The 49,736-nt window shown below is 36.0% G+C and carries 40 protein-coding genes, 1 tRNA gene and 8 pseudogenes (1 of these 49 only partly in view); 27 read left to right on the top strand and 22 right to left on the bottom strand.

The genetic code is table 11. From position 1 onward, the window contains the following. The 3 genes from DBU79_RS04595 to hofC form a co-directional block, all read right to left on the bottom strand. Nucleotides 1–1,250, bottom strand: a 1,250-nt coding sequence (locus tag DBU79_RS04595; RefSeq protein ID WP_229764016.1) for a DUF3519 domain-containing protein, incomplete at its 3' end; no start/stop codon positions are given. Nucleotides 1,251–1,667: 417 nt separating this feature from the next. Continuing rightward, nucleotides 1,668–3,065, bottom strand: a complete 1,398-nt coding sequence (hofD, locus tag DBU79_RS04590) for an outer membrane beta-barrel protein HofD (RefSeq protein WP_060870979.1) — start codon at nucleotides 3,063–3,065, stop codon at nucleotides 1,668–1,670. Nucleotides 3,066–3,137: 72 nt separating this feature from the next. Further along, on the bottom strand, nucleotides 3,138–4,724 hold the full coding sequence (gene hofC / locus DBU79_RS04585; protein ID WP_154411675.1) for an outer membrane beta-barrel protein HofC: 1,587 nt from the start codon (nucleotides 4,722–4,724) through the stop codon (nucleotides 3,138–3,140). Between the two features lie 286 nt (nucleotides 4,725–5,010). On the opposite strand from hofC, the gene DBU79_RS04580 reads away from it, so the two are divergent. Beyond that, a complete protein-coding gene (locus tag DBU79_RS04580; protein ID WP_154411674.1) occupies nucleotides 5,011–5,955 on the top strand; it encodes a catalase family peroxidase in 945 nt (314 codons plus the stop codon). A gap of 237 nt (nucleotides 5,956–6,192) precedes the next feature. Here the strand turns inward: DBU79_RS04580 and DBU79_RS04575 are convergent, their stop codons facing one another. The 4 genes and pseudogenes from DBU79_RS04575 to DBU79_RS04560 form a co-directional block, all read right to left on the bottom strand. Continuing rightward, nucleotides 6,193–6,945 carry a restriction endonuclease gene (locus DBU79_RS04575; RefSeq protein WP_154411673.1) on the bottom strand — a complete coding sequence of 251 codons (753 nt, stop codon included), beginning with the start codon at nucleotides 6,943–6,945 and terminating at the stop codon, nucleotides 6,193–6,195. Then, a complete protein-coding gene (locus DBU79_RS04570; RefSeq protein ID WP_154411672.1) occupies nucleotides 6,938–7,993 on the bottom strand; it encodes a DNA cytosine methyltransferase in 1,056 nt (351 codons plus the stop codon). Before DBU79_RS04570 ends, DBU79_RS04575 begins: the two co-directional genes overlap by 8 nt. 86 nt (nucleotides 7,994–8,079) lie before the next feature. Continuing rightward, nucleotides 8,080–8,703 (bottom strand): annotated as a pseudogene (locus DBU79_RS04565) (GIY-YIG nuclease family protein). Nucleotides 8,704–8,705: 2 nt separating this feature from the next. After that, nucleotides 8,706–9,259 (bottom strand): annotated as a pseudogene (locus tag DBU79_RS04560) (DNA adenine methylase); the annotation flags it as partial. Between the two features lie 40 nt (nucleotides 9,260–9,299). On the opposite strand from DBU79_RS04560, the pseudogene DBU79_RS04555 reads away from it, so the two are divergent. The 7 genes and pseudogenes from DBU79_RS04555 to DBU79_RS04530 all read left to right on the top strand — a co-directional run bounded on the left by DBU79_RS04555 (nucleotide 9,300) and on the right by DBU79_RS04530 (nucleotide 14,806). After that, nucleotides 9,300–10,084: pseudogene (locus tag DBU79_RS04555) on the top strand (hypothetical protein). 19 nt (nucleotides 10,085–10,103) lie between these two features. Next, nucleotides 10,104–10,397, top strand: a complete 294-nt coding sequence (locus tag DBU79_RS04550; RefSeq protein ID WP_154411670.1) for a hypothetical protein — start codon at nucleotides 10,104–10,106, stop codon at nucleotides 10,395–10,397. A 6-nt stretch (nucleotides 10,398–10,403) separates the two neighbouring features. Continuing rightward, nucleotides 10,404–11,832 (top strand): annotated as a pseudogene (locus DBU79_RS08040) (hypothetical protein); the annotation flags it as partial. 2 nt (nucleotides 11,833–11,834) lie between these two features. Beyond that, nucleotides 11,835–12,236, top strand: a complete 402-nt coding sequence (locus tag DBU79_RS07930) for a mobilization protein (protein ID WP_326731208.1) — start codon at nucleotides 11,835–11,837, stop codon at nucleotides 12,234–12,236. After that, nucleotides 12,233–12,523, top strand: a complete 291-nt coding sequence (locus tag DBU79_RS04540; protein WP_000159826.1) for a hypothetical protein — start codon at nucleotides 12,233–12,235, stop codon at nucleotides 12,521–12,523. The genes DBU79_RS07930 and DBU79_RS04540 overlap by 4 nt, the downstream gene beginning before the upstream one ends. Continuing rightward, nucleotides 12,524–13,081 (top strand): hypothetical protein, encoded by a 558-nt coding sequence (locus tag DBU79_RS04535; RefSeq protein ID WP_154411669.1) that lies wholly within the window; start codon nucleotides 12,524–12,526, stop codon nucleotides 13,079–13,081. Further along, nucleotides 13,082–14,806, top strand: coding sequence for a type IV secretory system conjugative DNA transfer family protein (locus DBU79_RS04530; protein WP_195834229.1), 1,725 nt, complete (start codon nucleotides 13,082–13,084; stop codon nucleotides 14,804–14,806). A 257-nt stretch (nucleotides 14,807–15,063) separates the two neighbouring features. Here DBU79_RS04530 and DBU79_RS04525 read toward each other — a convergent pair whose 3' ends face one another. Continuing rightward, complete coding sequence (locus DBU79_RS04525; RefSeq protein WP_025452836.1) at nucleotides 15,064–15,345, bottom strand: type II toxin-antitoxin system RelE/ParE family toxin; 282 nt, start codon at nucleotides 15,343–15,345, stop codon at nucleotides 15,064–15,066. After that, nucleotides 15,338–15,652, bottom strand: a complete 315-nt coding sequence (locus tag DBU79_RS04520; protein ID WP_128044752.1) for a hypothetical protein — start codon at nucleotides 15,650–15,652, stop codon at nucleotides 15,338–15,340. The genes DBU79_RS04525 and DBU79_RS04520 overlap by 8 nt, the downstream gene beginning before the upstream one ends. 299 nt (nucleotides 15,653–15,951) lie before the next feature. On the opposite strand from DBU79_RS04520, the pseudogene DBU79_RS04515 reads away from it, so the two are divergent. After that, nucleotides 15,952–17,863: pseudogene (locus tag DBU79_RS04515) on the top strand (relaxase/mobilization nuclease domain-containing protein). Between the two features lie 24 nt (nucleotides 17,864–17,887). Here DBU79_RS04515 and DBU79_RS04510 read toward each other — a convergent pair. The 5 genes and pseudogenes from DBU79_RS04510 to DBU79_RS04495 all read right to left on the bottom strand — a co-directional run bounded on the left by DBU79_RS04510 (nucleotide 17,888) and on the right by DBU79_RS04495 (nucleotide 20,745). Continuing rightward, a complete protein-coding gene (locus DBU79_RS04510; RefSeq protein ID WP_154411668.1) occupies nucleotides 17,888–19,072 on the bottom strand; it encodes a hypothetical protein in 1,185 nt (394 codons plus the stop codon). Between the two features lie 31 nt (nucleotides 19,073–19,103). Continuing rightward, complete coding sequence (locus tag DBU79_RS04505) at nucleotides 19,104–19,388, bottom strand: hypothetical protein (RefSeq protein WP_154410086.1); 285 nt, start codon at nucleotides 19,386–19,388, stop codon at nucleotides 19,104–19,106. An 81-nt stretch (nucleotides 19,389–19,469) separates the two neighbouring features. Next, nucleotides 19,470–19,781: pseudogene (locus DBU79_RS04500) on the bottom strand (ParA family protein); the annotation flags it as partial. Continuing rightward, entirely contained in the window at nucleotides 19,772–19,921 is a 150-nt protein-coding gene (locus tag DBU79_RS07790) for a hypothetical protein (protein WP_167599593.1), read from the bottom strand. The gene DBU79_RS07790 and the pseudogene DBU79_RS04500, both read right to left, overlap by 10 nt. A gap of 14 nt (nucleotides 19,922–19,935) precedes the next feature. Continuing rightward, nucleotides 19,936–20,745, bottom strand: a complete 810-nt coding sequence (locus DBU79_RS04495) for a helicase (RefSeq protein WP_180634513.1) — start codon at nucleotides 20,743–20,745, stop codon at nucleotides 19,936–19,938. A 249-nt stretch (nucleotides 20,746–20,994) separates the two neighbouring features. On the opposite strand from DBU79_RS04495, the pseudogene DBU79_RS04490 reads away from it, so the two are divergent. Next, nucleotides 20,995–21,321, top strand: a pseudogene (locus DBU79_RS04490) (integrase); the annotation flags it as partial. A 76-nt stretch (nucleotides 21,322–21,397) separates the two neighbouring features. Here the strand turns inward: DBU79_RS04490 and DBU79_RS04485 are convergent. The 5 genes from DBU79_RS04485 to hopJ are packed head-to-tail and all read right to left on the bottom strand — an operon-like array spanning nucleotide 21,398 to nucleotide 27,220. Further along, nucleotides 21,398–21,805 (bottom strand): DNA adenine methylase, encoded by a 408-nt coding sequence (locus tag DBU79_RS04485; RefSeq protein WP_229764012.1) that lies wholly within the window; start codon nucleotides 21,803–21,805, stop codon nucleotides 21,398–21,400. 15 nt (nucleotides 21,806–21,820) lie between these two features. Then, the gene (typA, locus tag DBU79_RS04480; protein ID WP_000790224.1) at nucleotides 21,821–23,620 is read right to left on the bottom strand and encodes a translational GTPase TypA; all 1,800 of its coding nucleotides are present in this window, start codon (nucleotides 23,618–23,620) and stop codon (nucleotides 21,821–21,823) included. 45 nt (nucleotides 23,621–23,665) lie between these two features. Further along, the gene (locus DBU79_RS04475) at nucleotides 23,666–24,508 is read right to left on the bottom strand and encodes a glycosyltransferase family 9 protein (protein ID WP_154411667.1); all 843 of its coding nucleotides are present in this window, start codon (nucleotides 24,506–24,508) and stop codon (nucleotides 23,666–23,668) included. After that, nucleotides 24,474–26,111, bottom strand: coding sequence for a class I SAM-dependent methyltransferase (locus DBU79_RS04470; protein WP_154411666.1), 1,638 nt, complete (start codon nucleotides 26,109–26,111; stop codon nucleotides 24,474–24,476). Before DBU79_RS04470 ends, DBU79_RS04475 begins: the two co-directional genes overlap by 35 nt. An 8-nt stretch (nucleotides 26,112–26,119) precedes the next feature. Further along, nucleotides 26,120–27,220 carry a Hop family outer membrane protein HopJ/HopK gene (hopJ, locus tag DBU79_RS04465; protein ID WP_154411665.1) on the bottom strand — a complete coding sequence of 367 codons (1,101 nt, stop codon included), beginning with the start codon at nucleotides 27,218–27,220 and terminating at the stop codon, nucleotides 26,120–26,122. A 116-nt stretch (nucleotides 27,221–27,336) separates the two neighbouring features. Here hopJ and gltX point away from each other — a divergent pair, with 116 nt between their 5' ends. Then, entirely contained in the window at nucleotides 27,337–28,728 is a 1,392-nt protein-coding gene (gene gltX, locus DBU79_RS04460; protein WP_154411664.1) for a glutamate--tRNA ligase, read from the top strand. A 117-nt stretch (nucleotides 28,729–28,845) separates the two neighbouring features. Here the strand turns inward: gltX and DBU79_RS04455 are convergent, their stop codons facing one another. The 3 genes and pseudogenes from DBU79_RS04455 to modA all read right to left on the bottom strand — a co-directional run bounded on the left by DBU79_RS04455 (nucleotide 28,846) and on the right by modA (nucleotide 31,075). Then, nucleotides 28,846–29,643: an ATP-binding cassette domain-containing protein gene (locus DBU79_RS04455; protein ID WP_134890061.1), complete on the bottom strand. Its 798-nt coding sequence runs from the start codon at nucleotides 29,641–29,643 to the stop codon at nucleotides 28,846–28,848. After that, a pseudogene (gene modB / locus DBU79_RS04450) lies at nucleotides 29,640–30,313 on the bottom strand (molybdate ABC transporter permease subunit). The gene DBU79_RS04455 and the pseudogene modB overlap by 4 nt, the downstream one beginning before the upstream one ends. Nucleotides 30,314–30,334: 21 nt before the next feature. After that, nucleotides 30,335–31,075: a molybdate ABC transporter substrate-binding protein gene (gene modA, locus DBU79_RS04445; protein ID WP_134890060.1), complete on the bottom strand. Its 741-nt coding sequence runs from the start codon at nucleotides 31,073–31,075 to the stop codon at nucleotides 30,335–30,337. 225 nt (nucleotides 31,076–31,300) lie between these two features. On the opposite strand from modA, the gene DBU79_RS04440 reads away from it, so the two are divergent. From DBU79_RS04440 to DBU79_RS04375, 16 genes are all read left to right on the top strand, one after another. Continuing rightward, nucleotides 31,301–31,861, top strand: coding sequence for an outer membrane beta-barrel protein (locus DBU79_RS04440; RefSeq protein ID WP_000595790.1), 561 nt, complete (start codon nucleotides 31,301–31,303; stop codon nucleotides 31,859–31,861). After that, nucleotides 31,845–32,030 (top strand): hypothetical protein, encoded by a 186-nt coding sequence (locus tag DBU79_RS07925; protein ID WP_229764011.1) that lies wholly within the window; start codon nucleotides 31,845–31,847, stop codon nucleotides 32,028–32,030. Before DBU79_RS04440 ends, DBU79_RS07925 begins: the two co-directional genes overlap by 17 nt. 154 nt (nucleotides 32,031–32,184) lie before the next feature. Continuing rightward, complete coding sequence (locus DBU79_RS04435) at nucleotides 32,185–33,435, top strand: cation:proton antiporter (protein ID WP_154411663.1); 1,251 nt, start codon at nucleotides 32,185–32,187, stop codon at nucleotides 33,433–33,435. Nucleotides 33,436–33,533: 98 nt separating this feature from the next. Further along, on the top strand, nucleotides 33,534–35,270 hold the full coding sequence (locus DBU79_RS04430; protein ID WP_154411662.1) for a M3 family oligoendopeptidase: 1,737 nt from the start codon (nucleotides 33,534–33,536) through the stop codon (nucleotides 35,268–35,270). Continuing rightward, nucleotides 35,255–35,755 carry a hypothetical protein gene (locus DBU79_RS04425; protein WP_154411661.1) on the top strand — a complete coding sequence of 167 codons (501 nt, stop codon included), beginning with the start codon at nucleotides 35,255–35,257 and terminating at the stop codon, nucleotides 35,753–35,755. Before DBU79_RS04430 ends, DBU79_RS04425 begins: the two co-directional genes overlap by 16 nt. A gap of 11 nt (nucleotides 35,756–35,766) precedes the next feature. After that, complete coding sequence (locus DBU79_RS04420; protein ID WP_154411660.1) at nucleotides 35,767–37,254, top strand: DUF5644 domain-containing protein; 1,488 nt, start codon at nucleotides 35,767–35,769, stop codon at nucleotides 37,252–37,254. Between the two features lies 1 nt (nucleotide 37,255). Beyond that, complete coding sequence (locus DBU79_RS04415) at nucleotides 37,256–37,570, top strand: hypothetical protein (protein ID WP_001870736.1); 315 nt, start codon at nucleotides 37,256–37,258, stop codon at nucleotides 37,568–37,570. Nucleotides 37,571–37,579: 9 nt separating this feature from the next. Continuing rightward, complete coding sequence (locus DBU79_RS04410) at nucleotides 37,580–38,347, top strand: TerB family tellurite resistance protein (RefSeq protein ID WP_154411659.1); 768 nt, start codon at nucleotides 37,580–37,582, stop codon at nucleotides 38,345–38,347. 25 nt (nucleotides 38,348–38,372) lie between these two features. After that, complete coding sequence (locus DBU79_RS04405; RefSeq protein ID WP_154411658.1) at nucleotides 38,373–40,268, top strand: motility associated factor glycosyltransferase family protein; 1,896 nt, start codon at nucleotides 38,373–38,375, stop codon at nucleotides 40,266–40,268. A 47-nt stretch (nucleotides 40,269–40,315) separates the two neighbouring features. Next, the gene (locus DBU79_RS07920) at nucleotides 40,316–40,939 is read left to right on the top strand and encodes a type I restriction endonuclease (RefSeq protein WP_326731197.1); all 624 of its coding nucleotides are present in this window, start codon (nucleotides 40,316–40,318) and stop codon (nucleotides 40,937–40,939) included. Between the two features lie 226 nt (nucleotides 40,940–41,165). After that, nucleotides 41,166–43,463 (top strand): DEAD/DEAH box helicase family protein, encoded by a 2,298-nt coding sequence (locus tag DBU79_RS04400; RefSeq protein ID WP_229764010.1) that lies wholly within the window; start codon nucleotides 41,166–41,168, stop codon nucleotides 43,461–43,463. After that, a complete protein-coding gene (locus tag DBU79_RS04395) occupies nucleotides 43,456–45,096 on the top strand; it encodes an N-6 DNA methylase (protein WP_154411657.1) in 1,641 nt (546 codons plus the stop codon). The genes DBU79_RS04400 and DBU79_RS04395 overlap by 8 nt, the downstream gene beginning before the upstream one ends. Beyond that, nucleotides 45,089–46,339, top strand: coding sequence for a restriction endonuclease subunit S (locus tag DBU79_RS04390; protein ID WP_154411656.1), 1,251 nt, complete (start codon nucleotides 45,089–45,091; stop codon nucleotides 46,337–46,339). The genes DBU79_RS04395 and DBU79_RS04390 overlap by 8 nt, the downstream gene beginning before the upstream one ends. Before the next feature lie 496 nt (nucleotides 46,340–46,835). Beyond that, a tRNA-Pro gene (locus tag DBU79_RS04385) sits at nucleotides 46,836–46,913 on the top strand. A gap of 94 nt (nucleotides 46,914–47,007) precedes the next feature. Next, on the top strand, nucleotides 47,008–49,035 hold the full coding sequence (locus DBU79_RS04380) for an RNA degradosome polyphosphate kinase (protein ID WP_154411655.1): 2,028 nt from the start codon (nucleotides 47,008–47,010) through the stop codon (nucleotides 49,033–49,035). Nucleotides 49,036–49,071: 36 nt separating this feature from the next. Further along, nucleotides 49,072–49,736 carry the 5' portion of a quinone-dependent dihydroorotate dehydrogenase gene (locus tag DBU79_RS04375; RefSeq protein ID WP_154411654.1) on the top strand. The gene runs 391 nt beyond the window's last position, so 665 of the gene's 1,056 nt are visible here — the first part of the coding sequence; its start codon is at nucleotides 49,072–49,074; the stop codon falls past the right edge of the window.

Genomic DNA, 49,736 nt, shown 5'->3' with positions numbered 1-49,736 from the left:
AGAATGATCGGTAAATCCTCAAACCCTCCACTACCAAATATCTTCTTAGGGTCAAAATTTTCAGCGATGCTTTTAATCTGTTCTTCATTCATGTCCGTTCTTTTTTGCGTCCCGCCGGTGGTAAAGCTTGGTTTTAAATCTTTAGCTTTCACGATCGCATAATTGAGATCGTAAATCTCTCTTTCATTTAGCCGAACTCGGCTTTTAGGGATTTGCGCTTGATTTTGCGTGGGTATATCCTCTCCTACTTCTATTTTAGTGGCGCTTTCAATGTTGCCTGCATTGCCTCGCTCGTGTTCTAATTTCTTTTTTAACGCTTCTTTACGCGCTTGTTCTTGCTCTTTTAGGCGCGTGAATTCTTTTTCGCTTTCTAGCTTCTCGCTTTCTAATTTCGCAAGCTTTTCGGCGTTAGCTTGTTCTAATGGGCTTAAATTTTTAGCTTCTTGTGTGGTTTCGTTTAAATTTTCGCTTGTTTTGAGTAATTCCTCTTGACTGGTTAAGTCTTTTTGTGTAGGATTAGTTTTAATAAGGTTTGAGGTGCTACCGCCATCTCTGTAATCGTTAGAAAGTGGTGCAATGGTTTCTAACTCCCTTAAAACTTTATCATCCACTTCAAAACTTGTAATCATATAATGATTTTTTAGTTCTTTATCTCCCTTAAACTTACTTAAAATTACTTTTGAATTGTTTAGAATAATAGCCACATAACCTGGCCTGTCTTCTTCTTTTAAGCCTTTTTGTATGATATTAGGGATTTCTTTAATTAGTTCATTAGTCCTTTCTTTGGCTTGTTCTGGTGTTAGTCCTAACTTTTTATATTGTTTTTCTCGGCTTTCTATTATGTGTGCTAGCCCATAACCTACGCTCTCTTTAGTCTTTGGCGTTCCCCACACAAAATCAATCCCTCCTAAATCATCCCTATACGCTGCGCCTGCGACTTGTCCGTTTCTCTCTTGTAATAATTTCTCTAACGCTTCCTTAGGCTTTAGGGCAAACTCGGGGTAATTAGTGCCAAACTCTTTGAGTGGGGTTGTAGCGTGTTGTAAATCGCTCGCTTTCTTACTTAACTCTTCGCTCGCTTGCTTGACGCCGTTATTAAGCTCTTCAATGATTTTAAGCGTGTTGTTGCTAAAGTGTGATTTTTGCGCGCTTAATTCTAAATTCTTGCTAAAATCGCTTATAGAGTGGCTTCTCTCTAACGCTCTTTTTATGTGATACTTTAAAGCCGCGCCTGCGGTGGCTTCGTTCAAGGCTTTAGGTAATTTCACGCCTAAAATGCGATCGGGCGCGTTCCTGTAAAGCGTTCCTAAAGTAAATTTAGTCCATTGGTATTTTAACGCTCCGCTTAAAGTGGTCGCTAAACCTTGGCTTAAGTTTTTCGTAATAGCGGGTTTTAGGCTTTCTGCGATCTTAGCGTCGTTTTTAAAAAGCCTGTGAAAACCGCTCGCTATGTCAATGTATTCTTTAGCTTTAGGCGTGGTAAAAACATCCTCTTTAAACTCGTTTAGCTTGTTTAAAAACTGCGTAGGGTGTGGTGTTTTGTTTTAGTGTATTAAATATTGAATAATAAAGTTAAATAAGGCTTTTTGAGTATTAATATTTGATTGGATCAGAGCCTTTCCATATTTTAAAAAGACTAATCAAAAATATCCATTAAGGATAAAATGCTAGTAAATCCTAAAACCATAAGCAATGTTAAACATTATATGGCTCCTGTCAGAATACACATTGTGCGTTAAAGGCTGTGTCCCAGGCCCGTTAGGATCGACCGGAACATACATGCCACAATACCCAATACAATAGCCTTTTTTGGTGATATTGCCATAATATTCTAGTTTTAAATCCATTCTAATATTATACTTATTAGAAAAATAACTCAAAAAGAGCGCAAGACTCCTTTCATCAGCCCTTGGGCTATCCGTCCAACGGCCTAAAATTTTCCAACTAAACCCTCTATATTGTGAGCCTACATATAAAAACCCATTAATAACATCAGCGCCAACAATATTGTTAATTTCTGCGTCATAAATACTATTCGTCCAAATGTTATACCCCAAAGGATCCCCATAAATACCTATATCACCATTAGCGTTACCGATATTTTTATAGACACTGCCCCCAAATTGCCACTTATTATAGTAAAAACGGGTGCGGAAGAAATAAGTTTGCCCACTTTTTCCTAACGGCACTTGTTGGAAGAGAATAATATCATTCTGATTGGCTGGAGTGGCAAAAATGGGGAAAAACCCCACGAAAGTGCCTACAAAACGAAAGCCTTTATTGTTGAAATTAGGGTTGGTGTCATAAGTGATATTAATGCCTGGCGCATACATTCTTTGAAAGATCGCATAAAAATAAGGGTTGATTTTTAGGTTGTCTTTTTCATATTTCAAATCCGCAATCATTAGAGCCTTACCGCTTGTATAATAACGCCCAAAATACCAAAACCAGTCGCTTGACGCTGAAGCCCTGGCGTCTGAATACATCACCCTTAACCTGGTGTCTTTATATTTGACAAAGCCTTCAACCCCTTGAGTGTAAGAAGTGAACCAATCATACTCTTCAGCATCATAGCGCCCCCCTTTCACGCCAAAACTGAATTTGTCTTTTTTGTAGTTGTAGCTCAAAAAAGCGTTATGCACCATGGCTAAACGAGGTTTTTGCACATTTAAACCGCTATGTCCCGCATACCAACCAATGTATTGCCAAAAGATACCCGCTCCAAAAGGATCAGTCCTAGAGCCAGGCTGGCCATTAGGGATATTGTTGCCTTGATAAGCGGTAGAGTCATAGGGGAGCGCTGCCATCATCGCCCCCACTTCCGCTCTCAAACCCTTGTATAAACCCATGCTCAAATTCAATTCGCCGAGTAAAGAAGTGTAGCTACCTGTAGGATAAATGTCTTTAGAAGGCTGGTATCTTTGGTTGTTAAAGCCAAACTTGGTATAGCTGCTCACCTTTCCAACAATGCTCATGTTGAATTTATAAGCTTGAAGTTTGGATAAAAAAAAACTAGAAAAAAGCAAAAAAAATAGAGAGTAAGAAAAATATTTCTTAATTTCCAAAACCCTAACTCCCAAAGATATTAAAAATAAAAATACAAAAAAGACATATCTAAGAGATATAGGGAAACTCTCTTAGAAACTATAACTAATGTGTGTCATCAAATGGCTTCTGTCTTGAGTAATGCTTTTTGCGATACCGCCCATGTTTTGAGGGCCTTGCGCGAACGCAGAAGATTCAAACAAACCATTATTCAAGTTAAGCGGTTGCCCGTTTGGCCCAAGGAAACCGGTTCCAGGGTTGTAACCCGCACGAATTTGGAACTCTAACCACACGAGTTTGAGACCCGCTTTAACATGCTTGCTGAACTGATAGTCTAGATACATACCGATACCATATTCCAAAGCCCTTGGAGCGGTAGTGAAGCGCTGATAAACGCTCCAACTGAACTTACCATGCTTGCCTCCACCTTTAACATACTCGGTGAACGCGTCAGCGTCGGTAATGTTGTCAATCCCCGCAAACCCTAAGCTGTAGATACTGCCAACCCATTGTTCGATACCATCCACAGCGATGATGTTACCCCAAGTACCTAAGTTCATGTTAGGGTTACCAATGTTGAGATAAGCACCACCAACCACAAAGTAGTTGTTAATGTCTATATGGTGGCGTAAAAAGAGCGTCGCACCACCAGGACCTTGCAAGCCACGCCACTTACCATTATCCAAGAACGGATCCCAAGTGTTATAACGAGCGGGCGCGTAACGACCGTATTCAGCGTTATTCCAACGATAGTCATACAACGCATAGAAAGTCGTTCTATTCCTAATGCCCCTACCGCTAAACTCAGGATTGGTATCATACTCTACTTTAAAACCGGGCAATGTGCCTACTTCTGGGATAAGATACACATAAGGGTGGATCATCCAATTCTTTGTAGGGCGATAAATAATACCGGCTTTATGAATACCCCAAGGCTTTTCACGATAGATAGGGAACAACCATTGACCGTCAGCGATACCACGACCCCAAGAGCTAAAGAGCAAGAACTTCATCTTATTCGTGAGCTTGAAAGTCCCGTAAAAACCTTGGAACAATTGGTAAACCCAATCCATTTGCTCCTGCTCCGTAACATCAAAGCGCCCCATTACCATATGGACTCTGCTACTATCATAGGTAAGATTCGCTTTATAAACTTGATAGCGCCTTGAACCCCCAGGCAAGTAGGCGTTAGCCGGATAGTAGTTAGGGAACAAGCCGTTCCACTCACCCATATATTCCCAACCAATACCTCTAGGGTCAATAATACCGCCTGGCCCTTGTTGCTGCCACATTTTAGTGGCATTCATACAAAGACTCAAAGAATCAGTGCCGCAAGAAGTTTTATCCCAATAGCTTGGGGGGGTAAAATCCTTTGCCCACCTGTCATACTTAGTGCTATCATAAACTTGTCCGCCCAAAACACCGCCTAAATTCACGGTCCATCCTCTACCTAAATGCACAGACCCCTCTAGCTTACCCGTAAGGTTAACAAAAGTTTCTGTGGGATAGATACCTTTAACAGGGTTAATAGGCGAATGGTTAAAACCCACTTTGGAGAAGTTGATAAAATCCCCATGCACTTCATAAGTAACCGCCCCTAATGAACCCGTAGTGAACAATAGTGGTAAGGTAAAACGCTTTAGCAATGTAGTCGCAACTTTTCGTTTCTTTAATTTCATTCCTCTTCCTTACTTTACCTGAGAATAGATAAATTACTCTGTAAAGATAATTGTAGCATAAAAGAATGTAGAATTAGCTAAAAATCAAACTAATTTTTCTTAAAAATCACAAAATTTAAACGCAAGTTTATCCTTAAAGGCTTGCTCATAAGCATGCAATGGATAGGATAATCTTTTAATACCCTAATAAGATATTTAAAAAAAGGCTTTTTTAAGGCTCAATAGGGAATTTACTGATACAATAAGGCATTGTTTTATATAAAAATAATAATAATAAGGATCAAGAATGAAAAAAATTGGTTTGAGCTTGTGTTTGGTTTTTAGCTTGGGTTTTTTAAAAGCCCATGAAGTGAGCGCTGAAGAGATTGCAGATATTTTCTACAAACTCAACGCCAAAGAGCCTAAAATGAAAATCAACCACACTAAGGGGTTTTGCGCTAAAGGCGTGTTCCTCCCTAACCCGCAAGCAAGAAAGGATTTAGATGTGCCATTACTCAATAAAAAAGAAATCCCTGCGTCTGTAAGGTATTCTTTAGGAGGCGTGGCGATGGATGATAAAAGCAAAGTTAGGGGAATGGCGTTAAAATTAGAAAACCAAAACGCTAGCTGGACAATGGTGATGCTCAATACAGAAATCAATTTTGCCAAAAACCCTAACGAATTCGCCCAATTTTTTGAGATGAGAATCCCCAAAAATGGCAAGGTGGATGAAGCAAGAATCAAAAAGCTTTATGAAGAAGTCCCCTCTTATAAGAATTTTGCCGCTTACACAAAAACGATAGGGATTAGCTCAAGCGTGGCTAACACGCCTTATTATAGCGTGCATGCGTTCAAGTTTAAAGATAAGAAAGAAAAATTATTGCCTGCGAGATGGAAATTTGTGCCTAAAGACGGCATCAAGTATCTTAACCCCCAAGAATTAAAGCAAAGAGATTCAAATTATCTGCTTTCTTCATTCCAACAACACCTTAAAACTAAACCCGTAGAATACCAAATGTATCTGGTGTTTGCGAATAAAAATGATGCCACCAACGACACGACTGCACTTTGGAAAGGCAAACACAAGGAATTACTGGTAGGGACATTGAAAGTTGAAGAATACGAAGGAATGGGTTGCAATAAAGATGTGTATTTCCCAGCCGATCTCCCTAAAGGCGTGGAAGCCCCTACTGACCCCTTATTCCAAATAAGGAATGAAGTTTATGGGATCACTTTTAATAGGAGGCAATAAAAAGGCTAAGGCAAATCAAAATATAAGTTGATTGAAGAAATGCATTTTTATGAGTTTGGGGGAGTGGGATTTTTGTTTAAAGCTTTTAATCGTGCCCACTAAAATCACTCGCTCCCTCATTTGAGGCACACACTCACGCCGAATGTTGGGCAAAAAATAACGAACATTCAATCCACCTTGCCACATTTTAATGCTATTATCTTGTATTTTATTTAGGCCGTATTATGCTATTGGTTTTTATGAAAGTGGCTTACTAGGTATTTCTGTAATTTTGTAATCAAAAAAGTTTTGCGAAATGTTAAAAACGCTCTGCCCTTCCATTTGTTGGCGGGTTATCCAATTCAAATCATTGTCTTTGATTTTAGAAATTTCTACGCACGCTACTTGCCCGTTAAACAGATCAAAATGCACCACAATAGTAGGAATTTTATCCGTTATCAAACGCCTTTTAGCTTCTATAACTTTATGTTCTTTAATATCATTGATCCCTTGAAACCCGCTTTGAACTTCTAGCAATAAATGATTGTCTAACAAAAAATCGGCTTTAGGACTTCTTTTAAAGTTTTCTATGCTCTCAAAATTATCACCACCAAAAAATTTGATGGTTTCTTTTTGTGCGCCAAAAAGACAAGCGATAAAACCCTTAAAAAACTCCGCTACTAAAAACCCACGCATCCAAGAAAAACACACTTCTTCAGGTCTTCTGCCTTGATTATTCAGCTTATAAATAATATGAGTGTCCACTATCTTTGAAAACACTCGCTCTATGGAGTTTTTAAAAAAGCATTCCAATTCATACTCATTATATTTAAAACAATAAACACTATTGATAGCGCTAAAAATTTCAATAAGCCTTTTTTTGAGCGCGTTTAAATAATTGAAATCAACGCAAGGTTGTATGTCTTTAGCACCTAAAAATTCCTTAAACGCATTTTGAGAATTAAAACCCAATAAATTTCTATAACCTTTAAAATCGTTATTATCAAACATTTTTATCCCTTAAAAAATCAAAAACCGCCTGTGCGAGCGCTGCACTCAATAAAGGCGGCACGGCATTGCCAATTTGCAATCTTTTAGCACTAGAGCTCCCACAGAATTTATAATTATCAGGAAAGCTTTGCAATCTTGCTCCCTCTCTAATGCTTAACGCTCTAGAGTCTCTTGGATGGATACACCTAGAACTGCTTGGGGTAGAAAAATTTCTTGTAATAGTGGGGGCTGGTTTTTCCCACCACATTTTGGCATAGGTATTAGTATAACCACTTTTGGGGCGTAAATTTTTGGGCAAATCATCTTTACTCTGTCCGTCTTTTAGCGTTTGCATGATTTTTATAAGTTTTTCATTATTTTTAGGACTGCTATGCTCGCTTAATTCTTTAGAATTTCGCACAAATTCCAAAAAAACATTATCCGCATTTTTAAGATAACCTAAAGCATCACCATTTTCACCGCTTTGAATGGGTGGTAAATCCCCTAAAGCGTCTTTTAGAGAAAAATGCGTTTTTATGGGTTTGGGGAAGTGGAATTTTTGTTTAAAGCTTTTGAGCGCGCCCACTAAAAACACTCGCTCTCTTATTTGAGGCACACCATAATCTAGGGCGTTTAAAATGGCATGCTCTAAAATATAACCTCTCTCTTTAAAAGCGTTACAAATTTGTTTGAATAATTGCCCTTTTTGCATAGACATTAAACCCACCACATTTTCAAAAACAAACATTTTTGGTTTTACTAAATCTAAGAGCCGCAAATATTCTTTAAACAGATTCGCTTTTTCATCCATTTTTCTTTTGCCAAGGGTAGAATAGCTCTGGCATGGTGGTCCTCCTAGTAGAATATCAATTGAAACGCATGGTAAGTTGTGGCAATCAAGTTGCATAATATCGCATAAAATGGTTTGCGCCTCTTTATGATTGGCTTGATAGCTTAAAATAGCGTCTTTGTCTATATCGTTGGCCCATATCAATTCAAAATGGGGATGCACAGAAAAGCCATAGCTCAATCCTCCAGCACCACAAAAAATATCTGCTACTTTATACAAGTTTTATTTTTTCCTTTCATCTAAACCCATGCTTTTTAAATGGAGCAAAAACTTAAAGCCCTTTTTTTAGGTTAAGATTATTTTATTTAATCTTTTAAAGTTCCGCTAGGTTTGTCAATCGCCTTTCTATGGATGGCCTTTTCTCTGTTTTGAGCTTTTTGAGTGGTATTGGCATGCTCATCTTTAATATCATTTGACTAATCTTTGCCTTGCTCTTGCACATTCCATTCGGGTAATGCGTCATTGTTATTGTTTCTATAATCCGTCAAGCAAGCTTGCTCTAAAAGTTTATAGCTTATGCTTGCGTCTTTGATTGCATGAAAACCAAACAAGCCTTTCACTTGAGTTTCAAAATTAGGCTGATAAATCATGTAAAATTCTATTTTAGCCCCTGTGAGTATTGTGTGATAAAGAAAATACCACACGCCAAAACTTCTAATATTAGGCCTCCCTTTGACTCCCCCATCTTTATAAATATTGAGCGTGCTTTTAATCCCACCATCTGCTTGAGAGCCACCGATTTTTTTAATCTCACCATTCACAACAATTAAATACACTCTAGCCACATTTTGAGTTAAAATATCTTGAGATAAAGATTGATTATTTTCATCTTTTAAATCCTTAAGATAGTTGAAATTTAACTTTGTGCTGTCTTTCACATATTCTACATCAGCGATTTTAAAGGCAGTTTTGACTTCGCTAATATGCATTTTTACTCCTTGATAATCAATAACTCATGAGATTGTTTGACATGGTTACTATCGCCTCTTTCTAAGCGATTTTTACCCATTCTGATCTCGCCTTGTCCCATAGTGTATTGCCAAGATGGCTCTAAAATTTTAAAATCTTTATAGGCATTCCTTACAAATTCGCAGTCATTATAACTTAAAATAAATGGCCCTTTATGCCTTTTTAGCATGTGAGCTAAGACTTCATGTTTAAAACCATTATGGTGGATAGGAAAATTACGCATAGGATAAATCCCTTTAAACATTTTAGAATTTCTAACACATAAGGGGGGTCAAGATAGAAAAAATCATTAGGATAAGCGATCAACACTTCTTCAAAACTAGAGCATTCCACCTTTAAACTAGTGGAATTAAAATCTTTAATTTTTAAAAGGGCGTTTAGATAGCGTTGTTTGTCAGTGTAAATTTTACTCATCCACCCTAAAAATCCTGGCCTATAGCTTAAATTAAAGTTAAAGTAATAATCTCTGGCCAAAATTAAGGGGTCTAAAACGCATTCTTTAGAGAATGTAATTTTTTTCTAATCTCTAAGAAATCAATATCTAGGAATTAGGACTATGCGAGAAAGAGCTTTTAAAAGAAAAGTTTTAGATGCGAATATCTTAAAAGAAATGCATGTGAACAATGTCTGTTATTCCAGGCATTCAAAAGACAGGTTTATTCCTTTCAGATTTAATAAATTTGGTTATGTTGAATGTAAAATCTTTAAAAAGATATTGAACTTTCCTAGCAATACAACTTTCTTTGGTGGCACAGGCTGTAAGAAACTCATGGAACTTTTAAGTGAAATCGTTATAGATTCTAAAAGTTCTAAAATTGCGTTAAACCGCCATTATGCCTTAACTCGCTTGCAATGGTGCGATAGAACCTTAAGACATAATCTCCAAATTTTAGAGGAAATAGGATTTTTAACTGCTTTTAAGAACGAAAAGGGTTATGTTTTTTGTCTATGCATGACTTCACTAAAATAGAAGACTACGAATATTCAGGTTTGAATGGGGAGAGCAACTTACCTAATAACTTCTTTTTAGGAATTTGTGGGTATTTGAAAAAACTTTTCAAGAAATTAAAAGATAGAGCATTCAAGCTCGCAAACAAGCACGGTGTATTCTTTTTGAATATCCCTAAGCATTTTCAAATGCAAAACTTTAACAATATTTTTTTGGAGTTTGTGTCGGTTAATAATCCTTGTCTTTCTTATAGATTTAGATTGACTTATGATCAACTTGTTGGTAAAAAAATTCCAAATATCAAGTGCTCTTACCAACAAGCAATTGTAAAAAAGAATATCCATAGAACATTAGATGAACTATCTATGGATAAGGAAATTTTAGCATCATAAAGAAAACAAAGGACAAAAAATGCAATTCCCACTCAAAAAAGATTTAAAAATTTCACAAAAATATGTGATCCCTAAAGGCTTTGATCCTACAAACAAAGAATACATAAATCTTTTGGTGAAAGATCTGCCTAAATCAGTGCATAGGGAAATTGAAATCGCTATGAGATTATTATTTGAAATCAACGAAGTAGAGACCGCGATTGAAGTCATGAAATTTCTCACTCAAGCAATGGATCGTGTTTTGTATGATGCGAGAACCAAACATTATGAAATGAGACTAGCCAAAAAGATTAAAAAAAGTAGATTTGAGTAAAAGACTATGGCTTATATCGCTAATTTACAATTCTTACCATTAGATGAGATTTTACTCTCTAATGGTTATAAACACAAAGTAGAGAAATCAAGCAAAAATAACCCGGCTCTTTATAATGAATACGATACCATTAAAGGCACACTTATTGTTTCAAGAAAGCCTGATGGGAGTTATCATTATTTCAACACTCATAACGATGAAGATAAAGGCACGATTATCGCCTTTTGTAAAAATCGTGGGCTAGATTTTAATGATTTAATCAAAAACAGAGATGATTTAGAAATTAGCGATAAGCCAAACTACAAATATAACAATTCCAAGCTATATGCAATCATTACCAAAGAACAAGAAGCAGAGCGTCAAAAAGTGGTGAAACAATTTGAAAAGCTCCCTACCTACGATATAGAAAGCTCAGACTTGTTTCACACTTTATTGGATAGTCGCTCTTTGGATAAAACCTTACTAAAACCTTACAATCATTTATTAAAAGAAGATGAACATGCAAATTTATGCGTGCCTTGCTATTTAACCAATGATAATGGAAACTTAATACAGGGTGGGTATAACAAGCGATTATCCAAACCTTTCACTATGCAAGGTGCTACTAATCCCACTAAACACTTAATGCAAGCAGGTTCTATCAAGGGTTTTGAAGTTTTATGCCCACAAGATATTAAAAATATTCAAAATATCATTGTAGCTGAAAGCGTTTTTGATGGCTTAAGCGTGTTAGAAATGCAAGGGTTTGATCCTAATCAAACAGCTATTATTTCTACTATTGGTAATTTCACAGAAGAAAGAATGCAAAAATTTGTAGATAAATTTCTTAATACCATCAACACTTATAAGTGTAAGGAATACAATGAATACCACAAAGAAATTGATCGCTACAACAAGCAATTAGAGGACTATGAAAATTACATAAATTTTCAAAAAAGATATGAAAAATGGCGTGCTAAAGAGTTAGTTAAACACGATAATGACCCTAAAAAAGTCCCTAATGATCCCATTTTCTCTCCCATAAGAGATAAAAATAATCTTATCCCTAAACCCATTTTAAAGCCCGCTCTAGCCTTACGCCTAAAAGAACCAAAAATTCCTAATTTAAGTCTTAATGTTATTTTAGCAATGGATAATGATGAACAGGGGCAAAAATTCAACGCTATTTTGGAAAAAATTTTTTACGCTCACACTAAAGAAATTCCAAACATTTATACGCCTATCAGCAAAGATGCGAACGATGATTTGAAAATCGCTAAAGCATTAGGATTGAAGCAAATTAGCAATAGGATTTTACAAGATTTTTTATTTGATGCCAAAGAAAAAATGCAAAACCCTACTACCACACCATCACAAAAAAGCATCTTGGCTAACCAATTACAAAAACTACAAGATCTAATGCCAAAACCTAAACTACTACAAGGAGTGTTTAAAAGGATGGAATTTTTATTGGATGTTAGATGTGTCCAAATTTTAAATGATTTAAAAACTAGGCACAACAAGTCTTACACCAAAATTGTAGAAAATCTTATTTTAAATAGCCAAATTAGTTTCTACAAACAGCAAAAAATCACAAGCGCTTTAGGCAGTTTAGCGATGCTATATAGCTCATTGAATGCGACTTGTTCTAATTTTAACCAGATTGCTTACCATTTAAATAATGCGGCACTTTTAGGAGAAAATGTTATCCATTTGGGCTTATTGCAAGATATTGAAACGCAACTGAAAGCTTGGAGTGAAAAAACAAAAATTTTAAACCTAGCTATCAAAAAAAGCGCTTTCATCGTAGCGCATTGTTTAAAAGGGGATAAGAAAATTTTAAAAGGGATGAATTTATGACAAAAGAAACTGATATTGATTTAATTAGAAATTATTTAGAAAAAATGGCATCTATTATTAAAAGTTCTCAAAGCATTATCAATGCTCCCCATTTTCTAAAAGATGGAAATCAAGCAAAAATATTACAAGAAAATCTGAAAGAAAATTTCACTCTTTTAATGGAATATATTAGTGAAGTTTGGGTTAAAAGCGAAGAGGAGTTTGAAGAGTTTATGAAAGATGAGAGTTTTGAGAATGATTTTATGCATTTTATGAGTTTATTAGATAATAAAATAAAAGTAGAGTAAATGCAAATTTATAAGCCTTATTGCTATATCATTTCTATTTTAGCCATTCCTTTTATTTTTTTAGGCGTATCGCATTATTTCTTAGGTTTTCCTAGTTTTTTAGCGAGTTATAACTATCTAAAAAAGATTATTCTTAATCTACATAATTTTCCCCATTTTAAATTTGAGATTTACTTTTCATTCTTTTGTGCGTTATTGCCGCTATTTTTGACAGCCTACTTATTTTTTAATGGGCGCAATATGGATAGTCATGGCAAGGCAGTTTGGGCTGAAATGAAAGATATTATTAAATACGAATATAGGATTTTTAATATTCTTAAAGGCTTGTTCTTAATTTTGTTTTTGCCTCTAATGCTTGTTGTCTCTAGCTTTACGCTATTGCCTATTTTTATAGGGTGTATATTTTATGGAGTTTATCAATTTGCCAAGAAAAGACCTAAGGTTTTCTTTACGATCTTATCTTTTTTAGTAGTGATTTGTGTCTTAACCTTTATATTTAGGGGATTTTTAAGTGTAAAACTAACGCTATTTATGAAATATTTAAAAGGATTATTTTAAATGAGAGAAAAATTCAAAACATTAAGAGATAAATTTAAGGATAAAACCAGCAATTTATTCCATAAGCTTAATAGCATTCAAAAAGATTATTACACTAAAACTCTCCCTAAGGCTTGCAAAGATGTCTTTACGCTAGGTTCTTCTAAGAGTTATCCTATGACCTTAAATTTTAACAAAGGTTTTTGTGTGGGGCTATATAAAGGTTTAAATTCACTTAAGCCTACTTATTATGATGCTCCGCTTTCTACTTTAATTATCGCTCCTCCTGGAAGTGGTAAAACCGCAGCTGTGGCTGTGCCTAATCTTTTAAATGTGCCTAGCTCTTGTGTGGTGTTAGATATTAAAGGGGAGTTATTTGATTTAACGGCTGGTTACAGACAACAAGTTCTAAAAAATAAAATTTTTGTATTTGATGGAAATGACAACACGCTTAAATTCAATCCGTTTGATAAACGCATTGTAGAAAAATTAGATTTTAACCGAAAGCGAAGGCTTGTAGATGAAGTGGGTAATACTATTTTTGCTGAAGATGGGGCAAATAAAGACCCTCATTGGACACAGCAAGCTAAAAATTTATTTGTCTTTTACGCTCTTTATGATTTGTGCGTGCATAACACTAGCACCTTTTTTGAAATTGCAAGCGCTCCTATAAAAAATTACGTTCCCTTAATCAATCCACAAAGCCGATTTTATACTGAATTATATGAATGTCAAAGTAGCGATAATGGTTTTGTTAAAGAGAATGGGCGTTATATGGCTAAAGTAGAAAATGGCGTTAAAAAAATGAAACCTAATGTCAATGTGGAATTGCTATGGTATAAACAAGTAGCCGAACAAGTCTATACTGACCCAGAAAATCCTAAAAATTATGATGGATCTGTGAATAATTTAGAAAAAGATGATCAAGGCAATATTATAATGAAAGAGGGCATGTTAGATCCTGTTATTAGAAACGAAGCGAACAAATGGGCTAAGGCGAATGATAAAGAGTTTGCGAGCATTAAATCAGTTTATAGCCGTTTTATGCAAGTCTTTACAAGCTATCAAGTTAAAAGCGCTACAGACAGCATGAGTTTTGAATACGAGGATTTAAGGGCTGATAATATTTCACTCTATATTAAAATCGCTCAAACAGATATTGACACGCTCGCACCGCTTATCCGTATCCTTTTGGAAAGTATTGCTAAAAATCTTTTATTGAAAGAGAGTAAGAAATTTGAAGAAAGGGTTTATCTTTTTTTAGATGAATTTGTGCGTTTTGGTAAATTGCCTTTTTTATTAGAAATGCCCGCATTAAGTAGGAGCTATGGTGTGGTTTTAATTTTTATTACGCAATCCAACGCTCTTATTGAAAAATATTACGGCAAAGAAGATGCAAGAATTGTTAATAGCACCGTGGCTTACAAAGTGATTTTCAAAATGGATGATTTAGAATACGCTAAACAAGTGAGCGAAGAAATCGGTAAGATGACTAGAAAAACACGAAGCCACTCTACAGAAAAAGGACAGCTCATTACTGGAGGGACTTCTAGTATAGGAAAAGAAGCGTGGGACTTATTGAGCGCGCAAGATATTATGAATATTGATAAAGATGAAGTGATCATTTTAGTGAGCGGTCATAAGGCTAAACCGTTAAAATTAAAAGCGAATTATTATTTCAAAAACAAAGAATTACTCTCTCGTATTAACTGGGAAGTCAAGCCCAATGAAGAAGTGTTTGATTGATCAAAAAAGGTTGTATGAATATTTTTTAATTGCTTTTTAAAAATCGCTTTCTACAACTTTTTATCCTTGTTATTAAAAGGAATGCGTTGATTTATAGCGCAGACTTGCATGAGTAAGATTTAAAATAAAGATTAACATTTTTGTAGTGTGGCTTAGCGCAGCTTATTTTTAGAAATTAGCATGTTCTATTTTAAAGTTAGCGCAACTTGAATTAAAAATTAGCACGGATTGTTGTAGATAATTTTTTTAGCGTTTGATCACTTTTTAAATAGCTCGCTATGAGTGTCTAGACGCAATAAAACAAGTTCATTTTCTTGTTTTTTGATTTCATAAATCAATAACAAGTTTGGCTTGACATGGCATTCTCTCAACCCTTTAAGATTGCCGCTCAAAGCATGGTCGCAATATTTTTGTTGGAGTGGTTTTTGTTTTTTTAGGCAATCAACAACGCTTGTAACATCGCTTTCTGTAATACGCCCAGATAAGATATGCTTATTAAAGTCTTTAAGAAAATCTTTCTTAGTTCTGACTTTAAGCATTATGCCTTTCTCTTTCTTGTTTTGCTATTTGTAAAAAATCATTGAAGTCTCCAAACGAAACATCGTATTCTGGGTCATCTTTTGAGGCGATCGTATTTAACAAACTTTGTGTGGGTTCTTTTTCTTGAGAATGTTTTTGGGCTAAAACCTGTCTGATCATTTGTTCTTGTAATTCACACTCTTGGATTTTTTTTATCGCTTTATTTTTATCTCCTTCTGCTTTAAGCAATTGTTTTTCAATGGAGTTTAAGAAATTGTGCAGTTGCTTTTCATTGTATTGCGAGTAATCTGTAATAACATTTGACATATTGAACTCCTTTCCAACAGATGATAGTTAGCGTAACCTACATTATAGCCCAAATTTTTGTAAAAAATTGGTTTGAAAAGAATCAATTGAAAGTTTTAAAATAAGTTTTTTTTGGTTAAGTTTGATTTAAGAATAGCTTTTAATCGCGTGTTTTAGCCACCTGCAAGGTCAAATTGACTTCAATTTTTACGAAATTGAAGTGTTATCCTGCACTTTAAAAAAGGGGAATAATAATGTAGAATAAGAGCTAAAAATTAAAACAAGCGGCAAAGTTTTTATGAGGATAAAATTACAATAAAATGGCGTTAGAAAAAAGTTATATTAAAAACTTTGAAAGCGATGAGCTTTTTGATTATGATGTCATCAAGCCCAAAAAGACGCTTAAGATACAATACACTTATGCTAAACGCTATTATTAAAGAAGCAGAAAAATTTACTAAAAATTTAACCCAACTCACACAAGAAGAATTCATGCGTTTAAGAGAGCCACAAAAACAAGTGGTCATCAAAAACATAGGCAATATGACACGCCTGCATTCAAAAAGGGCGATGGATTATATCGCTAAACATGGTGAGCTAGTGAGAGATGAATTTTTTAATGAAGTTAATTATAATGATATAGCAGAGCAGTGGAATGAGCAATTTGAAAAATTATTAGAAAATAAGAGCCGTGTTAAAAATTGTGCTTTACATCTAGTGTTTAGCATTGATGAAAATTGTAATGAAAAAAATTTAAAAGCTTTGGAATTAAGCGTGTATCAAACACTCACTAACACGCTAGGTTATGATTACCCTTTTATAATGAAACTCCATACACACCAAAACAATCCGCATGCGCATGTGATTATCAACAAAACTAACAAAATTACCAATAAGCAACTACGCTTTCATTCTAAAGACAGCTGTAAAGAGTTTTACCACACACTAAGAGAAACATTTAAAGATTATTTATTTGCTAACTCAAAAGGCGAATTGCAATATTCTAACACGCCTAATATTTATAAGGCGATTAAAGACATAGAAACAGAGTTAGATACGCTAGAAAAACAGGCTAGAAACAATAAGAATTTTAGGCATGAAAACTATTTCTATAAAGTTTTGGGCAGTGCAACTTCTCAAATAGAAAGTTTGAAAAAAAGAGAAAATGCCCTATCTGATCATTTAGATAGTCTAAAAAGTTTATTAGAAAAAACGCATTGGGAAAAAGAAAAATTCACGCCCCCAATAAATGAAAAAGAACTTAACCAACAACTTAAAGAAATAAAATGGTTAAATAAAGAATCTTTAACCCCTAAAAACACTTATAAAAAAACTCAAAAATTGGTTGTCTGTAAAAGCCCTTTAATAAAAGATTATCTTTATACCACCAAAAAACTTTTTGCCACACAGAAAAAGATTATAGATTTAGAAAAAGATTATAAAGATTTAAAAGTCTTGAAGGAAGAATTTAGCAAAGATTTAGAAGTTGATTTATCCCATTCAAAAAAACGCTTTGAGCTTTACACTAGACTAAAAAGCATGAGCAAAGTTTTTACAAGTAAAAGCATTGTTAAAAATTTAGAAAAAATTGCTTTAGATTTTAAAAGCGATAGACATAGTATTTCGCAAAGAGCTTTTGAATTTTTTAGGTATATGAATTATCAAAATTTAAGCTTGACTGATAAAGGCAATATGTTTTTAGTGGCTAAGTTTTTTAAAGATAGCGCTTTACTTGTTAATATTGCTAGGTTTGAAATGAAAAAGATAGATGATAGTGTTAAAAATTCTAACCCACAAGGCAATTTATTAGACAAACAAGCTTGGCTTAATCTTTTAGAACATTTAAAAAGACTTGAAGAGGAAAACTATTGTTTTGCTAAGAAGCGAAAAGAATTCTTAGAAACTAGAGCTATGGAGCTATCAAAAGATTTAAAATTTTTAACGCAAGCTCATGAAAATGATTTGCCTATTTATGAAAGAGGGCAAAGGGATAAAATCATTAAACGCTGTGAAAAATCGCTTAATTTTTTGCAGAAAGAATTACAATGCTTTAAAACCTTATTAAAAAGCACAAGTATAGCTTTAGAAAACTTGCAAAGCAACCATCAAATCACAGCCGTTACACAAACCGCACAAGAAAACACAAACGCACTCAAAAATACCACCAAAGATTTTAACAAAACTACCAATGAACCCATAAACCCTAGCAATAACCATGAAATGGATTTTTAAAACCATCCATAAAATTAAATAACTTTACTTAGCGTATTTTTGAACCAATTCTTCTAAAGTAAAGCCCAAGCCTTTGTTATCGTCTCTCAATTGCTCTTTTTGGCAAAGCAAAAAATTTTGTTCCACTTCTTCTTTAGTGTTAGAAGTGTCTAAAAGGCAAGTTTTTAAATCTTTTTGGTAATCTTGTATGAATTTGTCAAAGCGCTCTTTGTTGTTATAGAGTTTGGCTTGCGATTGGGCACAACTCTCTTTAAGACTGATAAACTCTCCTTTCTTATGTTCGTTACGCTCCATGCAAATATCTGCAGCAAAAGCGATCAAGACATCTTTATTCTCTCTCAATAACCCCGCAGATTGCATAGCCAACTTGTTCGCATCAATAAAAGGGCTTTGCTTTTCTAATTTAGGGTTCATATCCAAAGCGATTTCTTTCAAGCTCTTATTGTCCAAATGCGTTCTTTGGCAATGGGTGGATTTTTTATAAGGGCTTATATAAACGCCATTCATCAGAGCGGCTTTTTCTAATTTTGGATCAACTTTTTTAATGCAAAAAGAAATAGCCGATTTAACGCTCAATTCTTTAGAGCTAGAATAAGGGTCGTGAAATTTTTCATGCACTTCTTTTTGGCATAATCTTTCCTTGTTAGCTAAATTGGGCGCACTTTTAACGCATTTTTTAATGAAGTAAGGGATAATATATAGTTTATATTGTGCGTATTCTTTTTCAAACGCTTCTAATTGCGCGAGATTAATTAGTCTGTCTTGTCGGTCTTTTTGTTTTTCATAAGCGTTAGTTTTATCCATGCATTGTTCTTGTAGTTCTGGGTTATGGAAGTCAGAGCAGCTAAAACGACGCTCTTGTTTTTGAATGATGGGCGTTAAAAGAGTGTTTAAGTAGGCATCGTTTCTTTTAAAGCACTTATCTTTTAAGCCTTCATTAGCGAAATCATCGCATTGATACTGAACAATCTTTTTAGTGATAATTGGTTCAATAAGCTCTTCTTGAGCCTTTAAGCACTGATTTATCCCATCATATTTTTCAGGGAAAGACCACATTTCTTTTTGGCAATCGTATTTTGGGTTGTTTTTAGCCTTAGTCAAGTGGTCGTTTAAAATTTGCTTGTCTAAAAACGCGCACCCACTCACGCCTAATCCCATTAAACATGCTAAACTCAACGCTCTCAACTTGAAAAGTTTTGTTTTTTTCATTTAAGCTCCTTGATATGAAAACACCATAAAATCACAACTTGCTCGCCTTATCTAAAAACATTTGCTTCATTTCTTTTTTCTTGTGTTCTAAGTAAAAAACAATAGCGTCTTGAACAAACACGCTTTTATTTTCTCTGAACGCTCCAAATTCATTCAAATACTCTTCTACACTATTCATCACTTTCTCTGAAATATAGAGCGTGTGGGCTTTTTTCCTGTCTTCTTTTTCATGTTTGTTTGTTTCATGCTTGTTGGCATTCTCAAAGCGATTTTCTAGATCGCTCAGCCTGTCTTTTTTAGTGTTTTTAAATTCCATATTTATCCTTTAAAGTAGATTGTTTTTAATATCATAACACAATTAAGCGTTATTTAGAATTAAACTATAAATTCTACCATTTCATTTCTTGATCCCTAAATGCCCGCTCAATTCATCATAGAATTGAGACCATTCGTTTTTGGCTTTATTGTCATTGTATTCCATCACGCCCATACCTTCACTCACTGAACGCTTATAAGCTATCCTTTCGCTTAATATATTATCCATTAAAAACACGCTTTCATTAGCGTTATTTTGGTTGATAAAATCAATGAGAGCTTTTTTCTCTTTAAGAGTGGGGATAGTAGGGATGCGGTTCATCACAATACAAGCTTTTAAGTTTTCATTCAACGCTTGGATGTCTCTAATCCTTTCTAGCATGTCTAATAAAAGATTTTAGTCGTAGGGTCTTTAAGGAGTTGTGTCCCTACAATACTATCCTTTAAAGGCTCGTTGTGGTAAATAGCTTCTAAGAGCCTGGATCTAAAGTCAGGCTCACTCGCTATGGTGTTGTTTCTAATAGCGTTAAGCAAGCTTTCTAAATTATCTAAATTTGATAGAAGTCTTCCCTCTTGATCCCTGTTTTCTTCAAGGTCTCTAAGTCCATTTGGTGCGCTGAGTCCTGCATGATGTAATGGGATTTGAGCAGGTGGTGATACTGATTGATTTGAGCTTCCTGGAGCAATTCCATATCGCTCACCCCTTGCGCCCTTTTGATTTGCGCTCCCATTCTGTCTAGGGCTTCTGTCTCCATTTTCGTTTGCTCTATCACTGCTTTTATCAAGCTCATTATCGTTCTGTGATCTTTGGTTTTCATGGTCTGTGGGAAATAATGAGCCCATCTGTCCATGATCAAAAAAGCGTAAGCGTCCAGTCTGTCCTGGCTGTTCTCTAGAGAGAGAAAGCCCCAAATCTCTGGAGCTATTTTGTTGATGAGATGGGGATTGCGGTGGGCGTGATACTCCTCTCTCATCATGGGGATTATCCCCCTTTTCTTCGCTTCTTGCTCCATTTTCCATTCGGCTTGCTGGACTGCTTGCTTGAGTTGATGCTCCATTGCTATCTGCTCTTGCTGATACTCCATCTCCTCTAAATACATGTTCATGTAGTCTATCTCGCTCTCTATGGGGTTTTTCTGAAACTGCCTGTTGGTCGCTAGATCTATAAACTCCTCTTGTTCCTCCCTGCTCTCTAGGCTCAATAAATAAACTAGAGTTTTGGTGTGAAAGTTCTTCATCACTCGATCGCTCCACTCCCTCTTGCTGTCTTCTATGTTCGCTTCTGCGGTGAATTTCTTGCGGAATTCCTGCTCTAGCTCTGCTCGGCTCATCTGCGCGATTTGTTCTTTCTTTTCCATTTGGTTCTCCTGAATTTTGTTGCTCTAATTCTAAATCAGCCAAGCTTAAATTTGGATGATTATTGTCATTATTTTTAATAATATTGTTAGAAGTATTAGTATCTATTGTATTGTTAATAGTGTTATTGTTATTTGCGTTAGAATTTTGCCGCTCATTACTGCTCTCTTTAGCTTGAATGATTGCTTCATTCAAGCTTACTAGAATGTTAGTTTCTGTCTCTAAGTCTCATAGAAAGGGACTTGAAAACTATGGCAAAGACATTAAAACCTAATTTAGATAAAGATGAGTTAAACACACTTTATAAGGCAAATCTTGCTTATGCTAAAAACACGCATGAGCATTATTTCAAATTTAAAAAAGATTTAGACTACAAACTCTTTAATCCTAGCATTATGCATGAGCAAGGTTCTATAAGCTTTGTAGGCGGACAAGGAGCTAAAAGATTATTAGACATACTCTACAAGCTCGCATTTAATGCTAAGTCTAATAAGATTGCCCTAGATAGACATTACGCCAAAATGTTTTTGCAAGTTGTAGCAAGAACTCTAAGAAAGAATGAGAGTTTTAATAAAAAATAAAACATTCTTTAAGGTTAGTTCTGTAGATTTTTGGTATAATAACAGAGTAATCATCTTGTAGATTAGATTTGACTTAAAAACTCCATTCTTTTTTATAATGGGCTTTTAACTCTTGCTTAATGGTGCTGTAAGTTTCTAGTGTAGGTTCTAAAGAGAGCAAATTATTATAAAGAGCTTGTTTGACTTTGAGCAACACTTGATAAAAATTCACTAAAATGTCAAAAATATCAAAACCCAACACTTCTAAACCCAACTCTGTTGTGCATGCAATTTCTACGCTCCCCCCACCTATAAAAGGGCTAATAATCCTACGCACACCATTAGGTATATACTCCACTATTAACCCTACAGCTAAAGACTTGCCCCCACCATATCTTAAAGTGGCTTTTATGTAGCATTTGTAACGCCCATTATTGGAGCGTAAATTGTGCAAAAAAACATCTTTTTTACTAGCGTTTTGGTTGAATAAATTGGCATGCATTCCAAAAAATTCTATTTATTTTTTCGCCCTTTTCCTCATGTTGGGGTCTAAAATCTTTTTCCTAATCCTTAAATTCAAGGGGGTAACTTCTAAAATCTCATCTTCTTCAATCCACTCTAGCGCTCTTTCTAACACCATAGTCCTAGGCGGGGTGAGTTTGATCGCGTCATCGCTCCCGCTCGCTCTCATGTTGGTTAAATGCTTGGATTTAATGGGATTGACATCTAAATCATTATCCCTACTGTGCTCGCCAATGACCATGCCCACATAAACCTTAGTTTGGGGGTTGATAAAAAGCGTGCCTCTTTCTTGGATATTGAAAAGGGAAAAAGCGGTCGCTTCGCCATTTTCCATGCTGATTAGCGCCCCATTTTTGCGCGATTCCACGCTCCCGCTAAAAGGGCGGAATTCTAAAAAGCTGTGATTCATCACGCCTTCACCCTTAGTGTCGGTTAAAAACTCGCTCCTATAGCCGATAAGCCCTCTTGCAGGAATTTCAAATTCTAATCTTGTATAGCCGTCGCTCATGGGATTCATCGCTTTCATCTCGGCTTTTCTTTTGCCTAATCTCTCAATGATAGCCCCGCTAAAATCTTGAGGCGTGTCAATCACTAAATGCTCAAAAGGCTCGCATTTAACGCCATTTTCTTCTTTAATGATGACTTCAGGGCGTGAAATGCTAAACTCAAACCCTTCACGGCGTAAATTTTCAGCTAAAATAGTGATTTGCAATTCCCCACGCCCGCTCACTTTAAACTTGCCTTCGCCCATTTCTTCGCATTTCATAGCGATATTGGTTTGCATTTCTTTTAAGAGCCTGTCTTTCAATTTATTAGCAGTAACATGCTTTCCTTCTAACCCGGCTAAAGGCGAATCATTGACAGCAAAATACACGCTCATCGTAGGCTCTTCTAAATGCATGGGATCTAAAGGCATGGGGTTATTGGGATCAACGACGCTATCGCCCACATCCATCGCATTAAACCCAGCAATCGCTACAATATCGCCCGCATAAGCGTTTTCAATCTCAGTCCTAGCCAGCCCTAAAAAGCCTATAAGCTTAGTGATACGACCGTTTTCTTTACTCCCATCGCTTTTCATCAACAGCACGCTTTCATTCTTTTTAACCGAGCCATTAAACACTCTAGCGATACCGATTTTGCCCACATAATTGTCATAATCAAGCGTGAAAATTTGCATTTGCAAAGGCTCATCCACGCTCCCGCTAGGGCTTGGCACATGCTCTAAAATCGTTTCAAATAAAGGCTCTAAATTTTTCTTTTCATCGTCTAAACTTTTCATCGCATAGCCATCTCTAGCAGCAGCATACACCACAGGAAAATCCAATTGCTTATCGCTAGCCCCCATCGCTACGAACAAGTCAAAAACTTCATCCACCACTCTGTCCGGTTCAGCGGCGGGCTTATCAATTTTATTCACCACCACAATAGGGCAAATCCCAAAACTCAAAGCTTTTTTAACCACGAACTTAGTTTGAGGCATGACCCCTTCTTGAGCGTCCACTAAAAGCAACACTCCATCCACCATTTTTAAAACGCGCTCCACTTCGCCCCCAAAATCAGCATGCCCGGGAGTGTCAATGATATTGATTTTAGTGTCTTTGTAATAAATAGCGGTGTTTTTAGACAGGATAGTGATCCCTCTTTCTCTTTCTAAATCGTTGCTATCCATCACCCTTTCATCCACTTTTTCTCTCTCACTAAATGTGCCAGATTGAGAAAGTAAGCCATCCACTAAAGTGGTTTTCCCATGATCAACATGCGCGATTACAGCGATATTTCTAATATTTTTCATGAATGTCCTAACAAGCAAAATTGAAATTAGAAGTATAACACAATATTATAATAGCCCCAAATGGCGGAATTTTTTGGCTAAATCCTGTTCTATGGAATGGCTTTTATGGGCTTTTAGAAAATTTTCATTCTTAGGCGGCATGAAATCGTCATTATCTCTATAAAAAAAGATAAAATAATTTTTCTTTAAATAGTAAGCCAAATGGATTAAAAACGAATCCCCCCCTATATACAAATCGCTTTCTAAAATCAGGTTTTTAACTTCTTCTAAACTGGTTTTAGCGCGATAGTGAGCGACTTCATCTTTTAAAAAAGCGTATCGTTCTTCAAAATCTAAAAGCGTAACACAAAAGGGTTTTAAAAGTTTTAAAACGATTTTTAAATGCTCTAAAGAAATATTCCTATCATTTTCTCTTGTGAAAGGGTTGATCAAAATCTTTTTGGGGTTTTTTAAATTCGTGGGATATAAAGGGTTATCAAAAACATGCCCATAAATTTGAGAAAACAACTCCTGGCGGTTTTGATAAACATTTTTAATTTCTTTATTTGGAGTGGTTATGGAAACAAATTTGGATAAAAGAGCGCTTCTAAAATCTTGTTTTTCTAAAATCAAATGTTTGATTTTGTGCTTTTTAATTGCTTTCAACAACCATAAAAAATCCTTCATCGCCCAAAAAACGCCTTGTTTTTTAAGGTCATAAAAAGCAGGGATATTTTCAAAAACAGGAATGATTTCAAAATGTTTTTCGCATTCTAAAAGCTTGGCGATTTTTAAAGTCAAACGAGTGCCTAGGATTTTAAGGGGCTGTTGCTGTTTGAAAGCGATTTCTTTTAAAAGGCTAAGCGTGATGAGATTATCCCCTAAAGCCAAAAGACAAGCAACATGCATGGTTTTTCCTGATGGTGAAATGTTTAGAGTCTTTTTTTTCTATCCCTAAATTTTTCAAATAAAATTTTTCATCAAAACTATTGTTTATAAATTGCGCAAATAGGGGCAAACATTCCAAATCTTTTCTTAAAATTTTATGCGTTTTAAAAAGCGATTCAAAAATAAATTGCATTAAATCGCTGTTTAATAATTCCTTTAGCGCATTAGCGCTGATAGGAAAATTTTCTTTTAAAACAAACATGTTCGCGCTGTTTAAAAAAAGGCGTTGCTCATTGTCATAAAAAAAGACAAGCTTTGAAGAAATGAATTTATACACGATTTTTTCTCTAGCCTGATAAAGGCTTAAGGGAGCGACTTGCTGGCAGTCTTTTAAATCAGCGTTAATGAATTGGCTAGGGGCTTTTAATCCGTCTTTTAAAATATCTGAACCCCTAAAAATGGGAATGGTATTTTTTTCTTGCTTGGAGCGTAATTTTTCTTTATTGTTGCCTGTAACAATCCCTAAAGCAAAATGAGCGTTATTTTTTAAAGTGATATGGGGAATGGAAAAAAGGTGGTCTAAAATTTTATTTTCTTTGCTAGAGCAATGGATATTAAAAATCTTTTTAGGGTTGTTAAAAAAAGAAGAGGACGAGCGTTTGAACTTGCTATTTTGATAAAAACATGAGATTTTTTGATCCTTGTTAGGGGTTTTTTTAAGCACCAAACCCACAGCCTTAGTCATTAGATTTTTAAAGGGTTTGTCAAAATCAATCAGGCTTCTAATTTGAAACTTTAAAGCCATTTCTCGCATTTTTTTAAACGCATCAATATTCAAACAACTTTCAGGCAATAATAGCCCCAAATGAGCGTTTTCTTTTAAGCAATTCAAACTCGCTACAAAAAAGAGCGACGCGCTATCTAGGCTTTGAGAGAGGTTGAATTTCTGTTTGAAATTTTCTTTTTGGTTTTGGTTGTATTTCTTACCCCATGGCGGGTTGGTGAAAATGCAATCAAATTGTGGGGTGTGTTTTAAATTTAAAAAATCTTTTTGCATAATATTAGGGCAATCTAAACGATAACGCTCCTTAATACGCTTTTTAGTCAAAGCGACAGCAAAAGCGTCTGTATCATAGCCATAGATATTTTCAACCTTAAAACCTAGTTTTAAAGCATGCATGATAAAATTCCCACTCCCCACAGCCGGATCGCAAAAAATCGCTTGGGAGGTATCAAAATCTTTAGGGAGAGTGAAAAGTTGCTCTACTATCCTATTAGGGGTGTAGTAAATGCCTTCTAAATTTCTGGTGGTGTTAGAAAGTTCTTCTTCATAATGAGAATCCAACTTTTCTAAATCAGAGCTATTTTCTAATATTTTTAGGTATTTTAAAATCAATTCTTGATGGTTATGCGCACCTTTTAAGGATTTGTTAGCGTATTTGTTAAGCTTGTTTTTCCCTAAATGGTTGCGGCAAAAATCTAAAAAAGAGCTTGTTTTCACATAAATTTTATGATCAATCTCTAGTTTCTCTAAAAGATTGGTTTTGATCCAGTTATGCACGCTGCTATGAGAAACATTGATTAAATGAGCGATTTCTTCAATCAAAAGAGCGTTTGAAGGCATCTACCCCCCTAAAAACTATAAACATAACTCACATTAAACACCACAAGGCGTTTGAAAAAGAGGGAAGTGTTTAACCCTTTGCCATGCGTTTCATAAAAGGAATTGACCGCTAAAGGGATTTTCAAGCCCATTTCAAAGCCATTGTGCCTATTGACATTCACACGAACCCCAAAATTCAAAGGGATTTGAAAAAAACTCGTGTGCATTTTAGCCTGATAATCAGTCAAGTAATTGTTGATAAAACCCGTTTGACTCACCCACATGCTTAAACCACTCCCTACCCACGAACTCCCCGCTAAAGCAAAGCCCACATAAAAACCCACGCTAGAATGTTTTTGCACATTATCAATGAAATTAAAAAGGTAGTCTATGCCAAGCCCATAGAGGTGGTTATTCATTTTGCCTAAACCATCAAAGCCATTGCCCACAAAACCAAAATTAGTGTAACCATAGTCATAGAACAAATAATAGCGAAACCCTTGATTTTTTTTCTTGGTGAAGAAATGCTTATACCCTACGCTCAAACTCACCCCATACATGCTTGAAATGTTTTTAGAATAAGAGCTAGGATCCAGCGCGTTTAAGGAATTTGAAATTTGAGCGATTTGAGAAGATAAAGAAGAAAGCATGCGGTTTTGAGATTGAGTGAATTGCAATTCTAAATTTTTTAAGTTTTCTGCCAATTCTAAAGGGTTAGTAATGGGTTCTTGCATTTTTTCTAACGCTTGGGCTAATTTAGGGTTAGATGCAATTCCACCGCTAAGCATGACTATTTTTTCAATGTTTTGAAGGGTGGATTGGAGGTAGTATTGTTCGGCTTGCTTTTCAGTGGGGGTTAATTTAGCATCGTTTTTCAAAGCGTTGTTGATGTAATTAAAGGTGTTGGGCATGTTTGTGATTTCATTTTTGACTTGATTGAGTTTATAGATTTGGTTTTGAGCGTCAGAAATCGTTTGGATGCGTTCTTGATTCAAAAAGGGATTATTATGCTCAACGGCATGACTGATAGAATATTCAAACCCCACGCTCGCATACGCCCCATTTTCTTCAGCGATACAACAAGATAAAAATAATAAAGATAAAGAAAATAAGGTTTTTTGAAATTGCATGGGTAATCCTGTTAAAAATAATCTCAATCATACACTAATTTTAATAGAAAAAAGTGAAACAATTTTTAAGCCATTTTTGAATACAATAAGAGCATTTTATTTTTAAGGTTAGAATAATGAGTTTGATCGTTACGCGCTTCGCCCCGTCGCCCACTGGCTACCTCCACATAGGAGGTTTAAGAACAGCCATTTTCAATTATCTTTTTGCACGAGCCAATCAAGGAAAATTTTTTTTACGCATTGAAGACACGGATTTGAGCCGTAACTCCATAGAAGCGGCTAACGCCATTATAGAGGCTTTCAAATGGGTGGGGCTAGAATACGATGGCGAAATCCTCTATCAATCCAAACGCTTTGAAATTTATAAAGAATACATTCAAAAACTCTTAGATGAAGACAAAGCCTATTATTGTTACATGAGTAAAGAAGAGTTGGACGCTTTGAGAGAAGAACAAAAAGCTAGGAAAGAAACCCCACGCTATGACAATCGTTATCGTGATTTTAAAGGCACGCCCCCTAAAGGCATAGAGCCTGTGGTAAGGATTAAAGTCCCACAAAATGAAATCATTGTTTTTAATGACGGGGTTAAAGGCGAAGTGAGAGTGAACACTCACGAATTAGACGATTTTATTATCGCCAGGAGCGATGGGACGCCCACTTATAATTTTGTGGTTACCATTGATGACGCTTTAATGGGGATTACTGATGTGATTAGAGGCGATGATCACCTTTCTAACACCCCTAAACAAATCGTTCTCTATAAGGCTTTGAATTTTAAAATCCCTAATTTTTTCCATGTGCCAATGATTTTGAACGAAGAAGGGCAAAAATTAAGCAAACGCCATGGGGCCACTAATGTGATGGACTATCAAGAAAGGGGCTATCTTAAGGAAGCTTTAGTGAATTTTTTAGCGCGTTTGGGGTGGAGCTATCAAGATAAAGAGATTTTTAGCATGCAAGAATTATTGGAATGTTTTGACCCTAAAGATTTAAATTCTTCGCCCAGTTGCTTTAGCTGGCACAAGCTTAATTGGCTCAACGCTCATTATCTCAAAAACCAAAGCACGCAGGAATTATTAAAGCTTTTAAAGCCTTTTAGTTTTAGCGATCTCTCGCATTTAAACCCCGATCAATTGGATCGCTTGTTGGACGCTCTCAAAGAAAGATCCCAAACCTTAAAAGAATTAGCCCTTAAAATAGATGAGGTTTTAATTGCTCCTATAGAGTATGAAGAAAAGGTTTTTAAAAAACTCAATCAAGCGCTCGTTATGCCCTTGTTAGAAAAGTTTAAGCTGGAATTAAATACAGCCAATTTCAACGATGAAAGCGCGCTAGAAAACGCCATGCACCAAATCATTGAAGAAGAAAAGATTAAAGCGGGTAGCTTCATGCAGCCTTTAAGATTAGCCCTTTTGGGTAAGGGGGGCGGGATAGGCCTTAAAGAAGCGCTTTTTATTTTAGGCAAAACAGAGAGCGTCAAAAGAATAGAGGCATTTTTGAAAAGCTAAAAAATTGACTCTGTTTTCATTGAATGCTAATAATAAAAGAGTTTGATTTTAGCGGTTGTTATAAACAACTCCTTTTGAAAAATAAGAGGGTTTCAAGAGAAAAATGAAAAAATATTTCTAAAATTTTTTGTTTTGATTGAAATCAAGCTCAAAAGTTGGGTTCAGACAATCTTTGGGCAAACTGATCGTTTGAGGAATGATCTCATAATGGCAATAATTTTCATCTTCAAAGAGAGGTTTTACCCATAAGCGGTTTGAAAAAAGCCGATTTTCTTGATTAGGATCAATAACGCCATTGTTTAAAAAGAGGAAAGTTTGCGCGAGTTTGATTATTTCGTTTGGGTTATGACTCACCAATAACACGCTTAAATTTTCACGCTTGATAAAATCAAGCAAACCTTGTTGCACCTCGTTTTTTAAGGTATTATCTAGGGCGTTTAAAGGCTCATCTAAAAGCAATAGATTTTTGGCTGCGATTAAAGCTCTTGCTAAAGCGACTCGTTGGGCTTGCCCGCCAGAGAGTTGAGAAATTTTTTGCTGGATTAGATTTTCTAAACGCATTAAGCGTAACACTTCGTGGAATTTATTTTTATCTTTAGGGTGAGCAAAGGCGATGTTTTGATACACATTTAAATGAGGGAATAGAGCGTAATCTTGAAACACAAAGCCGATTTTTCGTTGTTGTGGTTTTAAAAAAATCTTTTTTTGAGTGTCTAGCCACACTGAACGATTGGCTTCAATATAGCCGCTACTCACCGCTTCAAGCCCTGCTAAAATGCGTAAAATCGTGCTTTTACCCGCTCCCGATTCTCCTAATAAAGCGGCAACTTCTGCTTCTTTAATTTCTAAGTCTATATTCAAATCAAACGCGCCCCTAGATCCTAAAAGGCGTTTTTTAAACCGCGCTTTTATCATAAAAACGAGCTTTGTTTTTTATTCAAAAACAGGGTAACAAACAAGAGGCTAAAACTGATAAGCGTGAGCGTTAAGGCGTATTGGTGGGCTTTAGAATAATTGAGCGCTTCAGTTTCGTTAAAAATCGCAATACTCGCCACTCTTGTTTCCCCTAATATATCACCCCCAAGCATCATCACCACGCCAAATTCGCCTATAGTGTGCGTAAAAGTTGTAATGATAGCCATCAACACACTGGGTTTGATGTTAGGGAGTAGGACAAAAAAAGGGTGTAATATTCCCCTTTTCCCAAGCTATAACTGGCTTCTTTTAAAGAAGTGGGCAAGGAAATTAACGCGCTTTTAATGGGGCTTACCATAAAGGGCAAGGAAAAAATCACGCTCCCTAAAATAAGCCCTTGGAAACTAAAAACAAGTTTCACATTGAACACATCTTGTAAAAACGCTCCCAAAAAAGAAGAAGGTGAAAAGATTAAAAGAAGATAAAACCCTAGCACGCTTGGGGGTAAAACTAAAGGCATATACACAAGCGTTTCTGTTAAACTCGTTAAAAGACTGCGTTTAAGACTTAAAAAATAGCCTAAAAAAATCCCTATAGGGAGTGAAATAAGGGTGGTAATCAAAGCTAAAGAAAAGCTCAAACGCATGGTAATCAAAAATTCATGATCCATTGTTCGCCTTTTTTATGCGTTTCAATCCACAATATAGCCGTATTCTTTAAAGATAGCTCTAGCTTTAGGGCTGAATAAAAAATCTTTAAAAACTTTGGCTAAAGGGTTATTAGCCCCATTTTTAGTGGTGATCAAGGCTTGTTCAATAGGGTTATAAAGGGCTTTATCAATGATGAAATAAGAGAGATTTTTATCTTTTTTATCCATCAAGGATAACGCTCCAAAGCCTATTTGAGCGTTTTTAGTAGCGACAAATTGATGGGCTTGAGAAATAGAAGCGCCATAAATGATTTTAGATTTAAGACTGGAAGCGAGCTTTAAATGATCTAAGACTTCCATGCTGGCTTTTCCATAGGGGGCTAGTTTAGGATTAGCCATAGCGATATATTTAATTTTAGGGTCTTTAAGAATTTCTAAAGAATCCATTTTTAGATTTTCGCTCCACAAAACCAACACGCCTTTAGCATAGACTTCTTCTTTAAAAGGGGTTATTTTTTCTTCATAAAGCTTTTTAGGCCTGGCAACATCTGCTGAAATGAATAAATCAAAAGGGGCGTTTTGAGTGATTTGAGCGTAGAGTTTTCCTGAAGAATTAAAGCTAATATTAACAGTGTCTTTGGGGTGTTCTTTTTGAAATTCTTTAACAAGGGCTTTTAAAGCGTGCGTGAGATTAGCAGCAGCAGCGATTTTTAAATCCTGTGCCAACAGAGCACTTGAAAAAAATACGATTAAAAAGGCAAACGCCTTGAAAGTATTTTTCATAGAACTCCCTTTGATTAAATGATTGAAGTTATTCATTATACCTATTTGTATCTTAAAAATTTGTATTTTAAAAGTTTGAGGCGGTTTGTTTTGTGGGTGTATCCCACTTATTAGTATTTAACCAAGATTTCCGCTCTAAAACCCTCATCTTTGATAAAAAATTAAATCTTTTAGAAAAATAACCGATTTTAAGGTGTAACTTTAATTCAACAAGAAGGATTTATTATGATTAAAAGAATTGCTTGTATTTTAAGCTTGAGCACGAGTTTAGCGCTGGCTGGCGAAGTGAATGGGTTTTTCATGGGTGCGGGTTATCAGCAAGGTCGTTATGGTCCTTATAACAGCAATTACTCTGATTGGCGCCATGGCAATGATCTTTATGGTTTGAATTTCAAATTAGGTTTTGTAGGCTTTGCCAATAAATGGTTTGGGGCTAGGGTGTATGGCTTTTTAGATTGGTTTAACACTTCAGGGACTGAACACACCAAAACCAATTTGCTCACCTATGGTGGCGGTGGCGATTTGATTGTCAATCTCATTCCTTTGGATAAATTCGCTCTAGGTCTCATTGGTGGCGTTCAATTAGCCGGAAACACTTGGATGTTCCCTTATGATGTCAATCAAACGAGATTCCAGTTCTTATGGAATTTAGGCGGAAGAATGCGCGTTGGGGATCGCAGCGCGTTTGAAGCGGGCGTGAAATTCCCTATGGTTAATCAGGGCAGCAAAGATGTGGGGCTTATCCGCTACTATTCTTGGTATGTGGATTATGTCTTTACTTTTTAATCCATTCTTTCATTCGCTCTTCTTTATCATCAAATTAAACCCTAGCCGACTCTTAAAAGGTTGGGGTTCAAAAATCTTTTTCATAAATAGAAAGTTTGCTTTAGTGCAGTATAATCCTAGCGTTTTAATTTTGATTTTACTCAATAGAGCGTTTGGTGTTTGCGTTTGAATACGGGTTTAGTAAGATTTAAATAATAAAATACTTATATATATATTTGATAGATATTATTTTATTCAATAGTGTTATTTAATGGCTCAATTTAATAGGATAGTTTCGCTTTTATTTCTTTAAAACAAATCGATTCTACTGGGGAAAGGTTTTTATGGAAAATAACACACTTTATATTGTTATTGCTGGCTTATGGCTTGCTGTGGGCTTTGGAATCTTTTTAAAGAAATTAGACATGCCTGTTATCATTGGTTACATTTGCACAGGAACGGTCTTAGTGGCTTTTTTTAAAATTAATGATTTTAATTTGTTGTCTGATATTGGCGAATTTGGTATCGTCTTTTTAATGTTTATGATAGGCATTGAGTTTAATTTTGACAAGCTCAAATCCATCAAACAAGAAGTGCTCGTTTTTGGGCTTTTGCAAGTAGTTTTATGCGCTTTAATCGCTTTTTTACTGGGGTATTTTGTTTTGGGTCTTTCACCCATTTTTTCCCTTGTTTTAGGCATGGGGCTTTCGCTCTCTTCAACCGCTATTGTGCTGAAATTCTTTGAAGATTCCAAACAGCTTAGCACGCCCATGGGAAAGAGCACGGTGGGGATTTTGATTTTCCAAGATATTGCAGCCATTCCCATGCTTTTAATTTTGACGATTCTAGGCAGTAAGGATTCTAATGTTAATTTACTCATTCTTAAAACCTTTATTTCAGCAGGGATTATTTTAGTTCTTTTATTATTGCCTGGAAAAAAAGGGGCTAATCTCATCTTAGAGCAAGCAAAAGACACGCGCTTGCCCGAAATTTTTATAGGTACGATTTTAGTGATTGTTTGCAGCGCGGCGGGGTTGAGCCATTTTTTTGGGTTTTCTATGTCTTTAGGAGCGTTCATTGTGGGCATGGCCATTTCTAAATCGCGCTATAAAATCAATGTCCAAGAAGAATTTGCGCAATTAAAAAACCTCTTCTTAGCCCTTTTTTTCATTACGATAGGGATGCAAATTAATGTGAGTTTCTTTATAGAGAAGTTCTTTGTTGTCATCTTTTTACTCATTTTAGTGATGGGTTTTAAGACGGCTATCATTTATGCGCTTTTGCGTTTTTTTAGAGACGCTAAAACTGCCATAAAAACCGCTCTTTCTTTGGCGCAAATCGGGGAGTTTTCTTTTGTCATTTTCTTAAATTCAGGCTCGCACCAGCTCTTTAATTTGCAAGAAAAAAAAGGGATTCTTGGTTTTTTGCACCAAAAAAATATCTTAAGTATCGCTCAAAATGACATCCACCAGCTCCTTATCCTTATGGTGGTCTTTTCTATGTTAGCAACCCCTTTTATCTTAAAATACCTAGAATCTATCGCTCAATTTATTTTGCACCAAAAGAGCCAAGAAAATGAGCCGGCTAAAAAATAATTGCGTAAAAACCAAATGATAAGTTTGCTTGTATTGTAAGTGTTATGTTAAAATACAAGCGTATTGAACTCAAACTATTAAACAAAAAGGGGGCTTTTATGAAAGAGCAAGAATGGGATTTAAGTGCTTTATTTGAAAATAAAGAAAGCACAGAAGAATTTTTAAAAACCTTACAAACAGAAGTGCAAGAATTTGAGAGCACTTATCAAAACAACCTTAAGAATTTAGACATTGCAGGGTTTGCCAACGCTCTTAAACATTACGAAGATTTGTCAGAAAAGATTTCTAGAGCGATGACTTACGCTCAATTACTTTTTGCCAAGAACACCAAAGAAGCGAAGTTTTATTCGCAATGCGAAATGGCTTGTGCGAATATCCAACAGCACCTTTTATTCTTTGAAATTGAATTTAAGAATTTAGACGCCAAAAAACAACTCGCTTTCATTAAAAAATGCAAAAACCATGCTTTTTATTTGAACAATCTCATAGAAAGGAAAAAGCACACCCTAAATTTAGACGAAGAAAAGATCGCTCTAGCCCTTTCACCTGTGGGAGTGGGTGCGTTTAGCCGTCTTTTTGATGAGCATTTTTCTTCTTTGAAAATCCCTTTTGAAGAGCAAAATTTGAGCGAAGAAGAAATTTTAGCCCTCTTGCACAACCCCAAACGCAAGATCCGTAAAAAATCTCAAAAAGCTTTCAGTAAAGCGTTAGAAAAATCTCGCCCTTTGCTCACTTACATTTTAAACATGGTGCGTAAAGATTTGCTCATTGAAACTAGGCTGAGAAAATACGATAAAAAAGAGAGTTTCCGCCACATTGACAACCAGATCTCCCAAGAGAGCGTGGATAGCATGATAGAGATTGTGAACGCTAATTTTTCTTTAGTGCATCGTTACTACCATCAAAAAGCACAAATTTTAGGGCATAAACTCAAAGACTACGATCGCTACGCCCCTTTAAGCGATGAAAACACCACCATGACTTACTCTCAAGCTTTAGAAGAAGTGCTTAACACCCTTAAAGCCTTTAGCCCAGAATTTCACAAAATCGCTTCTAAAGCGATCAAAGAAGGCTGGGTGGATTCACACCCTAAAGATTTTAAGCAAGGTGGGGCTTTTAGCCATGGCGGGGTGCCTAGCGCTCACCCTTATGTGCTATTAAACTACACAGGAAACCGCCGAGACGCTTTCACTATCGCTCATGAATTTGGGCATATGATCCACCAAGAATTGTCCAAAAAACAAGGCGTATTGAACATGGATACGCCCTTAACCACCGCAGAAACCGCTTCCGTCTTTTCTGAAATGCTGTTTTTTGAGCATTTAAAAAAGGGTTTAAAATCTGACGAACTCCTTTTCATGCTAGCCGGCAAACTAGAAGATATTTTTTCTACCCTTTTTAGGCAAGTGGTGATGACTAATTTTGAAAGAAGAATCCATGAAATTGATGAAGAATTAGACACCAAAGATTTTGATCGAATCTGGTTTGAAGAAAACCAAAGAATGTTTGAAAAGAGCGTGAAACTCACTAAAAACTACCATTTGTGGTGGAGCTATATCCCCCATTTTATCCATTCGCCTTTTTATTGCTACGCTTATAGTTACGGGCAGCTTTTAACTTTGGCGCTTTATGGGCTTTATAAAAAAAGCGACGCTAAAGAGTTTGTTAAAACTTACACGGAATTTTTGAGCTTAGGAGGATCAAAAAGCCCCAAAGAATTAGTGTCCATGTTTGGCTTTGACATTGATAGCAAAGAATTTTGGGAAATTGGCATGCAAGAGGTGTGCCATTTGTTAGAAGAATTTGAAAGGTTGCTCGCATGCAAAGAGAATTAAGGCTTTTAAACAACAAGCATTGCATGGAATACTTGCAATTTCTGTCCAAAAACCATTTGAGTTTCAACCTTTTGTGCGAAAGAGATGCGATTGATTTTTCCCCCAAGCTCCCTAAAGAAATTCATGAAAAATTCGGTGCGTTAGTGCTGTTTGTTTTAGCCGGATACACCTTAGAAAGCTTGATGATTGATGCAAAAAGCGTGCAGTTTGAAGCCGGGTTTGGCCCTAACAACATTGGCAGCGTGGTTCAAGTGGAACTTCCTGGCATCATTCAAATCCTTATCAAAGAAAAAAATGAAAATGTCGTTTTATTCAATCGTTGCGATTCGCTTGAATTGTTTCAAAAAGAAGAGCCAATCACACAAGAGCCAAAAAAAGACGAGCAAGAATTTAAAGAAGAGTTTAAAGAATGGCTGGATTCTAAAGAGGCTCTTTTTTCCAATTCCAAAAACCGCACGATTTTAGAAAATCTGCACAAAAGCTAAAGGACTGATTGATGAGCGTTTTGAAATTGCATGTAAAAGTCTTTCGTTTTGAAACCAACAAAGATTACAACCCCGCTTATGAGTCTTATTTTTTAGAATACCAAGAAGATCAATACCTTTTGGATCTTTTAAGACAACTCAAAGGCGTGAGCTATAATGAAAATATCGCGCTTAAAATCAATCAAATTGCGGTGTTTGAAGACGCTAAAGTGAGCGATTTGGTGGCGTTTTTTTCTAAAGAATGGGTGCTAGATCCCCTATCCAAACGATACGCTTTAAAAGATTTGGTGATTGATGAAAAGGCGGTTTTAAAAAACTATGAAGATTTTTTCAAACAAGTCCCCTACATCACTAAAGGCGAAAAAGAAGAATTAGAAAAGTTTATCCAAATCAATTTTATCAACCCCCAAACAAACCCTAAATATCTAGGCGATGGCTTTTTCTTGTATGTTAAATGGCTGATGAAGCGCTACCCCACAGAGCGCAACCGGTTATTAGAGATGATTTCTCAGCCTGAAAGCGGCGTGATGAATTTTTTAAGCGTGGCGCATTATCTCTATAAAAATGATGATAACATTGACCATGAAATCTATGAATTGCAAGAAATCCTAACCAATTCCAAAATCAAGCCATGGAAAGATTTTTCTAAAAACCTTTTAAGCCTTTTTCAATACAACTCTAACCCCCCTAAAACGCCTAACCCCCCTAAAACTTGCACGCTCTTTAACGCTTATGCGAAGCATTTAAACGCGCAATCGCTTCTAAAAAGCGCTAAGCTCTATTTAGAAAAAATGGGGCAAAAAGTCATTGATCTGCCTTTTTGTTATGATGGAGGCTATTATGGGAAAATTATAAGCACAAATGATTTTCTCACGGCTTCTGCGTATAATCTGGCTCTAGCCAAAGCCAATGGCGTTTCGCTCATTTTTTGCGAAGAAGATGCGTATTTGAATATCTTGCATGCTAAAGAAGTTTTAGACAACAACCCTGAAATCATTGACTCCATTAATGAAAAATTGAAAAAATACCAGCTTGTTTATGAAAAAGGCGTTGAGGTAGTCTATCTTAATGAGTGGGTTAATGAATTTTTGGCATGGGAATTGAAAAGCCCTTTTGATGCGTTTTTAGGGGCTGAATTTTCTCGCATCAAACAAAGCGATCATTTTTTCAATAAAATCCGTTTAAAAGCCCCCCATTTTTTAGAGTCTTTTCAAAATTACGCCCCCCTTTTAGAAGTCAATGAAGCAAGCGGCTTACTCCAGTGCGCGCATTTACGCTATTTAGGGATTGATTTAGGGGCGGATTTTTTAATCGTGCATTCTTTAGGGCTTTTTTACGCTTTTGAAAATTTAAGCTTAAAAGCTTCAAAGATTTATAAAAGAGATAATGACAACACCCCCACTTTATTTTTACCTCAAATCGCGCTAATGGCTATGGGGGAAAAAGACACGCAAGCTTTAGGGCTTGATGCGCATTATCATAAGTTTACTTTCATTTAAAATGAACGCTTTTTTAAAACTCACGCTCGCTTCTTTGATGGGGGGGCTTTGGTATGCTTTCAATGGCGAAGGCTCTGAGATTATCGCTATAGGGATTTTTTTATTGATTTTGTTTGTTTTTTTCATCCGCCCTGTGAGTTTCCAAGACCCAGAAAAACGAGAAGAATACATAGAACGGCTTAAAAAAAACCATGAGAGGAAAATGATCTTACAAGACAAGCAAAAAGAAGAGCAAATGCGTCTTTATCAAGCCAAAAAAGAGCGAGAGAGCAGGCAAAAACAAGACCTTAAAGAACAAATGAAAAAATACTCATAAAGGAAAAAAATGGAAATCATTTTATTAATTGTTGCGGCGGTTGTGTTGTTTTATTTTTACAACACCCTCAAAGAATATTTGAAAAACCCCCTAAACCCTAAAACCAAAACCGAAGAATACGACTTGAAAAACGACCCCTATTTGTTGGTGCAATCTAGCCCCCTAGACAAATTCAAGCAAACCCAAATAGGCGCGTATATGCGTCTTTTAAAGTTTTTAGACATTCAAAAAAACGCTTTGGATAACGCCTTAAGAACGCTTTTTATCAATGAATTAGAGCAGCCCTTAAACAGCGAACAGCAAAATTTAGCCAAAGAGCTTCTCAATGAGCCTGTGGATAAAAAAGAAAATTTTGAATCCTTATGCCAAGAAATCGCCGACCACACGCATGGGGAATACGCCAAACGCCTGAAATTAGTGGAATTTCTCATGTTATTAGCCTATGCTGATGGGATTTTGGATAGCAAAGAAAAAGAATTGTTTTTAGATGTGGGGGCGTTTTTGCAGATAGACAATCAGGATTTTAACGAGCTTTATGATAATTTTGAACGCTTCAATGCAATAGAAATCCCTATGTCTTTAGAAGAAGCAAAAAATCTTTTTGAAATCCAAACTAATATAACCAAGCAAGATTTAGAGGAAAAAGCTTTGGATTTGAGCGCTCTCTACTACCATAAAATGAATGACAACAAACGCTACAGCGAACAAGATTTTATCTCGTTAAAAAAGATCGCTCTCGCTTCCCAACTCTTAGAAAATGATTTAAAAAACTCCTAATGGGTCTTATGAAAAAGGCTATTGAATGCCCTTTTTAAAGGCCCTAGAATCTTTTGATGCGCCTTTTTTAGAAAAAGAAATTTTAAAGCGTTTTAGGGATAATTTAGTTTTTTTCAAATCTTATAATCCCCATCTTTTTAACGCTCTCAATACGCCTTTTAAAAATTACCAATTGCTTTTTGAAAAAAACCACTTCAATCTCTTACACACACCCACAAACGCTTTAAGCTACCCTAAAAATCAAATGGTAGAAATCGCTTTTAACATGGCTTCTAACCCCCTGAATAATCCCAGATGGTCATTAGACAATAACCACCTCTCTTTAAATTATTTAAAAACTCAAAACAACCCCAAACTCCCCCTAACCCTTAAAGCCACGCATGCAATCTCAAACTTTTTAGATGATTATCAAACGCCTTGCTCTTTAAAAAAATTCTTACCCCCTACCATGATTTATGGCGTCTTAGACGGCTTGTTTTTGGCCATTTTACAGGCTCAAAATTACCGCTTCCATTCGCTTTATTTGTTTGAAGAAAATTTAGATTTGTTTAAAATCAGCTGTTATTTTGCGCGTTATGAAGATTTGATTACAAAAGGGGCTAAACTCTTTATTCAAGGGTTTTTTAACCCCAATGAATTAAAAATGGATTTTTTGAAACGCCCTATCACGCATTCTTTTTTAAAGCTAGAAATCATGCCCTATAAAAGCGCTTTTAATTCACGCATGCGAGAAACCATTCAAAGCTATTACAAACAAGCTTTAAGGGGTTGGGGGAGTTTTGAAGATGAATTGCTAGGATTAAAAAACACGCTTAAAAACTTACCCTTATACCACACTCTAAAAACCAAACCTAAAAAGATTAACGCCCCCATTTGCGTGGTGGGTAACGGGCCAAGCCTGGATTTATTGTTGGATTTTTTAAAAGAAAATGAAGATCATTTCATTATTTTTTCATGCGGAACCGCTTTAAAGCCTTTAAAAACGCATGGCATCAAAGTGGATTTTCAAATAGAAGTGGAGCGCATAGACTATCTTAAAGAGGTTTTAGAAAAAGCCCCCCTAGAAGACACCCCCTTAATGGGGGCTAACATGCTCAATCCTAACGCTTTTAATATAGCCAAAGAAGCGTTAATGTTTATGCGTGGGGGGAGCGCTTGCGCGTATATAAGCCCTTTAAGTATAGAATACGCAGCGCCTTTTGTGGGCAATGCTGGGGTGGCTTTAGCGGGTTTGATGAGCGATGAAATCTATTTGTGCGCTTTAGATTGCGCTTATATCAAAGGGTTTAAAAAGCACGCTAAAAATTCCTATTATGAAAACGAAAAAGAAATTGACACTTCATCTTTAATCAGCATAGAGGGCAATTTTAAAGGTTATGAAACTTTTAGCGACTCGCTCTTTTTGCTCTCTAAAGAAAGGATTGAAGAAGCCCTTCATCATTACCAGCCTAAAAAAGTCTATAATTTAAGCTATGGGGCGAAAATCAAGCATGCCGTTAGTCTCAATCGCTCTCAAGTGAAATTGAAACAAATCAACAAACAAGACGCTATCGCTCGCATTAAAAGCATGTTTAATCCCCCCAATAACCATGCTAAGGATTTAAACAATTTACAAAAAAATCTTATGAATTTTAAAGAGGATTTTTTCACGCTTTTAAACACGCCTTGTAAAACCAAGCAAGAAATATTTGAATGGGTGGATAGCTTGAGTGGGTTTTGCCAAACAGCCAGCGCTAAAACCCCCACCATAGGCATTTTATTTGAAGGGAGTATCGCTCATATTTTACAAAGCGTCTTAATCGTTTCATTGCATCTTAAAGAAAATGAGCTTACAAATTTTATCAACCACTCTCAAAACACCTTAAAACAATTCCTTAAAAAAGCTTGTTTGTTGTTGAAAAGGCAGCTCAAACAACCATGATTTTTATTTTTACACTATAATAACAACCTTAAATCAAAGGGGTGTGCATGCCATACAATGAAATCACAAGGGTTCAAGTCCCTGCCTTAATGCATTTAGCCAAGTTGGGCTATAACTTTATTCCTCAAAAAAATAAGCCTAACCTAGACACCGCCACTAATATCTTAATAGATAGTTTCACTCAATCCTTTGAGCGATTGAACCCCAATAAAAACGCAAAAGATGTTCTTGCTGAAATGAAAAAACGCTTAAATTACGATGATTTGGGCAAAAGCTTTTATGAATACTTGCTCAAAAGCGAGCATCAAATCATAGACTTTGATAACCCTAGCAACAATCTTTATGAAATGATGGCTGAATTACCCTATAAATCCTTTAGGCCTGACATCACCCTTTTTATCAATGGCTTGCCTTTGGTGAGTATAGAAGTTAAACAGCCTTTAGCCGGACAAGGCATTAAAGAGGAAAAAGATCGCCATATCCAACGCTACAAAAACCCTGAAAATAAAGTTTTTTATAACCTTGCGCAAATCTGGCTTTTTAGCGATAACTTGCCCTATGATGAAAACAACCCCGATCAAGGCGTCTTTTATAGCGCTTCTTATTCGCCCATTTTCCAACGCTTTATTGAAGCTGATAGGCTAGATATTACCCCCCCCCCCCGAAAATGATCAAAACCATCAAAATCACAAATCGCTTGAAGAAATCCAAAAACGCGTCTTAAACGAATTTAATCTCAAAGATACCGACACCCTAGAAAGCTCCAAAGACACCCCCACAAACTCCCTTTTAACTTCGTTTTGCTCTCACAAAAGGCTTTGCTTTATCCTAAAATACGGCATTAGTTTCTTAAAAGAAAAATCAGAGTTTAAAAAACACCTTTGGCGTTACGCGCAGATGTTTGCGAGCTTGAATGTTTTAAAAGAATTGCAAAAGCATTATGAAAGCAACCCAAAAGACCCCCTAAAAGGCATCATCTGGCACACGCAAGGCAGCGGTAAAACCGCCTTAACCTACCATTTAACCAAACTCATCAGAGACTTTTTTAGCCGATCCAACCTGAACAAAAAGACTAAATTTTATTTTATTGTGGACAGACTGGATTTATTAGAACAAGCCAAAAGCGAGTTTTTAAAAAGAGGCCTTTGTGTGCATGAGGCAGAAAATAAAGAGGATTTGAGCCAAAAATTAAAAAACTCTAGCGTTTTTGATGGCCCTCAAGGGAATGATGAAATCATCGTTGTGAATATCCAAAAATTCAAATCCCCCAATGAAGAAAAAGCCCCCAATGAAGACCCTTCTAGCGTTCCTAAAGAAATTATTTCTAAAACAGAATTACAAGAAGCGGCAAAAGATAACCATGATTTACAAAGGGTGTTTATCATAGATGAAGCCCACAGAAGCTATGACCCTAAAGGCTGTTTTTACGCTAATTTGATAGAATGCGACAAAACAGCAATCAAAATCGCCCTCACAGGCACGCCCCTATTAGAAGACAACGCGCAAGATAAAGCCACTAAAAACACTTTTGGCAACTACTTGCACACCTATTCTTATACAGAATCCATTAAAGACAGACACACCCTAAAACTCCAATTAGAAATCATTGAAAAGAGCTACAAAGAAAAACTACAAGAAATCTATCGCCTTTTACAAGAAAGCATCACTATTGAAGACATAGAGGTTAAAAAAGAAACGATTTTTAATCATGAAAGATACATTGAAGAAATGCTCTTTTATATCATCAGAGATTTATTGTTTTTCAGGCGTGTAAATAATGATGAAAATTTAAAGGCTGATGAAAATTTAAAGGCTATGGTAATTTGTTTTTCAAGCACACAAGCCAAATTAGCTAATTGTCTTTTTAATGAAGTCCAAGAAAAAGTCTTACAAGAAAACCCTAACCTGAAAATTTTAAAAAAACTCCAATCCAGCCTGATTTTGCATGACGAACAAGAAGTCAAAGAAAAGATTTATTCTTTCAAACATGAAAATACGGATATAGTTTTTGTGTTTAACATGCTTTTAACCGGCTTTGATTTACCCAATCTCAAACGCCTTTATATCCACAGAGAATTAAAAGATCACAATTTGCTCCAAGCCCTAGCCAGAGTGAATCGCTCCTATAAAAACATGTCTTTTGGCTACCTTATAGATTTTGTAGGGATTAAAGAAAATTACGACAAAACGACTGATGATTATTTGAAAGAGTTAAACCGATTCAATCAAAGCGATTCTAATATCAAAGATAATCTCAAAGACATGTTTGCGGATCGCAATATTTTAGAAAAAGACATTAAAAACGCCTATGATGATCTTTTTAATTACCCCATTGACGATATAGAGGCCATGACTAGCGCCATTGTTGATATTAGCGGAATGAACGAGCTTTTAAAAGTCTCACACGCCATTAACACGCTCAAAGAGCGCTACAATTTAATCCACACTTCTAACGATGAAAAAATCCTTTCCTTAAAAGAAAAAATGGATATTGAAAAGATCAGCAAAATCTCTTCAATGCTTAATAAAAAAGCCAAACACCTCCATGCGTTAAAAAATATCAATGAGCCTAAAAACCCAAACGATTTAATCGTTTTAGAAGACCTCATCGCTCTTTTAGACTTTAAAATAGAGTTTAAAGAAAGCAAAGAATTACGCTTCAAAGAAAAAGAAGAGATTAGCGCTAAATACAAGCAAGCTAAAGAGATTTTAGAAAAAATCCCAGATAAACAAGACAAAGAAGTTCAAAAGATTTCTAAAGAGCTTTCAAAATTGCTCCAAGAACCCCTAACCAATCATAATTTTGATGGAATTTCTCATTCTTATAGCGCGATCATTTCACAACTAAAACAACATAAGGAGCAAACCACCAACCTGTTAAATAAATACAATAATGATCGAGCTTATGTGATCACGCATAAACGCCTTCATGATCGCCTTATGGAAGAAAACATTTCTAAGGGAATTTTTACGCTTTTAAGCGCCTTAAAAAAAGCTCTTGATGTGCGTATTTTTAAGCGTCAAGAAATCTTAAACGAAGAAACCACCCTAAAAACTGCCATAAAAGTAGAATTAAGGGACACTTTCAACAAAAACCCCTCCTTAAAAGATTTACAAAAAGAAACAGAATTTATTACTCAAACCCTTTTTAACGAACTCCCAAAAAATTATAATCAAGGAAATTTACATGCCTAATAACGCTTTATTGCAAATCAAACAAGACACCCTAAGCCTCATTGACGATTTAAAAGTCATTTGCACGAGTTTTGGTTTAAGGAACGACGGCAACGAATACAAGATCATCACGCAATGCTTTTTGTATAAATTCTTATGCGATAAGTTTGAATTCCTTTTTGAACAAGAATACCCCAACAAAACGATACGAGATTACAAAGACTTTAAAAAGGAAGAAAAAGAAGATTTTTTCCTTACCTTAAGCGATAAAAAACTCCCCAAACTCTCTTATGATGAGCTTTTAAGCTATCTTTTTGAAAAACATTTTAACGATAACGATTTACACCTTAAACTAGATGCTATTTTTAATCGTATTTCTAGCAATAATGCCGAGCTTTTTAACACCAAAAGCACGGATAAAACCACTATCGCCCTATTTGAAAGCGTCTCACAATACATTAATGAAGAATCCAAAAGGGCTAATTTTACCAAAGTTTTACTAGACAAACTCAAAAAGTTTAATTTCAAACAAGCTTTTTTAAATTTACAAAACCAACAAGGCTATGACTTTTTCGCCCCCATTTTTGAATACTTAATCAAAGATTACAATAAAGCCGGCGGAGAGACATACGCCGAATACTACACCCCTTTAAGCATCGCTAGCATCATTGCCAAGCTTTTAGTGAGCGAACCCACTCAAAGCGTCAAAATCTATGATCCAAGCGCTGGCACAGGAACGCTTTTAATGGCGCTAGCCCACCAAATAGGCACCAATTCTTGCACCCTTTATGCCCAAGACATTTCGCAAAAATCCTTAAGAATGCTCAAACTCAACCTGATTTTAAACGACTTGACCCACTCTTTAAGATACGCCATTGAGGGAAACACCTTGACTAACCCCTACCATTCTAAAGACGATAAAGGGAATGAAATCAAAATGGATTTCATCGTGAGTAATCCCCCTTTCAAGCTGGATTTTTCCAACGAGCATGCCGAGATTTCGCAAAACAAAAACGATTTTTTCTTAGGCGTGCCTAATATCCCTAAAAACGATAAAAGCAAAATGCCCATTTACACGCTCTTTTTCCAGCATTGCTTGAACATGCTTAATAATAAGGGTAAGGGGGCTATAATCGTGCCGACCGGATTCATTAGCGCTAAAAGTGGGGTAGAAAATAAGATTATCCGGCATTTAGTAGATGAAAGGCTCGTTTATGGGGTAATTTGCATGCCCAGTCAGGTTTTTGCCAACACCGGCACTAACGTGAGCATCATCTTTTTTCAAAAAACGCCAAGCGCAAAGGAAGTGATCTTGATTGACGCTTCCAAACTCGGCGAAGAATACACCGAAAACAAAAACAAAAAAACGCGCTTAAGAACAAGCGATATGGATTTGATTTTAGAAACTTTTAACAACAAAACCCCCAAAGCGTATTTTTGCGCTCTGGTTTCTTTTGATGAAATCACAGAAAAAAATTATTCTCTAAACCCCGGGCAGTATTTCACCATAGAAGACACAAGCGAGAAAATAAGCCAAGCGGAGTTTGAAAACTTGATGCAACAATATTCAAGCGAACTAGCGAGCCTTTTTGATGAAAGCCAGAGCTTGCAACAAGAGATTTTAGAAACTTTAAAAGGGGTTAGGTTTGAGTGAGTGGCAAACATTTTGTTTAAAAGATTTAGTAAAAATATTTGGAGGCTCTACCCCACCTACCAATAACCCTAAAAATTATGGAAACAAAATTCGTTGGATAACAGCTAAAGATTTATCCACTTTACAAGGGCGCTACATTAAAAAAGGCAGCCGCAACATTTCACGATTAGGGTTTAAATCATGTTCTTGTGTGTTACTTCCAAAACATGCCATTTTATTTTCCGTAAGAGCTCCCATAGGTTATACCGCTATTATTTCTAAAAGAAGTTGCACAGATAGAGGTCTTATGGGACTAGTCCCTAATAAAAAAATTTATTTTGAATTTTTATACTACTTATTAAAACACCATAAGCATAACATCTCTAACATGGGAGTTGGCACTACTTTTAAGGGTATTTCAAAGCCAGCGTTAGGACTATTCCAAGTTAAGATACCCCCCACTTATTACGAACAACAAAAAATCGCCCGCACGCTTTCTGTCTTAGATCAAAAAATAGAAAACAACCATAAAATCAACGAGCTTTTACACAAAATCCTAGAGCTTCTTTATGAGCAATACTTCGTGCGTTTTGATTTTTTAGATGAAAACAACAAACCCTACCAAACTAGCGGCGGAAAAATGAAATTTTCTAAAGAATTAAACCGCCTTATCCCTAACAATTTTGAAGTCAAAACGCTAGGGGATAATCCCCTATGTAACACAATCAAAACGGGAGTAACCCCCTTTAAACAAAAAGTGTATTATGAAACAAAACATATACAAGAAACCCTATCTCTTAATCAAGGACTTAAAGTTAGCTATAACAAACGCCCTAATAGAGCCAACATGCAACCCGCTATCTATTCAGTATGGTTTGCCAAAATGAAAAACACTAAAAAACACTTATTTTTAAACCAACACATGCAATCATGGATAAAAGAAAGCATATTATCAACAGGTTTTTGTGGCTTACAATGTCAAAAATATACTTTTGAATACATAGCTTCCACGATTAAATACTCCCCTTTTGAAACAAGAAAAAATAATCTAGCGACCGGTGCTACACAAAAAGCTATCAACATTGAGGCACTAGACTATATTCTCATTCTTATACCAAATAAAGAGTTATTAGATAATTATTCTAAAATAACTAAACCACTCTATGAAAAAATATCTAATAACATCATTGAAACCCAAACCCTAACCGCGCTCAGAGACTTTCTGCTCCCCCTACTCTTAAAACAACAAGTCAAACCCCAATGAAAAATTTTAGAACAAAACTTTTTTAAGGGGTAAAAACCCTTTAGTTACAAGAAAGAGAAGTTTTGTCATCAAAAGAAATTTTTTAAAGAAAAAGAAGTTTCAAAAAATTAAAAGTTTGAGTCAAATCCGCTAGTAACCATAGATTTGACCCTAGCACTCTTGCGCTAGAGCCAAAATTTTAGTATAATGGCGTTGCGAGTGCCATTAAAACTATGATTACTAATAGTAATCTCATGTTAGGTTATCTCCTTTCGAGGTAACCGCCCACTGTTACCCCCAACCCTAACATACTCCAGATACCGCAACCAAAGAGAAAACCAAGAGATTACTACTTGCGTCCGTTTATTATAGAATAAATCAACCCAAAAAACGCTGAAAAAATTTTAAGCGATCTTTTAGGGTTAAATGAAGTTTTATTCAAAAAATGAAGTTTTACAAAAAAGAGTTTTTAAACAATAACTAAGAAAACTTATATTAGAATACCCCTTTTTGATTGCGGAGTATGGCGCAGCCTGATTAGCGCGCACCCTTGGGGTGGGTGAGGTCGTGGGTTTGAATCCCGCTACTCCGACCATGACTTTTTAAAAAAGCTTCAATGATTATCATTTCATTATATAATCACACCAAACAAAATCAATTTTTAAACATGATGATTGAAAGGATTTCTATTGAATCGTTTCTTTAACCGAGAGCTTTCATGGTTAGCTTTTAACACAAGGGTTTTGAATGAAGCCAAAGATGAGAGCTTGCCTTTATTAGAGCGCTTGAAATTTTTAGCCATTTATGACACGAATTTAGACGAATTTTACATGATAAGAGTGGCAGGGCTTAAACAACTCTATGAGCATAAAATCGCTTCTAAAGGCATTGATGGCGCAAGCCCTGAAGAGCAACTAGAAAAAATCAAGCATTATTTAGCGCATGAAATTGAAGAAAGGGAGTTAGAATTTCAAAAAATCCAAGCCCTACTCTTTAAAAAAGGGCTTTGTATCACCCCCTATAATGAATTGAATTTAGAGCAAAAAGCGAAGGCTAAAACCTATTTTAAAGAGCAGCTTTATGCGTTAGTCTTGCCTTTTAAGTTGGATTCTTCGCACACCTTCCCGCCTTTAGCGAATTTGACTTTCGCGCTTTTTGCCCACATCAAAGACAAAGAAACCCAAAGCGTCTCCTATGCGCTCATCAAACTCCCCTCTTTTATCTTCCGTTTTGTAGAGCTAGAAAAAGGCTTGTTTGTGTTGGCTGAAGAAATCGTAGAAGCGCATTTAGAAGAATTGTTTTTAGAGCATGAGATTTTAGATTGCATGGCGTTTAGGGTAACTTGCGATGCGGATATTGCTATCACTGAAGATGAAGCGCATGATTATGCGGATTTGATGAGTAAGAGTTTGAGAAAACGAAATCAAGGCGAAATCGTGCGCTTGCAAACCCAAAAAGGGAGTCAAGAGCTTTTAAAAACCCTTTTAGCGTCTTTAAGGAGTTTTCAAACCCACTCTTACAAAAAGCACAAACTCACCGGCATGCATGCCTATAAAAGCACGATCATGCTCAATTTAGGGGATTTGTGGGAGTTAGTCAATCACAGCGATTTTAAAGCGCTCAAATCGCCCAATTTCACGCCCAAAATCCACCCTTATTTCAATGAAAACGATCTTTTCAAATCCATAGAAAAACAAGATCTGTTGCTGTTCCATCCTTATGAAAGTTTTGAGCCTGTGATCGATTTAATAGAGCAAGCCGCTAGCGATCCGACCACCCTTTCTATCAAAATGACGCTTTATCGTGTGGGCAAGCATTCCCCCATTGTCAAAGCTTTGATTGAAGCGGCGAGCAAGATTCAAGTGAGCGTTTTAGTGGAATTAAAAGCGCGCTTTGATGAAGAAAGCAATCTGCATTGGGCAAAAGCTTTAGAAAGGGCGGGCGCGTTAGTCGTTCATGGCGTTTTCAAACTCAAAGTGCATGCTAAAATGCTCGTGATCACTAAAAAAACGGACAACCAATTACGCCATTTCACCCATTTAAGCACGGGCAATTACAACCCTTTGAGCGCTAAAATCTATACCGATGTGAGTTTTTTTAGCGCTAAAAATGAAATCGCTAACGATATTATCAAGCTTTTCCATTCCTTGCTGACTAGCAGTGCCACTAGCAACGCATTAGAAACGCTTTTTATGGCACCCAAACAGATCAAGCCTAAAATCATTGAACTCATTCAAAATGAAATGAATTACCAACAAGAAGGCTATATCATCTTAAAAGCCAACGCCCTAGTGGATAGCGAAATCATTGAATGGCTCTATCAAGCCTCTCAAAAGGGGGTTAAAATTGATCTCATTATCAGGGGGATTTGCTGTTTAAAGCCCCAAGTCAAGGGCTTGAGCGAAAATATCAGGGTGTATTCTATCGTGGGGAAATATTTAGAACATGCACGCATTTATTATTTTAAACATGAAAATATTTATTTTTCTAGCGCTGATTTAATGCCCAGAAATTTAGAAAGGCGCGTAGAATTGCTTATCCCGGCCACAAACCCCAAGATCGCCAATAAATTGTTGCATATTTTAGAAATCCAACTCAAAGACACCCTAAAACGCTACGAGTTAGATTCTAAAGGCCGTTACGCTAAAATTTCAAACCCTAACGATCCTTTAAATTCACAGGATTATTTTGAAAAACAAGCCCTTAAAACCTTTTAAAGGTTATCGTTCAAATCATAAAAGACAAGGATTTAAATGCTTTATTCGTTAGTAAAAAAATATCTTTTTAGCCTGGACGCTGAAGACGCGCATGAAAAAGTTTGTCAAATTTTAAGAACGCTTTCTAAATCGAGCTTTTTGTGTAGTTTAATCCATTCTCAATGGGGTTATAAAAACCCAAAGCTTGAAAATGAAATTTTAGGCTTAAATTTCCCTAACCCCTTAGGCTTGGCCGCCGGTTTTGATAAAAACGCTTCCATGCTTAGGGCGTTAATTGCTTTTGGGTTTGGCTATTTGGAAGCAGGCACATTGACTAATACCGCACAAAGCGGGAATGAAAGACCCAGGCTTTTCAGGCACATTGAAGAAGAGTCCCTACAAAATGCGATGGGGTTTAATAATCATGGGGCAATTTTAGCAGCGAGATCGTTCAATCGCTTCGCCCCTTATAAAACCCCTATTGGCATCAATTTAGGCAAAAACAAACACATAGAGCAAGCGCATGCCCTAGAAGATTACAAGGCGGTTTTAAATAAATGTTTAAACATTGGCGATTATTACACCTTCAACCTTTCTTCGCCCAACACCCCTAATTTAAGGGATTTACAAAACAAAGCGTTTGTGAATGAGCTTTTTTGTATGGCTAAAGAAATGACTCATAAGCCTTTATTTTTAAAAATCGCCCCGGATTTAGAGATAAA

The sequence above is a fragment of the Helicobacter pylori genome, assembly GCF_009689985.1.
Classification (GTDB): domain Bacteria; phylum Campylobacterota; class Campylobacteria; order Campylobacterales; family Helicobacteraceae; genus Helicobacter; species Helicobacter pylori_CG.
This window is presented reverse-complemented; position numbering and strand designations above follow the sequence as displayed.

Excerpts from the sequence above, each read along its gene's own strand:
- DBU79_RS04475 (WP_154411667.1), bottom strand. The coding sequence starts at position 24,508 with ATGCATGTTGCTTGTCTTTTGGCTTTAGGGGATAATCTCATCACGCTT.
- DBU79_RS07930 (WP_326731208.1), top strand. The coding sequence starts at position 11,835 with ATGGAATTTTTATTGGATGTTAGATGTGTCCAAATTTTAAATGATTTA.
- DBU79_RS04510 (WP_154411668.1), bottom strand. The coding sequence starts at position 19,072 with ATGAAAAAAACAAAACTTTTCAAGTTGAGAGCGTTGAGTTTAGCATGT.
- DBU79_RS04410 (WP_154411659.1), top strand. The coding sequence starts at position 37,580 with ATGGAAATCATTTTATTAATTGTTGCGGCGGTTGTGTTGTTTTATTTT.
- DBU79_RS04395 (WP_154411657.1), top strand. The coding sequence starts at position 43,456 with ATGCCTAATAACGCTTTATTGCAAATCAAACAAGACACCCTAAGCCTC.
- DBU79_RS04540 (WP_000159826.1), top strand. The coding sequence starts at position 12,233 with ATGACAAAAGAAACTGATATTGATTTAATTAGAAATTATTTAGAAAAA.
- DBU79_RS04505 (WP_154410086.1), bottom strand. The coding sequence starts at position 19,388 with ATGGAATTTAAAAACACTAAAAAAGACAGGCTGAGCGATCTAGAAAAT.
- DBU79_RS04430 (WP_154411662.1), top strand. The coding sequence starts at position 33,534 with ATGAAAGAGCAAGAATGGGATTTAAGTGCTTTATTTGAAAATAAAGAA.
- DBU79_RS04405 (WP_154411658.1), top strand. The coding sequence starts at position 38,373 with ATGCCCTTTTTAAAGGCCCTAGAATCTTTTGATGCGCCTTTTTTAGAA.
- DBU79_RS04400 (WP_229764010.1), top strand. The coding sequence starts at position 41,166 with ATGTTTGCGAGCTTGAATGTTTTAAAAGAATTGCAAAAGCATTATGAA.
- DBU79_RS04485 (WP_229764012.1), bottom strand. The coding sequence starts at position 21,805 with ATGCATGCCAATTTATTCAACCAAAACGCTAGTAAAAAAGATGTTTTT.
- DBU79_RS04580 (WP_154411674.1), top strand. The coding sequence starts at position 5,011 with ATGAAAAAAATTGGTTTGAGCTTGTGTTTGGTTTTTAGCTTGGGTTTT.
- DBU79_RS04425 (WP_154411661.1), top strand. The coding sequence starts at position 35,255 with ATGCAAAGAGAATTAAGGCTTTTAAACAACAAGCATTGCATGGAATAC.
- DBU79_RS04435 (WP_154411663.1), top strand. The coding sequence starts at position 32,185 with ATGGAAAATAACACACTTTATATTGTTATTGCTGGCTTATGGCTTGCT.
- DBU79_RS04575 (WP_154411673.1), bottom strand. The coding sequence starts at position 6,945 with ATGTTTGATAATAACGATTTTAAAGGTTATAGAAATTTATTGGGTTTT.
- hofC (WP_154411675.1), bottom strand. The coding sequence starts at position 4,724 with ATGAAATTAAAGAAACGAAAAGTTGCGACTACATTGCTAAAGCGTTTT.
- DBU79_RS04530 (WP_195834229.1), top strand. The coding sequence starts at position 13,082 with ATGAGAGAAAAATTCAAAACATTAAGAGATAAATTTAAGGATAAAACC.
- DBU79_RS04535 (WP_154411669.1), top strand. The coding sequence starts at position 12,524 with ATGCAAATTTATAAGCCTTATTGCTATATCATTTCTATTTTAGCCATT.
- DBU79_RS04495 (WP_180634513.1), bottom strand. The coding sequence starts at position 20,745 with ATGGAAAAGAAAGAACAAATCGCGCAGATGAGCCGAGCAGAGCTAGAG.
- DBU79_RS04550 (WP_154411670.1), top strand. The coding sequence starts at position 10,104 with ATGCAATTCCCACTCAAAAAAGATTTAAAAATTTCACAAAAATATGTG.
- gltX (WP_154411664.1), top strand. The coding sequence starts at position 27,337 with ATGAGTTTGATCGTTACGCGCTTCGCCCCGTCGCCCACTGGCTACCTC.
- modA (WP_134890060.1), bottom strand. The coding sequence starts at position 31,075 with ATGAAAAATACTTTCAAGGCGTTTGCCTTTTTAATCGTATTTTTTTCA.
- DBU79_RS04520 (WP_128044752.1), bottom strand. The coding sequence starts at position 15,652 with ATGTCAAATGTTATTACAGATTACTCGCAATACAATGAAAAGCAACTG.
- DBU79_RS07920 (WP_326731197.1), top strand. The coding sequence starts at position 40,316 with ATGCCATACAATGAAATCACAAGGGTTCAAGTCCCTGCCTTAATGCAT.
- DBU79_RS04525 (WP_025452836.1), bottom strand. The coding sequence starts at position 15,345 with ATGCTTAAAGTCAGAACTAAGAAAGATTTTCTTAAAGACTTTAATAAG.
- DBU79_RS04415 (WP_001870736.1), top strand. The coding sequence starts at position 37,256 with ATGAACGCTTTTTTAAAACTCACGCTCGCTTCTTTGATGGGGGGGCTT.
- DBU79_RS04455 (WP_134890061.1), bottom strand. The coding sequence starts at position 29,643 with ATGATAAAAGCGCGGTTTAAAAAACGCCTTTTAGGATCTAGGGGCGCG.
- DBU79_RS04420 (WP_154411660.1), top strand. The coding sequence starts at position 35,767 with ATGAGCGTTTTGAAATTGCATGTAAAAGTCTTTCGTTTTGAAACCAAC.
- DBU79_RS07925 (WP_229764011.1), top strand. The coding sequence starts at position 31,845 with ATGTCTTTACTTTTTAATCCATTCTTTCATTCGCTCTTCTTTATCATC.
- DBU79_RS04470 (WP_154411666.1), bottom strand. The coding sequence starts at position 26,111 with ATGCCTTCAAACGCTCTTTTGATTGAAGAAATCGCTCATTTAATCAAT.
- hopJ (WP_154411665.1), bottom strand. The coding sequence starts at position 27,220 with ATGCAATTTCAAAAAACCTTATTTTCTTTATCTTTATTATTTTTATCT.
- typA (WP_000790224.1), bottom strand. The coding sequence starts at position 23,620 with ATGAAAAATATTAGAAATATCGCTGTAATCGCGCATGTTGATCATGGG.
- DBU79_RS04440 (WP_000595790.1), top strand. The coding sequence starts at position 31,301 with ATGATTAAAAGAATTGCTTGTATTTTAAGCTTGAGCACGAGTTTAGCG.